This window comes from Salipaludibacillus sp. HK11, assembly GCF_047795645.1.
Classification (GTDB): domain Bacteria; phylum Bacillota; class Bacilli; order Bacillales; family Salisediminibacteriaceae; genus Salipaludibacillus.
Genome location: NZ_CP181045.1, coordinates 4,440,706 through 4,498,376, shown reverse-complemented (window position 1 = coordinate 4,498,376; position 57,671 = coordinate 4,440,706). Strand labels below are relative to the sequence as shown.

At 38.9% G+C, this 57,671-nt stretch carries 50 protein-coding genes and 2 riboswitches (1 of these 52 running past the window's edge); of the genes, 9 read left to right on the top strand and 41 right to left on the bottom strand.

The annotated features are described in order from the left end of the window. Positions 1-105: 105 nt before the first annotated feature. Entirely contained in the window at positions 106-1,020 is a 915-nt protein-coding gene (locus ACM26V_RS21310) for a diacylglycerol kinase (RefSeq protein ID WP_416148778.1), read from the bottom strand. Between the two features lie 230 nt (positions 1,021-1,250). On the opposite strand from ACM26V_RS21310, the gene ACM26V_RS21305 reads away from it, so the two are divergent. The 3 genes from ACM26V_RS21305 to ACM26V_RS21295 all read left to right on the top strand — a co-directional run bounded on the left by ACM26V_RS21305 (position 1,251) and on the right by ACM26V_RS21295 (position 3,071). After that, positions 1,251-1,727 (top strand): hypothetical protein, encoded by a 477-nt coding sequence (locus ACM26V_RS21305; protein WP_416148777.1) that lies wholly within the window; start codon positions 1,251-1,253, stop codon positions 1,725-1,727. A 607-nt stretch (positions 1,728-2,334) separates the two neighbouring features. Further along, on the top strand, positions 2,335-2,535 hold the full coding sequence (locus tag ACM26V_RS21300) for a hypothetical protein (RefSeq protein WP_416148776.1): 201 nt from the start codon (positions 2,335-2,337) through the stop codon (positions 2,533-2,535). Further along, positions 2,535-3,071 carry a GNAT family N-acetyltransferase gene (locus ACM26V_RS21295; protein WP_416148775.1) on the top strand — a complete coding sequence of 179 codons (537 nt, stop codon included), beginning with the start codon at positions 2,535-2,537 and terminating at the stop codon, positions 3,069-3,071. The genes ACM26V_RS21300 and ACM26V_RS21295 overlap by 1 nt, the downstream gene beginning before the upstream one ends. Positions 3,072-3,632: 561 nt before the next feature. Here ACM26V_RS21295 and gatB read toward each other — a convergent pair. The 10 genes from gatB to ACM26V_RS21245 form a co-directional block, all read right to left on the bottom strand. Beyond that, positions 3,633-5,066 (bottom strand): Asp-tRNA(Asn)/Glu-tRNA(Gln) amidotransferase subunit GatB, encoded by a 1,434-nt coding sequence (gatB, locus tag ACM26V_RS21290; protein ID WP_416148774.1) that lies wholly within the window; start codon positions 5,064-5,066, stop codon positions 3,633-3,635. A 15-nt stretch (positions 5,067-5,081) separates the two neighbouring features. Then, the gene (gatA, locus tag ACM26V_RS21285; RefSeq protein WP_416148773.1) at positions 5,082-6,542 is read right to left on the bottom strand and encodes an Asp-tRNA(Asn)/Glu-tRNA(Gln) amidotransferase subunit GatA; all 1,461 of its coding nucleotides are present in this window, start codon (positions 6,540-6,542) and stop codon (positions 5,082-5,084) included. An 11-nt stretch (positions 6,543-6,553) separates the two neighbouring features. Further along, complete coding sequence (gene gatC / locus ACM26V_RS21280; protein ID WP_416148772.1) at positions 6,554-6,844, bottom strand: Asp-tRNA(Asn)/Glu-tRNA(Gln) amidotransferase subunit GatC; 291 nt, start codon at positions 6,842-6,844, stop codon at positions 6,554-6,556. A gap of 295 nt (positions 6,845-7,139) precedes the next feature. Beyond that, a complete protein-coding gene (locus tag ACM26V_RS21275; protein ID WP_416148771.1) occupies positions 7,140-8,321 on the bottom strand; it encodes a CamS family sex pheromone protein in 1,182 nt (393 codons plus the stop codon). Between the two features lie 135 nt (positions 8,322-8,456). Further along, on the bottom strand, positions 8,457-10,460 hold the full coding sequence (ligA, locus tag ACM26V_RS21270; protein WP_416148770.1) for an NAD-dependent DNA ligase LigA: 2,004 nt from the start codon (positions 10,458-10,460) through the stop codon (positions 8,457-8,459). Positions 10,461-10,472: 12 nt separating this feature from the next. Continuing rightward, a complete protein-coding gene (gene pcrA / locus ACM26V_RS21265; protein WP_416148769.1) occupies positions 10,473-12,707 on the bottom strand; it encodes a DNA helicase PcrA in 2,235 nt (744 codons plus the stop codon). A gap of 66 nt (positions 12,708-12,773) precedes the next feature. Continuing rightward, positions 12,774-13,460 (bottom strand): heptaprenylglyceryl phosphate synthase, encoded by a 687-nt coding sequence (locus ACM26V_RS21260; RefSeq protein WP_416151938.1) that lies wholly within the window; start codon positions 13,458-13,460, stop codon positions 12,774-12,776. 273 nt (positions 13,461-13,733) lie between these two features. Then, a complete protein-coding gene (locus tag ACM26V_RS21255; RefSeq protein ID WP_416148768.1) occupies positions 13,734-14,036 on the bottom strand; it encodes a YerC/YecD family TrpR-related protein in 303 nt (100 codons plus the stop codon). A 19-nt stretch (positions 14,037-14,055) separates the two neighbouring features. Next, positions 14,056-15,138: a DUF3048 domain-containing protein gene (locus tag ACM26V_RS21250; protein ID WP_416148767.1), complete on the bottom strand. Its 1,083-nt coding sequence runs from the start codon at positions 15,136-15,138 to the stop codon at positions 14,056-14,058. A gap of 39 nt (positions 15,139-15,177) precedes the next feature. Beyond that, entirely contained in the window at positions 15,178-16,920 is a 1,743-nt protein-coding gene (locus ACM26V_RS21245; protein ID WP_416148766.1) for an adenine deaminase C-terminal domain-containing protein, read from the bottom strand. Between the two features lie 228 nt (positions 16,921-17,148). Between ACM26V_RS21245 and ACM26V_RS21240 the strand changes: the two genes are divergently transcribed. Further along, a complete protein-coding gene (locus ACM26V_RS21240; RefSeq protein WP_416151937.1) occupies positions 17,149-17,400 on the top strand; it encodes a DUF2892 domain-containing protein in 252 nt (83 codons plus the stop codon). A 231-nt stretch (positions 17,401-17,631) separates the two neighbouring features. On the opposite strand, the gene xylB is transcribed toward ACM26V_RS21240, so the two are convergent. Both xylB and xylA read right to left on the bottom strand, forming a co-directional pair. Continuing rightward, positions 17,632-19,122 carry a xylulokinase gene (gene xylB / locus ACM26V_RS21235; RefSeq protein ID WP_416148765.1) on the bottom strand — a complete coding sequence of 497 codons (1,491 nt, stop codon included), beginning with the start codon at positions 19,120-19,122 and terminating at the stop codon, positions 17,632-17,634. A gap of 125 nt (positions 19,123-19,247) precedes the next feature. Next, a complete protein-coding gene (gene xylA, locus ACM26V_RS21230; RefSeq protein ID WP_416148764.1) occupies positions 19,248-20,570 on the bottom strand; it encodes a xylose isomerase in 1,323 nt (440 codons plus the stop codon). A gap of 198 nt (positions 20,571-20,768) precedes the next feature. Here xylA and ACM26V_RS21225 point away from each other — a divergent pair, with 198 nt between their 5' ends. Next, entirely contained in the window at positions 20,769-21,377 is a 609-nt protein-coding gene (locus ACM26V_RS21225; RefSeq protein ID WP_416148763.1) for a YesL family protein, read from the top strand. Positions 21,378-21,420: 43 nt separating this feature from the next. Here the strand turns inward: ACM26V_RS21225 and ACM26V_RS21220 are convergent, their stop codons facing one another. The 7 genes from ACM26V_RS21220 to ACM26V_RS21190 form a co-directional block, all read right to left on the bottom strand. After that, positions 21,421-22,242 (bottom strand): carbohydrate ABC transporter permease, encoded by an 822-nt coding sequence (locus ACM26V_RS21220; protein ID WP_416148762.1) that lies wholly within the window; start codon positions 22,240-22,242, stop codon positions 21,421-21,423. 14 nt (positions 22,243-22,256) lie between these two features. After that, complete coding sequence (locus ACM26V_RS21215; protein ID WP_416148761.1) at positions 22,257-23,135, bottom strand: carbohydrate ABC transporter permease; 879 nt, start codon at positions 23,133-23,135, stop codon at positions 22,257-22,259. 180 nt (positions 23,136-23,315) lie between these two features. After that, positions 23,316-24,692 (bottom strand): extracellular solute-binding protein, encoded by a 1,377-nt coding sequence (locus tag ACM26V_RS21210; RefSeq protein ID WP_416148760.1) that lies wholly within the window; start codon positions 24,690-24,692, stop codon positions 23,316-23,318. 215 nt (positions 24,693-24,907) lie between these two features. Further along, positions 24,908-26,518 carry a glycoside hydrolase family 43 protein gene (locus ACM26V_RS21205; protein WP_416148759.1) on the bottom strand — a complete coding sequence of 537 codons (1,611 nt, stop codon included), beginning with the start codon at positions 26,516-26,518 and terminating at the stop codon, positions 24,908-24,910. Positions 26,519-26,980: 462 nt separating this feature from the next. Further along, positions 26,981-27,826 (bottom strand): SDR family oxidoreductase, encoded by an 846-nt coding sequence (locus ACM26V_RS21200; RefSeq protein WP_416148758.1) that lies wholly within the window; start codon positions 27,824-27,826, stop codon positions 26,981-26,983. Beyond that, positions 27,801-28,913, bottom strand: coding sequence for a mannonate dehydratase (gene uxuA / locus ACM26V_RS21195; protein WP_416148757.1), 1,113 nt, complete (start codon positions 28,911-28,913; stop codon positions 27,801-27,803). Before uxuA ends, ACM26V_RS21200 begins: the two co-directional genes overlap by 26 nt. A gap of 25 nt (positions 28,914-28,938) precedes the next feature. After that, positions 28,939-31,005: an alpha-glucuronidase family glycosyl hydrolase gene (locus ACM26V_RS21190; RefSeq protein WP_416151936.1), complete on the bottom strand. Its 2,067-nt coding sequence runs from the start codon at positions 31,003-31,005 to the stop codon at positions 28,939-28,941. A gap of 773 nt (positions 31,006-31,778) precedes the next feature. On the opposite strand from ACM26V_RS21190, the gene ACM26V_RS21185 reads away from it, so the two are divergent. Then, positions 31,779-31,997, top strand: a complete 219-nt coding sequence (locus ACM26V_RS21185; RefSeq protein ID WP_416148756.1) for a hypothetical protein — start codon at positions 31,779-31,781, stop codon at positions 31,995-31,997. A 138-nt stretch (positions 31,998-32,135) separates the two neighbouring features. Continuing rightward, positions 32,136-33,257, top strand: coding sequence for an ROK family protein (locus ACM26V_RS21180; RefSeq protein ID WP_416148755.1), 1,122 nt, complete (start codon positions 32,136-32,138; stop codon positions 33,255-33,257). A gap of 55 nt (positions 33,258-33,312) precedes the next feature. On the opposite strand, the gene ACM26V_RS21175 is transcribed toward ACM26V_RS21180, so the two are convergent. From ACM26V_RS21175 to ACM26V_RS21160, 4 genes are read right to left on the bottom strand one after another with little or no spacing between them, the layout of a single operon-like run. Beyond that, the gene (locus tag ACM26V_RS21175; protein ID WP_416148754.1) at positions 33,313-34,092 is read right to left on the bottom strand and encodes an energy-coupling factor transporter transmembrane component T family protein; all 780 of its coding nucleotides are present in this window, start codon (positions 34,090-34,092) and stop codon (positions 33,313-33,315) included. Next, positions 34,076-35,704, bottom strand: coding sequence for an ABC transporter ATP-binding protein (locus ACM26V_RS21170; RefSeq protein WP_416148753.1), 1,629 nt, complete (start codon positions 35,702-35,704; stop codon positions 34,076-34,078). The genes ACM26V_RS21175 and ACM26V_RS21170 overlap by 17 nt, the downstream gene beginning before the upstream one ends. After that, positions 35,688-36,290 (bottom strand): ECF transporter S component, encoded by a 603-nt coding sequence (locus ACM26V_RS21165; RefSeq protein WP_416148752.1) that lies wholly within the window; start codon positions 36,288-36,290, stop codon positions 35,688-35,690. Before ACM26V_RS21165 ends, ACM26V_RS21170 begins: the two co-directional genes overlap by 17 nt. A gap of 17 nt (positions 36,291-36,307) precedes the next feature. Beyond that, positions 36,308-36,910 (bottom strand): YkoF family thiamine/hydroxymethylpyrimidine-binding protein, encoded by a 603-nt coding sequence (locus ACM26V_RS21160; protein WP_416148751.1) that lies wholly within the window; start codon positions 36,908-36,910, stop codon positions 36,308-36,310. A gap of 183 nt (positions 36,911-37,093) precedes the next feature. Then, a riboswitch (TPP riboswitch) is annotated at positions 37,094-37,198 on the bottom strand. Between the two features lie 161 nt (positions 37,199-37,359). Between ACM26V_RS21160 and ACM26V_RS21155 the strand changes: the two genes are divergently transcribed. Beyond that, positions 37,360-37,617, top strand: a complete 258-nt coding sequence (locus tag ACM26V_RS21155) for a CGCGG family rSAM-modified RiPP protein (RefSeq protein WP_416148750.1) — start codon at positions 37,360-37,362, stop codon at positions 37,615-37,617. Positions 37,618-37,901: 284 nt separating this feature from the next. On the opposite strand, the gene ACM26V_RS21150 is transcribed toward ACM26V_RS21155, so the two are convergent. From ACM26V_RS21150 to ACM26V_RS21070, 17 genes are all read right to left on the bottom strand, one after another. Further along, the gene (locus ACM26V_RS21150; RefSeq protein ID WP_416148749.1) at positions 37,902-38,099 is read right to left on the bottom strand and encodes a hypothetical protein; all 198 of its coding nucleotides are present in this window, start codon (positions 38,097-38,099) and stop codon (positions 37,902-37,904) included. A gap of 400 nt (positions 38,100-38,499) precedes the next feature. After that, entirely contained in the window at positions 38,500-39,339 is an 840-nt protein-coding gene (locus tag ACM26V_RS21145; RefSeq protein WP_416148748.1) for an N-formylglutamate amidohydrolase, read from the bottom strand. 10 nt (positions 39,340-39,349) lie between these two features. Next, a complete protein-coding gene (locus tag ACM26V_RS21140; protein WP_416148747.1) occupies positions 39,350-41,494 on the bottom strand; it encodes a M20/M25/M40 family metallo-hydrolase in 2,145 nt (714 codons plus the stop codon). A 36-nt stretch (positions 41,495-41,530) separates the two neighbouring features. Beyond that, positions 41,531-43,144: a gamma-glutamyltransferase family protein gene (locus ACM26V_RS21135; protein WP_416148746.1), complete on the bottom strand. Its 1,614-nt coding sequence runs from the start codon at positions 43,142-43,144 to the stop codon at positions 41,531-41,533. Positions 43,145-43,647: 503 nt separating this feature from the next. Continuing rightward, complete coding sequence (gene purD, locus ACM26V_RS21130; RefSeq protein ID WP_416148745.1) at positions 43,648-44,922, bottom strand: phosphoribosylamine--glycine ligase; 1,275 nt, start codon at positions 44,920-44,922, stop codon at positions 43,648-43,650. A 28-nt stretch (positions 44,923-44,950) separates the two neighbouring features. After that, positions 44,951-46,489 (bottom strand): bifunctional phosphoribosylaminoimidazolecarboxamide formyltransferase/IMP cyclohydrolase, encoded by a 1,539-nt coding sequence (gene purH, locus ACM26V_RS21125; protein ID WP_416148744.1) that lies wholly within the window; start codon positions 46,487-46,489, stop codon positions 44,951-44,953. Next, on the bottom strand, positions 46,490-47,062 hold the full coding sequence (gene purN, locus ACM26V_RS21120; RefSeq protein WP_416148743.1) for a phosphoribosylglycinamide formyltransferase: 573 nt from the start codon (positions 47,060-47,062) through the stop codon (positions 46,490-46,492). Then, positions 47,059-48,102, bottom strand: coding sequence for a phosphoribosylformylglycinamidine cyclo-ligase (gene purM / locus ACM26V_RS21115; RefSeq protein WP_416148742.1), 1,044 nt, complete (start codon positions 48,100-48,102; stop codon positions 47,059-47,061). The genes purN and purM overlap by 4 nt, the downstream gene beginning before the upstream one ends. A 1-nt stretch (position 48,103) precedes the next feature. Further along, positions 48,104-49,528 (bottom strand): amidophosphoribosyltransferase, encoded by a 1,425-nt coding sequence (gene purF, locus ACM26V_RS21110; RefSeq protein WP_416148741.1) that lies wholly within the window; start codon positions 49,526-49,528, stop codon positions 48,104-48,106. Next, positions 49,504-51,735 carry a phosphoribosylformylglycinamidine synthase subunit PurL gene (gene purL / locus ACM26V_RS21105; RefSeq protein ID WP_416148740.1) on the bottom strand — a complete coding sequence of 744 codons (2,232 nt, stop codon included), beginning with the start codon at positions 51,733-51,735 and terminating at the stop codon, positions 49,504-49,506. The genes purF and purL overlap by 25 nt, the downstream gene beginning before the upstream one ends. Further along, the gene (purQ, locus tag ACM26V_RS21100; RefSeq protein ID WP_416148739.1) at positions 51,719-52,402 is read right to left on the bottom strand and encodes a phosphoribosylformylglycinamidine synthase subunit PurQ; all 684 of its coding nucleotides are present in this window, start codon (positions 52,400-52,402) and stop codon (positions 51,719-51,721) included. The genes purL and purQ overlap by 17 nt, the downstream gene beginning before the upstream one ends. Continuing rightward, on the bottom strand, positions 52,399-52,656 hold the full coding sequence (gene purS, locus ACM26V_RS21095; RefSeq protein WP_416148738.1) for a phosphoribosylformylglycinamidine synthase subunit PurS: 258 nt from the start codon (positions 52,654-52,656) through the stop codon (positions 52,399-52,401). The genes purQ and purS overlap by 4 nt, the downstream gene beginning before the upstream one ends. Then, positions 52,656-53,369, bottom strand: a complete 714-nt coding sequence (gene purC / locus ACM26V_RS21090; protein WP_416148737.1) for a phosphoribosylaminoimidazolesuccinocarboxamide synthase — start codon at positions 53,367-53,369, stop codon at positions 52,656-52,658. The genes purS and purC overlap by 1 nt, the downstream gene beginning before the upstream one ends. Positions 53,370-53,451: 82 nt before the next feature. After that, complete coding sequence (gene purB, locus ACM26V_RS21085; RefSeq protein WP_416148736.1) at positions 53,452-54,750, bottom strand: adenylosuccinate lyase; 1,299 nt, start codon at positions 54,748-54,750, stop codon at positions 53,452-53,454. A 14-nt stretch (positions 54,751-54,764) separates the two neighbouring features. Further along, entirely contained in the window at positions 54,765-55,907 is a 1,143-nt protein-coding gene (gene purK, locus ACM26V_RS21080; RefSeq protein WP_416148735.1) for a 5-(carboxyamino)imidazole ribonucleotide synthase, read from the bottom strand. After that, the gene (gene purE, locus ACM26V_RS21075) at positions 55,904-56,389 is read right to left on the bottom strand and encodes a 5-(carboxyamino)imidazole ribonucleotide mutase (protein ID WP_416148734.1); all 486 of its coding nucleotides are present in this window, start codon (positions 56,387-56,389) and stop codon (positions 55,904-55,906) included. The genes purK and purE overlap by 4 nt, the downstream gene beginning before the upstream one ends. A 377-nt stretch (positions 56,390-56,766) precedes the next feature. Next, a riboswitch (purine riboswitch) is annotated at positions 56,767-56,867 on the bottom strand. A 12-nt stretch (positions 56,868-56,879) separates the two neighbouring features. Next, positions 56,880-57,062 carry a hypothetical protein gene (locus ACM26V_RS21070; protein ID WP_416148733.1) on the bottom strand — a complete coding sequence of 61 codons (183 nt, stop codon included), beginning with the start codon at positions 57,060-57,062 and terminating at the stop codon, positions 56,880-56,882. Between the two features lie 91 nt (positions 57,063-57,153). On the opposite strand from ACM26V_RS21070, the gene ACM26V_RS21065 reads away from it, so the two are divergent. Further along, positions 57,154-57,671: the 5' portion of an ABC transporter ATP-binding protein gene (locus tag ACM26V_RS21065; RefSeq protein ID WP_416148732.1), read on the top strand. 187 nt of this gene lie beyond the right edge of the window; only the first 518 of its 705 coding nucleotides appear in the window; it begins with the start codon at positions 57,154-57,156; its stop codon lies off the right edge, out of view.

Here is a 57,671-nt window from a genome sequence, read left to right as displayed (position 1 = left end):
CTGAAAGTTTAGTAAAATTAAACCCTTCTACTGATGCATATTACACCATTACAGAAAAAAGCAGAGGTCCAATAACCTCTACTTTCCCACTGTATATAACTATTCTTAATATAGATCTTGAAAACAACTTAATTTCTTATTAGGAACCATAATATCTACGTGATTATGTAAATTAGTAAACTCACCTGGGATAGTTCCACCGTATTCTCCATCAAGGTTCAACTGCAAATCGGTTTCGGCATGAACCTTAATCCTATTTGCTTGAACATAAATGACTCTTTCATCATGAATGTGTTCACCACGCAAAGCAGCACTTGTCACTCTCACCACATCGGCTAAATTTGTTTTCTTTAAAATAAGCAAATCAAATAACCCATCATTTAAGTAAGCGTTTGGTGCTAATTTATCAAATCCTCCAACCGAATTTGTATTTGAAACAAGAAACAGCATGATGTCACCCTCAAACAACTTCCCATCATACTCGATCGTCACATAATTCGGACGGATTCTTGGCAGTTTCTCAAACCCCTTAACATAGTAGGCGACCTGGCCTATCATTGTTTTTAATTTACTCGGAACCTCATAAGTTAGCTCTGTCAGTGTCCCAGCTCCCGCAATATTAATAAAGTACATCTCGCCTACTTTCCCAATATCGATTGATTGCTGTCTACCGTCTACTAGCACATCACATGCTTCTTCAATACTCTTAGGTAAATGTATAGCACGTGCAAAATCATTGCTTGTTCCCCCTGGTAAAATCCCAAGGACTGGCCGTTTTTCCTGCTCAGCCATGCCATTAATCACTTCATGTATCGTTCCATCGCCACCTGCTGCTATAATGAGGTCATATTGTCTTTCACACGCTACTATAGCTGCATTTTTTGCAGAGTCCTTCCCTGTCGTTGCATGGGCAGATGCTTCATACCCTGCTTTCTCTAATTTCTCCAAAATATAAGGAAGATGTTTCTTAACATGTTCCCTTCCAGAGGAAGGATTATAGATTAACCTCGCCCTTTTCATCGCACGTCCTCCATTAATTACCATATGTTTTATCAAGCACATTATATCATTTTTTATCGTTAATTAGAATCGATATGGCTATGTGAACCTTAATGAAGCTTGGATAATTGTAATGAAATACACTCTCCTATTCGAAATTTATCAGCAATCTAAAACTTTGAATTGTGAGCAAAATCATAGCTGAAATAATAATTATCCAGTACTATTTACAGAAAGGAGGCTCCAATTAAATGTCTAAATTATTTCATGTCTTGTTTATATCTTTGTTATCAGTTGTCTTGTTTAGTGCTTTATTAGCAGGATATCAACAATTATTCACTCAGACTGGCCATGAAGTAAGTTATGGATTGTTGATGGGGATTTACTCCTTTTATACGCTTCCTATCTTTATTCTTGGTGGCATTCCTACTACGTACCTCATTAATTACTATACTAGAAAACAAGGTTCCCCTATTTTAAAATTACCTGAGTCATACTTTCGATCATTTGCTATGTATGGTATTGCCGGGATCCTTGTCACAATTGTTTATTCTTCATTAACCGCTTTTGCATATGGTGGCGTTTACATCTCATTATCCGATTCACTAAGATCAATTATCCTCGGCTTAGTAGGAGCAAGTATCTATTATCACTTACAATTACTTCTTAATATTGACTGGGAAAAATTAAAACAAAAAAGATTTGAAGAAGCTCAACAGAATATTTAATCGTTTATGGACGATCACATAGATCGGCTTTTATTGTTACCTGTTTTTTATATAAAAATCTGATAGAAGTGCATATTTTTAAAACCACCTGTATTTTTTTAAAGAAGCTATTATTCTATTCCACACAAAAGTGACCCTTATCCTTGTAGGGATTCAAAGGGCCACTCACTTTAAATATTCACCATTCATGTAATTCATTACCTTCTTCCTAATTATCTTGCAGATGTTTCGATTCGAATCCCCGTGCACCGATATTGCGGTTTTGGTACACTTCGCTCACCTACGTCATTGGATTCACATCCTTTAGTAAGTTAAGTTATTCCCTCTCAAAAAATCTGATAAGATATTATAATTAATTACCGAAGCGATTCTCCTTTCGTTTCAAATTAGCAATGATTATTGCTTAATACGTATAATATACAATTAATTATGTATTGTAAATATTCAGATTAATTAGTTTAAGGTACTTATCATTGGAAAATCTCTTATTTAATCAATTTTTCTTCCGTTTACTTAAAATTTCATTTTATTTTTTATTGTTTTTTTATAGACACTGACATTTTTCACCTAATCCTGTAAAATTACAGTAAGGGAGGTTTTCACTTAAATGCTAACTAAGAAAAAATTCACAATTATTCTATCCTTTTTAACAATTCTATTGATTTCTCTAATTGTTATGAATGAATATAGTATTTACAAAGCAAGCGAGTTATGTAAAGATGTTGGTGGCACCCCGGACTTGGCTAAAGATTTTCTTGCAGTCAATTGGAGTTTTAGTTGTGATCGCCCTAGTGTCGGTGTTAAATAATGAGTTCTCATGATAACTATTCATTTCAAATAAGTCATTTAACAAAAGAGGATGCTGTAGATATTGCTAATTGGCAATATCCCTCTCCTTACGAATTATATAGTATGGATGGATCAGAAGAGGTTGTCTCTGTACTTCTTACTCACGATTACTTCCTCGTATCGACAGAAAGCCATCACCGTTTCGGATATTTTTGTCTCGGTGAAGAAGGTCGCGTACCAGGAGGTTACCATGCAAACTTATACGATGACAGTGATAACATTATTGACTTAGGTCTCGGTATACATCCAGACTACACAGGTGAAGGATTGGGAAGTTCCTTTGTTCATGCTATTCTTCAATGGATTAAAATAAATCGGCAAATTGAACAGGTTAGGTTAGTCGTAGCTTTATTTAATGAACGAGCCATTCGTACATATGAAAAGGTAGGATTTAGCCGTACAGATATTTTCTATACTAGGATTGGAAATTGGGACATTCCATTCCTTACTATGACGATATCTTTACAAAAAACTACTCTGAATAGCATGGAGTAATTAATGACACTTTTTTGTTGTTCTCACAAATCAATATTACTGAAAGGAGACAAACAACAGTGCGAAAATCCTTTGACTACATTTTCATTTTTCTTATTGGTTATCAAGTTTACTTCCTGCTTTTTTTATTGTTTACTCCAGCTTCGAATCAAACCATCTCATTATCAATATCGTTTCTCGGCCTTTTTCTCTTTGCTATTGTCTGGTCTAAAAGGGAAGTTTTCTTCTCAAAAAAACATGTCAACATGGCGAAAATTACTGGAATGCTGAGCATAAGTTCAATTTTAATTTATGTATACCTTTTTGGTTTCCCTAGCCCATTTATTTAATTGCAGTTTTCTGAAATGCAGCTGTTTTATGCTGATATTTCGTCGCCGTATGCTCAAAACTCATGCCTCTTTGCTGGTTCGATCGGCGGATGCACAAGACGCCTCCTCTTCTGATGTATTTTTTTCAATCTAACTTACTCCCCGGACTAGAGGACTCACCTTGCACATTTATACTCAAAAATACCACTAATAAATACAAAAGGACTGTCAAATTAGACAGCCTCTTCGTTTATTATCTCTGTTTAATTTCTTCTACTAGTAATTGATTCACCATCTGCGGATTCGCTTTCCCTCTAGATGCTTTCATTATCTGTCCAACTAAAAAGCCAATCGCCTTATCTTTACCGTTTTTATAGTCTTCAATTGATTTAGGATTTCCATCTAATGTTTCATTTACCATTTTTCGGATCTCGCCTTCATCACTGATTTGCACGAGTCCTTTATCTTTTACAATCTTCTCAGGATCTCCACCATTTTCAACCAACTCTTTGAAAACTTTTTTCGCAATTTTTGATGAAATTGTTCCCTTTTCAATCAACTTGATCATATCAACCAACGCCTTAGGAGTCATTGGGATATCGCTGATCTCTTTGTTATTTTCTTTCAAAAATGCGTTAACTTCTCCCATAAGCCAATTTGATAACGGTTTTGCGGGCCCATTTAATGCCAATCCTTGTTCAAAAAAGTCGCTCATTTCCTTTTGTTGGGTGAGAACACCAGCATCATAAGCAGGCAGATCTAACTCTTCCACATAACGTTTCTGTCTCGCATCTGGAAGCTCAGGAATCCCCTTACGAACTTCTTCTTTCCACTCCTCACTAATATAAAGGTTTACCAAATCTGGGTCTGGGAAGTAGCGATAGTCATCTGATCCCTCTTTAATTCTCATTAGAACCGTTTTCTTGCCTGGTTCATTCCAGCGACGTGTTTCTTGAAGAATTTCGCCACCGTTTGAAAGTTCTTCTGCTTGGCGGACTTCTTCGTACTCCAAGCCTTTAAGCACATTTGTAAAAGAGTTTAAGTTTTTCAACTCTGTTTTCGTACCAAATTCCTCTTGTCCTACTGGTCGCAATGAAATGTTAGCATCACATCTTAGCGATCCTTCTTCCATTTTACAATCCGACACTTCGGTATATTGCATTATTGCCTTAAGTTTTTCTAAATATGCATATGCTTCTTCGGGTGTACGAATATCTGGCTCAGAAACGATTTCTACAAGAGGCGTTCCAACGCGATTGTAGTCAACAAGTGTGTGTCCATCTTCGTCATCGTGAGTCAGTTTCCCCGCATCTTCCTCAAGGTGAAGTCGAGTAATTCCGATCCGTTTTTTCTCACCATTCACTTCAATTTCTACCCATCCATTTTCTCCGACTGGCTTATCAAATTGTGAAATCTGGTAAGCTTTTGGATTATCAGGATAAAAATAATTTTTTCGGTCGAATTTCGTCATTTCACCAATCTCGCAATTGAGTGCCATAGACGCCTTCATCGCAAATTCGACAGCCTGCTTATTCAGCACAGGTAATACCCCGGGATGACCGAGACAAACCGGACACGTATGTGTATTCGGTGGTGCTCCAAATTCCGTGGAGCAACTACAGAAAATCTTCGAGTTCGTTTTTAGTTCAACGTGTACTTCAAGTCCAATGACTGTTTCAAAACTCATGTTTATGCCCCCCTCCTATAGCTCTGGCTTTTGTTTATGGTAGTCTGTTGCTTGTTCGAAAGCATGCGCTACTCGATAGACTGTTTCTTCATCAAAATGTTTACCGATGATTTGCAATCCAACAGGTAGTCCATCTGCTAATCCACAAGGAACACTTATCGCTGGAACACCAGCTAAGTTTACTGGAATAGTTAAAATATCATTGGCGTACATTGTTAGTGGATCATCGAGTTTTTCACCAAGTTTAAACGCTGTTGTTGGTGTCGTCGGCCCGACAATCACATCATAATTTAAGAAGAGCTCTTCAAAGTCTTGCTTGATTAACGTCCGTACTTTTTGTGCTTTTTTATAATATGCATCATAGTAACCTGAACTAAGAGCAAAAGTTCCTAGCATGATTCTGCGTTTCACTTCATCACCAAAACCTTCTGTTCTCGTTTGTCTATATGTTTCAATTAGGTTGTCTTGTTCCTTTCGAACACCATAGCGAATCCCATCAAATCTTGATAAGTTTGCTGATGCTTCTGAGGACGCCAGTAAATAATAAGTTGCAAGCGCATATTTCGAGTGTGGCAGTGAAACTTCTTCCCAAGTCGCTCCTAGTTCCTCTAAATGCTTCAATGCTTGTGTCACTTGCTTTTTCACATCTTCACTAACACCTTCAGCTAGATATTCTTTCGGAACACCTATTTTCATGCCTTTGATGTCACCACTCAAGGCAGATAGATAGTTTGGAACAGCGATGTCTGCACTCGTTGAATCTCGTTCATCGTACCCTGCGATCGTCTGCAAAACATAGGCATTGTCTTCAACACTTCTAGTTATTGGCCCGATTTGATCCAACGAAGAAGCAAATGCGACAAGACCATAACGAGAAACTCGACCATACGTTGGTTTTAACCCTACAACACCGCAAAATGCCGCCGGTTGCCTGATTGATCCCCCTGTATCTGAACCTAATGAGAAAGGTACTTCTCCCGCTGCAACTGAAGCTGCTGAACCACCACTAGATCCGCCAGGTACTCTCGTTAAATCCCAAGGGTTCTTCACTTGTTTATAACTCGAATTTTCATTTGACGACCCCATTGCAAATTCATCCATATTCAGTTTTCCAATAGTAATTGCGTTCGCAGACGAAAGTTTCTCAACAACCGTCGCATCGTATACCGGTTCAAAATTATCGAGCAATTGACTTGCACACGTCGTTTTCAGTCCTTTTGTAGACATATTATCTTTAATACCAACGGGCAAACCAAAAAGAATCTCTTCCGTATTCGTTTCTCCACTTACTAATTGATCATCAAGAACCTTCGCCTGTTTCAGGGCAGCATCTTTATTTAATCGAAGAAAAGCTCCTACTTTATCATCTACTTCTTCAATTCGCTTAAATGAAGCTTCTACCAGTTGTGTCACTGACACTTCTTTCTTATGTAATAACTCTTGTAAATCACGTAATTTGTGGTCAAATAATTCCATTTGTTTCCCTCCTATTCAAGCACAGACGGTACTTTAAACTGTCCATCCTTCTGATCTGGTGCATTTTTCAATGATTCATCTCTTGATAATGATGGCTTTACTTCGTCTTCACGTAGAACATTTCTCACATCTAATACGTGAGAAGTAGGTTCGACATTTTCAGTGTCTATTTCGTTTAATTTCTCTGCAAAACTAATGATCTCATCTAGTTGAACAGCATATTGTTCAATTTCCTTTTCAGTAAAATCAAGCCTTGCTAAATTAGCAACGTGTTTTACTTGGTCTTTAGTAATTCGTTCCAATGATTCCACCTCCATAGTTTTAAAAATACTCGGTTAAGCACAAGTGCTAGCAAAAATTTCACGAGTTTTCATATCATTTAATTTAAATTAATCTTTTCTTACTGTACAGAAATGTCTGACTTTACAATAGTATGATCATACCAAAAATGCACTAGACAAGCAATCCACGGAGGTAGAAAGTCAGAATTTTATAGTCGCAACTTTTATTATATTACTAAGTTATCATATCGCTCCTTTAGGTAGTTTCAACTCTCACAAAAACTCCCTGACTTATTGTCAGAGAGTTTTCCCATAATTACTTATAAACATGAATAAACGGTTCTTGCTCAGTGTCCGGATAATGCACAATCAATGCTTCTGATCCATTAATAGATTCTAAATATATATTTATCGGTGCTTGAGTAGTAAAAGTCGAATCAATTCTACCACTAATAAATTGTGTTAAAGCAACAATCTCGGCTTTTCCATGAGACTGGAGGTTGACTTCAATTGTCAACTCTTCTAAAGTATCGTTTTTATAACGACCTTTTCCGACAACACCGACCGTTCGATCAAAAAATTCTTCAATGTCATCCCGAAATTGCGTAAAAGCACTAGATAAATTTGGCTGGTTATCTCTTGCCTCTCCAGATGGAAAAACAACGTAATCTTCACTAACAGATTCCCAACCTTCTATCTCACTCGCTCCTCTTCCCACTTCAGCGATCGAAACAAATCCACCTGGAACAACCGAACCTCTATCCTCTTCTCCATACAGGGCAAAAGTTATCGGTATTTCCGTAAGTTCCTCTCTCTCTCGAAGACGCTCTAAAATCTCCTGAGCCATTTCGCGGCCCATTTCCAGTCTCTCTTCATGATCCAAAGGTTCTTCATAAAAATTGTATTTACCTTCCTCATCTTCTGTACGGAAATAATAAGTTGATCGTAATGACAACCCTATCACCATTCCACCCAGGTTAACACCGTCTTCTTCGTTTCCTGTAAAATAATTGTGTTCCATGATATGAGATAAAACAAGAGGGTTGCTACTCATTTTTTCTTCGTCATCGTCCCCTTCTCCTAGCGGTGGGTTCAACCCAAATTCATAGCGAGGCTCGTCAGGGTCATACCTCCGTAGCCAACTATTTACCGTATCAGAATCGAGGAATTGTCCTTCTTGGAAATAATACTCTTCTTGATCATAGATTCCACTAGCTATCTCCATTAACCCTAATTCAAATTGATTTAAATCGACGCGTATTTCATCCATAGCATGTGCCGCTCCTCGAGCTTCACTTCGATGATACTTCCCATCGACTAAAACATTTCGATAAAAGTTATCCGGCGAATCAATCGTCGGCGTAATAATAAATTGTTGCTCTTCTTCCTCTTCTGTTTCTTCTACAATAATCACGTCTTCTTCACTTCGTTCAATTGATGGGATACAACCTGATAAAAGCAATACAAACGTGAGTCCGAGTAAACTCCACTTTTTCATTCATCCACACTCCTCGCCATCGACCTTTTGGCGTCTCAAACTGATAAACCGTCAATCGACTTGCCTATTAACTATTTTCTCACAAACCGATGACACGGTCTAGCCTAACCTTTTTCATGGTCTTCCCTATGTCCTTTAGCCTAGTTCTGTTATTAATCGAGCTTCATCCCACACGTCAATTTCAAGTTCAATTGCTTTCTTCAGTTTCGACCCTGCTCTTTCGCCTGCAATGAGTATATCTGTTTTTGCAGTGACACTTCCAGTCACTTTACCACCAAGTGCTTCAATTTTTTCCTTGGCTTCTTTTCGCGACATCTCTTCCATTGATCCAGTGAGGACGATTGTTTTACCTGCAAAAACAGTATCCAAATTTTCTGTAGCCTGGAGCTTTGGACCTGTATATATCATATTAACCCCTAAGTTTTCTAATTCTTCCAGTAACATTTGCACTTCTTGCTTGTCAAAATAAGTCGCAATCGCATCAGCCATTTTCGTGCCAATTTCATCAACAGCTTCTAATTGTTCAATTGTCGCGTTTTGAAGAGATTTCATCTTTTCAAAATTCATCGCTAAGGTCTTCGCAGCTTTTGCCCCCACGAAACGAATCCCTAATCCAAACAATAGTTTTTCAAGTGAATTTGTTTTTGTTACTTCAATCGCTTTTAATAAGTTATCAACCGATTTCTCACCCATTCGTTCTAATTTCATAAGTTCTTCTCGTTCAAGACGATATAGATCAGCGACATCTTCTACAAGTTCATGTTCAAATAACTGAGTAATTACAGCTTCACCCAATCCATCAATATTCATTGCATTCCTTGAAACAAAATGAATCAAACCTTCGCGTATTTGTGCAGGACACTTTGGATTCACACATCGTAAAGCCACTTCCCCTTCAATACGAACCAATTCACTTTTGCATTCTGGGCATTCCGTCGGCATGTGGAAATCTTTTTCTTCTCCCGTACGTCGATCGACTAGGACATTAACTACTTTAGGAATAACGTCGCCTGCCTTTTTTATCGTCAGTTTGTCACCAATTTTTACATCTTGCTGGCGAATAATATCTTCGTTATGAAGAGAGGCGCGCTGAACCGTTGTTCCTGCGACCGTTACTGGATCTAAAATAGCTGTAGGTGTAACAACACCCGTTCGTCCAACACTCAATACGATATCTCTTAACGTAGTTATCACTTCTTCTGCTGGAAATTTAAATGCAGTTGCCCAGCGAGGATTTTTCGCTGTAAAACCTAATCTTTTTTGATCTTCCAATCGATCAACCTTAATGACAATTCCATCAATTTCATATGGGAGATTTGCTCTTTTCTCTAGCCAACCTTCACAATATTCAACAACTTCTTCTATATTTTCACAATGCTTGGCTTGATCGTTTATTTTAAATCCAAGCTCGCTCACGTATTGCAAAGATTCATGATGAGAGTCCAACACTTTCTCTTCAAGTTGCCCAACAGAATATATAAAGATATCTAACTGACGTTTCGCAGCAATTTTTGGATCTAATTGGCGCAAAGAACCAGCTGCTGCATTTCTAGGATTAGCAAATAACGCTTCTTCTTTTGCTTCCTTTGCTTTGTTGAGACGATTAAATGAGCTTTTTGGCATGAAAGCTTCCCCACGGACATCGATTGTCACTGATTCTCTCAACTTCAATGGAATTGTCGCAATGGTTTTCAAATTGCTTGTAATATCTTCTCCTGTCGTTCCGTCTCCTCGAGTCGCGCCTTGTACAAAACGTCCATTTTGATACTTAAGTGTGACTGCTAGTCCGTCAATCTTCAACTCGCAACTGTAAGAAGCCTTGTGCCCCAATCCTTGTTGAACACGCCGATCAAAATCATGTAGTTCTTGAGCATCAAAAGCGTTCGATAAACTAAGCATCGGAACTTCATGTTGTACTTTACTAAAATGATCTAACGTCTCTCCACCTACTCGTTCACTTGGAGAGTCCTCACGTTTTAAGTCCGGATATTTGACTTCAAGCTCATTTAGTTCTCGCAAAAGGTGATCGTATTCTGCATCACTTACTACAGGTTGGTCCAACACATAATATTGGTGAGCATAGTCATTTAACTTATCGGTTAGCTGATCGATTTGTTTTTTCACTTGATCGTTTGACATAAATATCTCACCTTATCCTTTCGTAATCGGTGCAAATTTAGCGGCAAGTCGCTTCACCCCAACTTCTGGGAATGCAATGTCTAATTCAACGTTTTCCCCTTCACCTCTCAAACTTACAACCGTTCCTGTGCCCCATTTTTTATGCAAAGCTTTATCGCCAACTCCCCATGCAAATGAGGCTCCTTCTGTCGTAGTGGTTTGCGGTTGCGACACTGTTTTTCTTCTAGGTATTACTGGTTTTGCAGGACTAGTTCCCACTCCATCTCCTGATTTCGCTGGTTTCATCCACACTGGCGCTGGCTGTTGTGAGCTGCCAATCGCTTCAATTAATTCCTCTGGTACTTCGCTCAGAAAGCGTGACGGCGGATTGATGTTTGTCTTACCGTAGAGTGTTCGCATGCGTGCTCGGCTCATATAAAGAAGCTGTTCTGCTCGAGTTATTCCAACATAAGCAAGTCTTCTCTCTTCTTCCATTTCGACTTCTTCCGTTAATGAACGACTATGTGGGAAGATCCCCTCTTCAAGTCCAATAAGGAAAACAAGTGGGAATTCTAGCCCCTTAGCCGAGTGCAGAGTCATGAGTAGAATTTTTTCGCTGGCTTCTTCATTTTCATCTTCCACCTTATCAATATCTGCAATCAACGCTAAATCAGTCAGAAATGCAATTAAGGTTTTATCTTCATTTACATCTTCAAATTCTTTTGCTACTGTTAAAAATTCGTTAATGTTTTCTAGTCGACCTTCTGCTTCAAGACTATTGTCATTTTTAAGCATGTCTCGGTAACCTGTCTTCTCTAGCAACTCTTCGACGAGCTCCATTACAGGAAGGTATTCTTGCATCTCCACCCAGCCACGCAGTTGGTCACCAAATTCCTTTAGCATTTTCGTGAAGCGTCCACTTAATCCGAGTTGATCAATGTTTTGAATCGTTTCAAATAATGAAATGTCGTGACGGTTAGCATAATCTTGTATTTTATCTAACGTTGTATTACCAATTCCACGCTTTGGCACATTAATAATTCTACGCAAACTTATATCATCTGCCGGATTAGCAACAAGCCTCAAATAAGCAAGTAAATCTTTGATTTCTTTTCTATCATAGAACTTTGTCCCTCCAACAATCGTGTAGGACAAATTAGATTTAACAAACAACTCCTCGATGACACGAGACTGTGCATTCGTTCGATAGAGGATCGCTATGTCAGATGCTTTGTATTTACCGCTATCCATATGATCTTTGACTTTCCCAACGACAAATCTAGCTTCATCGTGCTCATTATCTGCCTCATAATAGCTTAATTTTTCGCCATCAATATTTTCTGTCCATAAATTCTTCGGCTTACGCCCCGTGTTTTTATCTATCACTTTATTGGCAGCTTCAAGAATTCGCTTCGTTGATCGATAATTTTGCTCTAACATAACAACAGTCGCATTGGTATAATCTTTTTCAAACGACATGATATTTTGAATATCAGCGCCGCGCCATCGATAAATTGACTGATCAGAGTCTCCAACGACACAAATATTTTTATGGCGATCAGCCATCATCTTTACTAACATGTATTGTGCCCGGTTCGTATCTTGATACTCGTCAACCATCACATAGCGAAAACGTCGTTGGTAGTACTCTAGCACTTCTGGAACGAGTTTAAAAAGTTTAATCGTCGTCATGATCAAATCATCAAAATCTAATGATTGGTTTTTTTTCAACTCTTTTTGGTAAGCTTCGTAAACTTTTAATACGGTTTCGTCATAGTAGCTATTTGCGGTTTTAGCAAAATCTTCCGGTGTTTTTAACTCATTCTTTGCTGAGCTAATTGAACCAAGAATCGTCCGTGGATCAAATTTTTTCGAATCAATATTCATTTCTTTAACAAGGCGCTTGATTACTGTTTTTTGATCAGAAGAATCTAGAATAGTAAAGTTTCGATTATATCCAATTCGATCAATATCTCTTCTGAGAATTCTCACACACATAGAGTGAAATGTGGAAATCCACATTCCTTCTGCTTGTTCTCCGATAATTCTAGCAACACGATTTTTCATTTCTCGAGCGGCTTTGTTCGTAAAGGTAATCGCAAGAATCGACCAATGCGGCACACTCTTTTCTCCAATTAAATAAGCGATTCGGTGCGTTAACACTCTCGTCTTACCACTTCCTGCCCCTGCCATAATGAGGAGTGGCCCTTCCGCATGTTTGACTGCCTCCTGTTGTTCAGGGTTTAAACCTTGCAATAATTCACTCATAATAACACCATCCAAACGTACGTTCTATTTGTTTTTATTTTACTCTTTTTATGTAGTTTTGTACACTTAATTTTTTACTGCTTCAACCGTTTTTATCGCATTTTTTAAATCTTTATAAATGATGTTTCCAACCACAATTGTATCAGCATATTCCGCCATTTCTTCCGCCTGTTCAAGTGACTCAATACCCCCGCCATAAAACAATTGTGATTTTTCAAGTACCCTGCTGACTTTTTTGACGATGTCAGAATCACCATATATTCCACTATATTCCATATAAAAAATTGGCATATGAAAGAGCTTATCTGTCATTCTCGCATAGGCGACAATATCTTCTTCATCTAATTCTGTATCAGCATCCGTTAACTCTGCCACTTTAGAGTTCGGGTTTAGTACACAATAACCTTCTGCTAACACCTCTTCGAAATTGATGAAGTGTCCAAATTCCTTCACAGCACGATGGTGGAGTCCATTCAACCACGTCGTATGACGACTATTTAAAACGGATGGGATTAGATAGTAATCAAATCCCGGCAGAATGGCATGAAGATTGCTCACTTCTAGCACACAAGCGACACTAAAACGTCTCACACGCATCAGTAAATCGAGCGTATTATCTTCTGTCACGCCATCGCTCCCACCAATTATTACTGCATCTGTCCCAGACTCACATATTTGCTCCAATGCCTCTTCAGAAAGAGTTTTATTTGGATCTAACTTAAATACATGGTGCCATTCATTGTACGCTTTCATCATTCTATCTCCAATCATTCATTACGTTAGTTATCTGAGGATTAGTATATCAAAAATCGGAGGCAGTCTCGACAACTTACTTCCTCAATTATGAAAATATCCTTAACTCGTGGCGATAGTTATTCTAATATCAGCATAAGACTATGATATTTGTGCATAGGATGCACATATTTCAGCATACTACCACCAAATTTGTGTAGATAACGTACCAATAGTTCAGATCGACTACCATAATTCAAAAAAAAGAGACCTGAGATCGCCCAGGTCTCCGTACTATTCTTCTGTCTTTCCATGTACCCGGTCCAATGCAAACTTGTAACCGTCGTTGCCATAGTTTATGCAACGTTTCACTCTAGAAATCGTTGCCGTACTTGCACCAGTATCCTTTTCGATTCGCTGGTATGTGTCGCCATCCATAAGCATGCGCGCAACTTCCAACCGTTGCGCCAACGATTGGATTTCGTTCATCGTACAAAGATCGTCGAAGAAAGTATAAGACTCTTCAACATCTTTTAAGCTTAATATTGCTTTAAAAAGTTGGTCTAATTCTTTTCCACGTAATTTATCAATTTGCATGTCATGAAGTCATCCTTTCTTAGTCTTCCTCTTCTTCCTGGAATGACACATCACTATCTATCGATTCCACAAAGTTAATCCATGTTTGACCAGGTAAAAAATGTAGAGGCTCACCTTCTTTGAATGGTAGGATGACACCATCTACGTTTTGCCATTCAGCTTCAATCACATAACCATCCTGTATCAAGTATGCGTTCCCACCTGACTCAATGTCAATATCTCGTCGTCCCTGATCATCAACAACTCGATGGGTGGCACCTACAATAAACAAATTACGAGGTGCAACTGGATTTCCAGTTTCCATATCGTCTACTCTTTCTCCACCAACAGACCGAATATATCCATCAAGATCTTCATCGTACTCAAATGTAACGTTGTTTATAGAACTCCCATAATCAACATGCACTGCTAATGATTCTCTTTCAGATAAAGACGCATCAGCTTCTTCTGTGAAAGGTAGTTCCGGTGGCTTTCGACCTTCTAAATCAAAAGCAATATGTTCCGCTGCTTCCTGTAGATCTTCGTAAGTTGTATACATATTGTGTGGCGCTGATCGTTCACTAGATCTGCTAAAAAATTGTCCATCGTAAGTTAATGCATTTATGTATGGAACTTGTCCCCTATCAACAAGGTCGAAAGCCCCTGGACTTCCTCCTGCCGAAGCATACATCGCATCGTACCCATTATTTAAAAAGATGTAATAGTCTCGCGCACTCCGTACCGGTCCAATTCGTTCTGGCTGCTGACTATGATAGAAAGCAAGCAACCTAGTTATCCGCCCTTCTGATAACACTTCATATACCACATCCGCTTGATACAAACCAGATTGTGGTCGTGCAGAGGAAGAGTTTTCAATCATAATACCAAATGCACGATGATCAACAACATTATCCGTCTCGTCCCCAGTTAACGGATAAACTCCTGCAAACTCTGGCTCTGGATCAGGTTCTGGTTCAACTTCTGGCTCATTATTTTCTTCTTCGACCTGATCTGATTCCTCGTCTACTTCCTCTTCCACAACTTCATTGTCACCACTGCATGCAGCAAATATAAAGAGTAAAAATACTATAAAAATAAATAGAGTGATCTTTGATCGTCCCATTTGATGACATCAACCTCTCATAGCTGTTTCTTTTCTATTTTAACGCATAATCGAGGGAAAGAGTACCCTTTTATTCTTCACATCAAAAATGCCTTTTGGGGTAATTCTTACGAAAGGTAAATGTGTTGCAGATAAGAAAAGCAAGCTATAAATAGGATCTTTGAAGGGATATCCTCGTTCAATTAAAGCATTACGGAGATTTTCTTCTTCCTCAATTAGCCCGTTATTCATCGTTAACGTTGATAACATTCCAGAAATATCCAACGGAATATCTGCTACAATTCCAACTCGATCAACGAGAACTATGCCTCCCTTTTTCCTCTTTAAATGATGAAATGCATCAAGCAAACCTTGTTTACTTTTACCGATCAAAATCAGATCTCCCGTATTCGAGAAAGAGCTTGCAAACCCATAAATTTTTGTGGAGAATCCTTTAATGACTGTTGATACTAGCCATTCCCCATGTTTGTCAATAAGCATCAGAAAACATTCATCATTCTGTTCAGATAGTTCCTCGCAAGTAAGATCATGATTAATTTGGTATGGTTTCATAATCACTTCATTAACCATCTCAAGGCCAAGTGGCATTGAAAAAAGAAAGTCCTTTCTTGTTAAGTCCCAATCCAATTCAAGTGGTAAAAATCCGTATTTTTCCCAATCAAGGGTTATATCTGGAAAACACGGCTGATTATTCCGACGAACCCACAAACCTTTCGCAAGTACGTCTGTTGGTAAAGGATTTTTTTTGCTAGGTAAAAAATTTAGGTTGGCAAGTCTTCCAGGCGCTATCATTCCCATTACGTCGTCCATATGATAATGAGTTGCGACATTAATCGTACACATGTTAATAGCTTCGACTATAGGAACGTCCTCATCTATCGCTAACTTTATTAAATGATCCATAACTCCTCTTTTTAAAAAATGAGGTGGCGAACCATCGGTTGTCATCAAGAGATGATCATATTGTTTAAAACCGATCCCATGTAATTCTTGTAGGATTCGTGGCATATCTGGTCGAATCGAAGAGTATCTTAGTGACGTCGTCATACCCACATCTAAACGATTGAGCACATCATCTCCAGTCATTGATTCATGGTCACCATCAACACCAAAAAGCGCCATCCTCGTAAGTGTTTTTTTCCCCGCTCCTGGTAAATGACCTTCAATAGGTTTCCGAGCTTTTTTTGTTTCAAGCATCCAATGAAGCATGTTATCGTCCCCATTTAATACACTTGGCCAATCGGTTAATTCTCCGCCTTGCACAACATATGGGTGATCAATCCAAGCTTTCATATTAGAACCAGAAAACATATCATGTACGTTTTTAAACTCCGTTTGACCATCATACCGAGCCCACCATAGCATTGTCGCAGGCGTTTTTTGTAAATCATCCACTAAAGAAAACACTCTCTTTTTATCTAAATGAAAAAGAAACATCATATTGTCATTAATAAGTGTCGTTGTCCCTCGTTCTGCTGCATACTTCGCAAACGTAAGGGGATGATATAACTGAAACGGATGAGCATGATGCTCAATATAACCAGGAACAATAAATTGGCCAGTAGCATCAATGACGTCCGTCCCTACTTTGTTTTCTGGCATATCATGGCCCAAATATACAATACGGTCTTCATGAATCCAAATGTTTCCATGCATCCAAATTTTACGATAACTGTTCAAGTATGTTGCGTTAGTTATCACCATCGTTGGAGGAATCATTCCTTGAACAACAGATTGTTGTTCTCGTATTTGTTTCTTTGTCCAGTAAAATTGTTTATCCATCTTTATCACCTATTTCCATGACTTTCGTCAGTAAAATTCATTATGTTTATTTGTTCACATGTCTATCAAAATAATTATGAAGCCAGTTACGCCAATAAAGAAACCGTTTTCATAATTTTAACACATTCCAGTTATACATTGGTAAAGATATTGTTACATTTCCATTAAGAAATATAACAAAATTTTCCTTTTTGTAATCTGAATAAAAGTCAAAGGAGGTTAATTATGATAAAGCCAAATATTGGTACACTTAATGCTTTAATTAGAATTACTTGTGGTTTTACATTATTAGGTTGGGGGACAGCAAAACTTGTCAAAAGATCTCATAACAGTTCCCCGATATTAGCAATGATAATGGGATCAATGAAAGTCGCTGAAGGGATTACCAGGTTTTGTCCGATTGTGTTCATGTATGAGGAGCGCCAGTCGAATAACGACGACTTCACTGAAGAAGCGTTCCCTCCTGTTAATCCATCTTAATGGAAAGGAATGATCCTCAACAATGTGGGAAGTAGCTACTGACTCCGTGTTTTTGTTTCTGTTTTTTTTCGGTAGTATCGTTTTTGGAGCATACTTTTGGGTAAAGTTGAATAAAAAGCGTAAGAAGGAAGAAGATCACGGTGTAAGAGATGAAGTATTAAATAAAAAATAATTGGTTACAGGAATCTGCAACAAAGCCAGATTCCTGTTTTTTACTTTCTAATCTTTAAATTACCTAAAAGAGACCAATTCCTTATTTAACTCTTTCGTTTGTGGATAAACATCTTTGTAAAGTTTGAAAATCTTCTTATACAACGCAACATTTGTTGATGAAGGCGTAAATACATCGCTCTTTTCAACGAACTGATTTGCACACTCTTTTAATGATGGGAACCATCCTAGTCCATACGCTGCAAGCATCGCTGCCCCCATACCAGGTCCCTGCTCATTTTTTAATTTTACGACTTCAGCATTGAAGATATCGGCTTGAATTTGCAGCCACAAATCACTTTTGGCGCCTCCACCAATAGAAATCACTTTGTCTACTATTTTTCCATTCTCCCGAAACACTTCAACCGTTTCATTCAACGAGAATGTAATCCCTTCGATTACTGCTCTCGCAAAATCTCCTAATGTATGACTCGCATGCATACCGATAAAACTACCTCTAATATCAGCATCTGCGTGAGGTGTTCTTTCTCCAACTATGTAAGGAGTAAAGAGCAACCCTTTTGCCCCTTCTGGAGATTCGCTTGCTAAGTTAAGTAGGTCTTCAAACGAAAGATCTGCTGCAAATGTCTCTTTGAACCAACTCAAGCTATAACCTGCCGCTAACGTAACTCCCATTGTATAGAAAGCAGACTCTTCTCCGTGATTAAAGTAGTGAACTTTTCCACCAAAATCTTTGTTGCCTTCTTTTTCATAAGATAATACTACTCCAGATGTTCCGGTACTGCATAAAGTCACACCATCTTCTAAAATCCCTGAACCGATGGCACCGCAAGCATTATCCGCTCCACCTGCAAAAACATCAACCTTAGCTAATCCGCACTGCTCCGCCACATCCGGTAGAACAATACCAACCTTTGTATGGGAAGCGACAAGTGGTGGACACAATGCATAAGGGATACCAACTTTTTCACAAATTTGCTTACTCCATGATTTATCCGCAACATCCAACAGTAACGTGCCTGCCGCATCTGAATATTCCATGTGAAGTTCACCCGTTAATCGGTAACGCAAATAATCTTTTGGGAGAACAAATGATGAAGCTTTTGTAAAAATTTCCGCCTCATTTTTCTTTACCCACAATAATTTCGGCAATGTGAATCCTTCTAAAGCAGGATTTTTCGTTATGCTATGAAGGGATTCAATTCCCACTCTATCCTCAATCTCTCTGCATTCAGCAGTTGTACGCGTGTCATTCCACAATATTGCATGACGAAGCGGTTTTGCCTGTTCATCTAGTAATACAAGACCATGCATTTGACCAGAAAAACTTATACCTTCAATCAGGTTTGCATCTTCGATTTTAGCCGTAAGTTCACTAATTGCAGCAATTGTTTGATTAACCCACTGTTCCGGGTCTTGTTCACTGTATCCTGACTTTTCATGAATCAATGGATATTCTTTCGATGTTTCTTCTACCACATTTCCTTGTTTATTTACGAGTAGCGCTTTGACTGCACTCGTACCTAAGTCAATTCCAATAACATAGCTCATCTATTCTTCCTCCTTTGTTCTCTAACCACTTAATACTAATGTTTCATTTTACCTAAAGATAAAATTGATAAAATCAGACAGTTTTTACAACTGTCTGACCTTTTCAATTCATAAACATGAAGTTATTACTCTGCTGCATACGTAATCAAATATTGATTGATTGTTGCTTTGATTTTTTCTAGACGACCTGATTGATGTTTGATTTGCTGTAAATTTAACGCGTGGTTCTCAAGCTTATGGAAATCTGTTTTGCCTGATACGATATCCAAGCCAACACCTTCAGTAAAGCTCTTATAACGATTATCGATAATATCTTCAAGAACCTTGTCATCATAAAGCTTTTGAGCTACTTTTAGGCCTATTGCGAAAGTATCCATTCCAGAGATATGTGCGTGGAATAAATCTTCTGGCTCAAAAGATCCTCGTCTCACTTTTGCATCGAAGTTTAACCCTCCACGCCCGAGACCGCCGTTCTTAATAACTTCATACATCGCTAATGTTGCCGAATATAGATCTGCTGGGAATTCATCTGTATCCCACCCAAGTAACGGATCACCTTGGTTTGCATCGACAGAACCAAGCATATTGTTAACACGAGCATAGCGAAGTTCGTGCTCAAACGTATGTCCTGCAAGCGTTGCGTGGTTTGCTTCAATATTAAACTTAAAATGATCTTGCAGACCATAGTTTTGTAAAAATGCATGGCCTGTAGCTACATCAAAATCATATTGGTGTGTTGTTGGCTCTTTTGGTTTCGGTTCAATAAGGAATTGCGCATCGAAACCAATCTCCTTCGCGTAATCAACAGCCATGTGGAAGAAACGTCCAAGGTTATCCATCTCTAACTTCATATCCGTGTTAAGCAGCGTTTCGTAACCTTCACGGCCACCCCAAAATACGTAGTTTTCAGCGCCTAATTCTTTCCCAATCTCTAAACCTTTTTTCACTTTTGCAGCCGAATATGCAAAAACATCTGCTTCATTCGAAGATGCTGCACCATGAACAAAACGTGGGTGTGTAAAGTTATTAGCAGTGTTCCAGAGTAACTTAGTATTGCTATCTTTCATATAATCTTTCATCAAACCTACAATAGTATCTAAATTTTGGTTTGTTTCTCTTAAATTGCTTCCTTCTGGAGCAATGTCGACATCATGAAAGCAGAAAAATGGTACATTCAATTTCTCAAAAAATTCGAACGAAGCTTCTAATCGTGCTTTTGCTAAATCCATTCCGGAAAATTTGTCCCAAGGTCGTACCATCGTACCAGCACCAAAAGGATCTGAACCATCCATCGTAAGTGTATGCCAGTAAGCTACACCAAAGCGAAGATATTCCTCCATCGTTTGATTACCAATTTTCTGTTCAGGGTTGTAGAATTTAAATGCATACGGGTTTGTAGATTTCGAACCTTCAAATTTAATTTTGTCAATGTTGTTAAAATAACTCATTTTAAAACCTCCTGATTTTATATTAATAATTGGAAATGAAAGCATTTACTATACATATAATAACAACTCTCGGTAAGTTTGTCCATCGGTCAAACTAAGTTCGTTGTAATTACTAAAAAGTTGAAGTATAATTTACCGAGCAGTCTCAGTTAAATCACACAACATGTGATAAATTCTATTTTCCCGAGGAGAATTTATATGAATATAAACGGCACTATTTACAATATCTTAGAATGGATTACAAAATTTGCTTACATAAACTTGCTATGGATATTATTCACAGTTGTCGGCGGGATTCTTTTAGGTTTCTTCCCTGCTACAATAGCTATGTTTGCAATTATAAGAAAGTGGTTGAGAGGGGACACAGAAATTCGTCTCCTTACAACTTTCTGGAATATCTATAAAAAGGATTTTTGGAAAAGCAATAAATTAGGATTATTCATCTATGCCATTGCATGTCTTGTAGTAATTGATATCTATTTTCTGCAATCTCATATTAATGAACAATTAGTATGGATACAAATTCCACTATTTGCATTTATGTTGCTATTTCTACTATTCCTATTTTATATATTTCCAACCTTTGTACATTTCGATTTGAAAGTGATACAACTTATTAAACAAGCATTCTTGATTATGTTAATAAATCCTGTCCACAATTTCTTAATGCTTGTTACCCTTGGATCCTTGTATATTGTAATGAGTGTAATACCTGCTTTAGCTTTAATTTATGCTGGAAGTTCATATGCATTTATCACAATGTGGATTAGTTTAAAATCCTTTAGCCGAGTGCATAAAAATGAATAAGGTTTCAAGTTCCCACTCACTTCATATATTGAAGTGAGTTTTTTTATCCCTTAACTGCACTTGAAGATATTCCTTCAACTACTTTATTACTAAAGAAGAAAAACGCGATTAGAATTGGTACTACACTAATGATTAGCGTAGCTCCGATTGCTCCCCAATCGGTCATATATTGTCCAACAAAGTTATTTATCCCTACTGTTAATGTTCTGTATTTATCAGAACTTATAAATGTATTGACAAAAACAAATTCATTCCAGTTATAAATCATATTTATGATCGCTGTTGTAGACATAACAGGAACAGTCATTGGTAAAATTATTTTAAAGAACATACGATGAATGGAACACCCATCAATAATCGCAGCTTCTTCAATTTCACGCGGTAATGTATAGTAGAAACCAAGTAAAATCATCATTGTAATCGGAAGGTTATATGCTGTGTATGTGATTACAATTGCCAATGGATTGTCAATTAAACCTACACTTAAAAACATACTGAACAAAGGTATTAATGCAGAGTGTATCGGGATCATCAATCCTACCATGAACAAACCTAATACAAGCCCACTTAGTTTCCAGTGCATTCTAGTGATCGCAAAAGTAGCAAAACTGGCTAAAAGGATTGTTAGGACAATCGATAGTCCCGTTATCCATACACTATTAAAGAAATAAAGGCCGATTCCTCCATCCCAAACAGTTAAATAATTTTGCCATCTAATTTCTGATGGTAGCGCAAATGGAGATCCTGCAAAGATTTCACGATTATCTTTCAGTGAAAATAGGAACAACCAAACGATTGGGAATATCTGGAACAGCGCTACAAGTCCGAGACAAAGATATAAAATGAAGTAACTTACGCGCCCCATAGTATAATCCTCCTTTAGTATTGAATTTCTTCTTTCGTAGCCGTTGCTTTTCTAATAATAATTGTAACAATCAGTGTGATGACCAATAATAAAAACCCGATTGCACTTCCATAACCAAAGTCACGGTTTGCGAATGCAAGTTTATACATGTACGATGCCATTACCTCACTAGCTCCGTTTGGCCCGCCGCCTGTCATTACATAGATAAGATCAAAGTATTTTAGAGAACCGACAACTGCTAACACAATTGTAACTTTTACGACGCCCATAATTAGTGGCAACTTGATTTTATATGCGATTTGAACAGGAGTAGCTCCATCAATCTTTGCAGCTTCAACAATTGACTCTGGAATATTCTTCAATGCAGCATAATAAATCAAAATATAAAACCCTGCATATTGCCATAGGATTGGTATAAATATGGCATATAAAACTAGCGATGAGTCCGCCAACCAAGCTGGTGGATTGTCAAAACCAATCGATCTGAGTACATGGTTCAACATCCCGTTTGAAGGATTATATATCTTAATCCAAAGTTGCGCGATAGCAACTGATGAAAGAAGCATTGGAATTAAATATAGCTTCCTTAATAAGTCTGCTCCTTTTATTTTAGAAGCTAATATAAGTGAAACCGACAAATAAAGGATCAAACTAAGTGTTGAAAACAAGGCTAATAAAAAGGAATGGAATGCACTATTCCAAAAAAGTCCATCTTGGATTCCCCTGATGTAATTTTCGAGCCCAATAAACTCCATTGTCCCGATACCATCCCAATCCATAAGTCCATAATATCCTGTCAGGACTAATGGGATGAATATCATGACACCTACTAATAAGAGGGCTGGAAGAACATACAAGGCTATAATCCACTTATTGGACATTACTTTATTCATATAATTCAACCCCATATCATAAAAAGATTCAAAATCACGAACTTTTTTAAGTACGTTTACGATGATTTTTTCTTAAACTATTTATTAACTCCGAACAGAATGTATTTTAAGAAGAAAAGGACAATCCAGATATAAGGATATGCCCTTTCCCCTCCTAAATAAGCTATAAGCTTATATACATTATTCTTCTTCTGCAAGTGCCTCTTCATGAAGTTCTGCAAACTCTTCTGGAGTTATTTCTCCTCCAAATAGTGCTTGAATCGCATCTAAGTGCACACTAGCAGCGGCAGGACTCATTTGAACATCTGCGAATAAAGTCAAGTTTGTTGCTGAATCTAAGTCGGCTAATACATCCAAATACATTTCCGGAAGTTCAACAGCCTCAGTATCAACAATTGTAGCTGGGATTACGCCTGCTTCTTGAACAGATCTCTCTCCCCATTCTTGTACAAAGTAAGAAGAAAATTCTTTCGCTTCTTCTTTCACATCTGAGTCTTCAGAAACAAACAATCCAACACCAGGTCCACCTACCATACTGTTCATATCACCTTCGCCACCAACTGTTGGAAACTTAAAGTAATCGATTGAGTCTCTGAATTCCTGTGGAACGTCTTCGTTTGTTGTATAGTTCGGTAAGTCCCAAGTTGCAATTAGGTACATTCCAGTTTGTTCGTTCATAAACATACTCTTAGCTTCTTCATCTGCAAGACCATTAAATCCGTTGATGAATGCACCGTTATCTACCATTCTTTGCACTTCTTCAGCAGCCTGAATAAGAGCTGGATCTTCAAATGAACCTTCACGAGTAATCGCTTCAGTTAATTTATCATCTTCACCACTGATACGATCAGCTAAATACATGTACCACAATGAACCAGTCCAACGATCTCTGTTTCCTAGGGCAATTGGCTCTATGCCAGCATCATTTAACGTGTCAACGATATGGTCTAATTCATCCATTGTTTCAGGAGCTTCTAAACCATGCTCATCGAAGATAGCTTTATTGTAGAACACATAAGCAGCATTTAACTCGAGAGGTAATCCGTAGTTATTTCCATCCCACTCATAAGCTTCAGCAGTACCTGCTACGAATTCTCCTGCTAAATCACCTTCAACTAGATCGTTAAGCGGAGCAAACATATTACCCTCTACGAACGGCTCTAAGTAACCAGCCGGCCATGTCATACCTACATCAGGTAATTCATTTGAAGATCCGAGGATCGTCATTTGATCTTTATATTGTTCATTACTCATTACATCAACATCAACAGTAATGTTTGGGTTTGCTGATTCAAAGTCAGCAACAATATCTTCTACAATTGCATAGTGCTCTGCAGAACTACCTTGCGGCCAAAGGTGCATGAAATCTATTACTTTTTCTTCTCCATCACCAGCATTCGCTTCATTACCTGCATTGTTTTCTACGTTGTTCTCAACATTATTATCTCCGGTATTATCTCCGATATTGTTATTTTCCTCTCCGTCTCCACACGCCGTAATTAATAAAGCGGATGACAAACCAGCAACCATAACTGTAATCGCTTTCTTCTTCAACAATTGTATTACCCCCTAATAAAATTTAATTTAGAACTTCTTAATAAGCTCAATAACAGAATAACATAAATTACTTAGTTAGTCCAGTGGATGAACTAAGTTTTTGCTATATTTTTTCAGATGTTACAAGAAAGTGAAAAGGGATGTTATCGTGACGATACAGTGACCCATCCCCTTTCGTCATTACTTGTTACAAATCAATCTCTGCTTACTTTTTACTACTCCTCGTCTTTATATACAAAGTAATCAAAATCGGCATGTAATTTTCTACCGGAAGTATCTTGACACTGCATTCCTACAAAGGCACCAGTGAAGAATCCACCACCTTGAATATAGTCATCAGACAGTTTATACGAATAGAAGTCAATTGGAATCACAAGCCAGTTTTCACCGTCAAATGAATATGAATACTGATAAACATTTGTTTTTACAGTTACACGAAGATAAACATATTCTACTGTTTCAGGAATGTCAATTTCTTTTCCTTGAATTGGTTGGTCAAAAGTAAAATTATCACATGTTGTCAGTTCAAGGACTTTCCCTTTCTCTTCATTCCATGTAATTTGGAATGCCGTCCAGTTTTCCGTATTGTAATAATTCACTAATCCTGCTGCTTGTTGAAATGATTCAGGGTTGAAAGCAACTTTCGTTTCAGCAGTAAACTTAAAATGTTGCCAGCGCCTAGCTATAAAAGCTTGCGTGAATTTTGATGATAAAGATTCTCTCCCGTATATACGTAGGTGACCTGGATTGTCATTCAAGGAGACAATTTCTTCTCCTAACGGAATTCGTAATGATTGAAAATTTGCATTAAGTAACCTTTGATCAAAGTCATCTTTTACTAGGTAATCTTTCTCCCATTTTACTTCTTCCATTTTAGGTCCTTCTATTTCTAAAGAAGGCTGGTTGCCGCCAACTACGTATGGCCAATCATTTTTCCACTCTACTCTTTGAATTGCAGTTTCCCTCCCCAGTGGGCAGAATCCTCGAGGGTCCAATAACGGTTGTCCTTCCTTTGGAAGCGGTCGGCCCGTTAGATGAACTAAAAACCATTCATTTGTATGCGTTTTCACTATTGAAGCATGTCCTGCTTTCTGCAGAGGATTTCGTGGATATGGCCAAGATGTAATTAGTGGATTTTCAGGATGAACCTCATATGGTCCTGATAAATCTTTAGAACGAGCGATTGTTGCAGCATGATCATATTTTGTACCACCTTCTGCAGTTAAAAGGTAATAATACCCGTTCATCTTATATAGATGTGGCGCCTCTGTTAACTTAATATCTGTTCCTTTGAAAATAATATTCGTATTTCCAATTAACTGTTGTTCTTCCGGACAAAACTCTTGTAACACGATTCCATAAAAGTTATGATGACCTACTCGATGATCCCATAACATATTCACTAAATATTTTTTACCATCATCATCATGGAATAAAGATGGATCAAATCCGGAACTATTTAAATAAGTAGGTTCGGACCAATCACCTTCAATTGTGTCACACGTAACGAGATAATTATGTGAATCTTTCCACTGTCCATCAGTTACTTTGACATCGGAATAAATAAGCCAAAATTTCCCTTCGCTATAAGAAAGTTGTGGTGCCCAAACCCCACCTGAATCCGGATTCCCAGTCATATTCAACTGGCTCAACCTCTTCAAAGGCCGGTTAGCTAATCGCCAATTTTTTAGGTCTTTCGAATGATAAATGCCTACACCTGGAAACCACTCGAATGTGGATACAGCAATGTAATAGTCTTCACCGACACGACAAATACTTGGATCTGGATTAAATCCTGTTAATATTGGATTTTGTATTGTTGACATTTTATTCACCTCTTCAATTAGATTTATATGCTTTGCCATTCCTAGCAATTTCCTTGCTTTACTGTATCTGCAACGTTGTTTCATTTTAGTCTAAACAAGCTCCTAAATTTACCCTTACTCTAAATTAACTTCCCGTCGATTCAATGAAATCATTGGTGTATTTTATCAAAACTAAACAATGCCTTAATGACCACCCACTTTGTTTATCGATTAGACTAAGATGCTTTAATTTTAGTTTATTTATTTTTAATTGTAAAGAGTTAACTATGTTATATTCTCCTTCCCGATGTTTCTGCTTATAATTAAATACTGCACAAGTGACAACCACTTGTGCAGTATACGCGCGTTTATTACAGAAGCTTTTAGCTGTTGATGTGTCTATGGGAGCTTGAGACGAAGGGGCCATGCTAGACACTTGGAACAAATTATACTTTTTCATTATTAAACAATTGTTCCGATCTATTACACACCTGAGTAAGCCATAAATCCACCATCTACGGGAACGCAAATTCCTGTCACAAACTGACTATACTCTTCATCTATTAACCATAAGACAGTTCCGTGTAAATCTTCTGGTTTCCCAAGTCTTTCCATTGGTGTATGGTCTATAATTTTTTGTGAGCGCGGTGTGTATGATCCATCCTCATTTGTTAGTAGTTTTCGATTCTGTTCAGTAAGAAAAAAACCAGGTGCGATCGCATTAACTCGAATGCCAGTACCAGCGAAATGTACAGCTAACCACTGTGTAAAGTTATTTATCGCTGCTTTTGCGGCACTGTAAGCAGGAACCTTTGTCATAGGTGAAGGCGCACTCATCGATGAGATGTTTATAATTGTCCCCTGATTTTCGAGCATCCTTTTCGAAAAAATCTGGCTCGGAATAAGCGAACCAATCATATTTAACTGAAACACATAATCAAAGCCTTCTGTAGTTAAATCGAAAAAACTGACCGCTTCATTGTCCAATTGATCCTCTTTTCTAAACACTTCATTCGTTGTTGATCCTTTCGGGTGATTACCACCAGCACCATTAATCAACACGTTGACTTGGCCAAACTTTTCCATGACAATCCTATCTGCCTCTTCAACGCTTGAACGATCTGTAACATCACAACTGATCGCAATCGCTTCTCCACCATTTTCTACAATTTCATTGGATACAGCTTGTGCTTTTTGCAATGTTCGGTTTAAAACCGCCACTTTCATTCCTTGATTTGCAAGTTTTTTGGCCATGGACCCACAAAGGACGCCACCCCCTCCAGTTATTACTGCGACTTTATTTTTAAGATTCGAGTGTTTTGTTTCCATTCACTACCATTCCTTCCTTAGCTTTTTTCGATAAACAATCCCAAATACCATGCAAGTACATAATTCCTAGCGCACGGTCATAGAGGCCATAACCTGGACGAGCTTGTTCGTCCCAGATCATCCGTCCATGATCAGGTCGAACATATCCAGTAAAATTTGCTTCATGCAGTACTTTCACAATTTCACAAATATTAAGCGACCCTTCTGAATTACGGTGAGAAGTTTCATAAAAATCACCATTTTCAAGAACCTTTACATTACGAATATGAACAAATGGAACACGCCCTATTTCCACAAACCTTTTAAATATCTCCGGAATATTATTATTTCGATTTGCCCCCAATGAACCTGAGCATAAAGTTAAACCGTTAGCAGGACGATCAACCAATTGAAGAATTCTTGCTAAATTATCTTGATTCGTCACAATTCTTGGTAACCCAAAAACAGACCAAGGTGGATCATCAGGATGAATTGCCATTTTAATATTACATGCTTCAGCTACTGGAATCACTTTTTCGAGAAAATATTGAAGATTATTGAATAAATCTTCTTCTGTCACATCTTTATACTGTTCAAATAAGTGACTAATCGTTTTTAAGCGTTCCGGCTCCCAACCTGGCATAGAATAGCCGTTTGCACTTTCCGCAATTTGTTTCACAACATCTTGAGGTTGCAAGTCATCTATTTTATTTTTTTCATAGGAGAGTACTGTCGAACCATCGGGCAGTTCTTTAGCGAGTTCAGAGCGAGTCCAGTCAAACACTGGCATAAAATTATAACAAATAACTTTCACACCGAATTGAGATAAATTTCGAATTGTCTCTATATAATTTTCAATATACTTTTCTCTCGAAGGTAATCCTAATTTTATATCTTCATGGACATTGACACTTTCGATGACTTCAAGCTTCAATCCACTCTCAGTCACTTCGTCATGCAATTCTTTGATTCTTCCAGCAGGCCAAACTTCTCCGGCTGGAATATCAAAAATCGCACCTACTATCCCTGTAACACCTGGTATTTGTTTTATATGTCTTAAGGAAACACTGTCATCCATGCTCCCGAACCATCGGAATGTCATTTGCATCCTCATTGCCCCTTCACAAATTTTTTTAATAAATTTTACGTTTGTGCTTATCATCAATACCCGACTTTCGATAAAAATAGGTGTTAATAATATCTCGCCATTCCTTTGAGTGCTCATATTGTCCTTTAAGTCGATCCAAAACCTCTTCATAACGAGTAATATCCATCGTACCTTCTAATTCTTTCCATTGATTCACCATCCCTAGCGCCTGCTCTACTCCTAGAAAATGCGTGTCATAAATGTGTTGAATCACTGTTTTACCAGAGTGCAACTGATGCGTATAAGGTACATGGTGGAAAAATAATATTAATTCATCCGGACATTGTTCCAAAGACTCATAAACCTCAGCACACGGGCTAAAATATTGACCGGAATAGCCTGTTCCAGTTTCCACTGTTCGATCTACCCCGATACCATCTCGATCAGCAAAGTGATAAGTTCCCCATGCTTGATATTCATAACCATCAATATTTGGTCCATAGTGATGGTTAGGGTTAACCATCCAACCAACTCCCAAAGGCGATGTGTAATTTTCATAGACTTCCCATGAGTTCATAAGCATCTTAGAAACAATTGATTTTATTTGCTCTATATTTCCAAATGTACAGCGAATCCATTCATCTGCAATTTGTTCTGATGAAATATCTGAGTTCCAAGTTAATCGACCGTACCCGTAAAAATTCGCTTGTGCTAGTGTATGCCCCGTCCAATTATGGTCATCTCCGATATTAGTAACAGCCGCTACACCACTAATTTTTTGGTTAAGTAGCACTCCACTGACTATTTTTTTAACTGTAGAATTTTCGCCTTCTGAATAGGTATCAAATTCCATCACTTCTTTCCATTGCGGTATGAGGTAAGCCAAATGTTTTTGTTGCCCCAAATATTCTTGTGTTATTTGGAATTCAATAAATTGGTTGGTATTTTTTAAACCTCCAATGAGTGGCGAAACAGGTTCTCTAACTTGAAAATCCATTGGACCATTTTTTATTTGTAATATAACATTGTCTTTAAATTCACCATCTAGTGGCATAAAGTGATCGTAAGCTGCTCGCGCTCTATCCGTCACGCGATCCCGCCAATCCTGTTTACAGTTATAGACAAAACACCTCCAGACTACGTGACCTCCAAATGGTTCTAATGCTTCTGCAAGCATATTGGATCCTTCTGCATGATTTCGGTCGTACGTAAATGGGCCTGGACGATTTTCAGAATCGGCTTTAACAACAAAGCCTCCGAAATCTGGAATGTAGCTATAGATAGTTTCAGCTGCTTGTTTCCAAAAATCCTTCACTCGATTATCAAGTGGATCAGCCGTGTCAATGCCACCAATTTCAATTGGACTAGCATAGTTAACACTCAAGTATGTAGATACGCCATAAGCACGAAAAATTGCTGCCACTCTTTTTACATCTGGTAAGTAGTCATGAGTAATCAATTTTGATTCAACCTGATGAACGTTAACATTATTAATAGAAACAGAATTAATTCCAACAGAAGCTAGTAATCTTGCATAATCTTTAAGTCTAGTGAAATTTTTTCGAAATTGGTTATCTTTAAAGAAAATTGATTTTCCTGCATACCCTCTTTCAATGGAACCATCAATGTTATCCCAATGATTCACCATTCGCACTTGATTTACAGGGTTTTCATAAATCGATAAATCAACAATTGATTCCTCCATTTGAAGGAGACGAAGGATATGATATACTCCATATAAAATGCCTTGGTCTGTTTTCCCAGCAATATAAATCTCTTGATTGTTGACTGTTTCTATTCTGAATCCTTCATTACTTACTGTGTAATCACTATTATTAGGTAACTCCGTTAATGCCGTTGTGAGTATAAGCGCTTTATCAGTTTCTTTCTTCTTCGTTACTTTTGGCGAGATACCGAACATAGATGATATCGCTTGAACAAGCTCTTCTTTCGCGGATTTCAAAATTAACGAATCCTCTTCTACGACAATATTAGAAATCAAAGGCGTAATCTGCCTCGTATAGTCTGAAGATGACTTGCCTGAATATTGTAACCACGCTTTATAACTATTCACTTCGTGTTCATCAATTCCATCGATGAATACTGTTGTCATGTCATTATTCTCTGTCATTATTCTTCCTCCTAATTAACTTTTCATGGGCAACGTTAATTCTGCCATTGCGTTAGTTAAATTAAATCCTCCTTTTATAATCGAAGATGATGTTCCCCTTCTTGATTCACTAGATACAAAAGCTTACCAGTCGAATCTATCGCAATATCAACATATTTTCTCAATCCAATATACTCTCTCCTCTCTATGTTAAATTGACTTCGTTACTAAAGATTTATCTTGTTGCTGTTTCTTTGATGATTATAAAATTATAGAACAAAAATAATAACGCTTCCATTAATTTTGTTTAGCAATTGCGTATAGAATCCTTATTAATACACAAATAATTTCTTTAATTCATTTATACTGTTGATTTCAGAAAAAAATTTTGCGATAATGTTAGTATGACTAGTATGTTAGTAACGATTTTATCAAACGAATATCAATAACACAATAGTTTTTCTCATTCTGCTTCACTTATCATTAATCGGATTTTATAGATTCTGAATTCCGGTCGACCTAAATCTAAAATAGTTTAACTATGATAATTTTTAGTAATTAGCTCAAGCCTTTACTTAAATACATTTTAAATGAAAGCGTTTGACATACACAGTAATTAGTTAAAAATAAATCTCCACTTAAGTAGCATTACAATGGAAAACGATTCAAATTAATCGAAACAACTCTCATACTTTTCTTGACCGCTGGAAATATTGTATTGGAACTGGGCGCTTAGGTCTTGCATTGCAAAAGGAATACGTAGATCACCTAAAATAGTGGAAAAGGACATTGAGTATAAATATATAAGAGGACATGGTCTTCTTCACGAAGATATAGGTATTTACAAGGAAGTGGAAACAACAGACCAGACAATTACATTCGATTTTACAATGACAAAAAATGTAGTAACTGTGATTGAATTATCCTCTGTTAAAAATGAAACAGAAACCTACAAAGGGCTTGATGACAGTTTAATTAGTTCATGGAATAACTAAAGATATACCTAATTAATCATATTATTTTATACAAGACCTGTACAATAGAAGGTTCTCAACCTATAATAATATGTACAATGAATATATGAAGTGGTGGTAGATGTGGGAATAACTGGAGATCAAACTTATATAAAAAGAATGAATAAAAATCTTGTTCTAAATTCAATCCGTACAAATGCACCTTTATCTAGAGCACAAGTTTCTATTTCAACTGGTTTAAATAAGGGGACAGTTTCAAGCCTTGTCGCAGAATTAGTAAATGAGGACTTGATTTATGAGATTGGTCCAGGCCAATCAAGTGGTGGAAGAAGGCCTGTTCTTCTAATGTTTCAAAATCGATCTGGCAATGCAATAGGTATAGATATTGGGGTAAATTACCTGTTAGGAACTCTTACTGATCTATCTGGATCGATTTTAAATAAAATTGAAATAAGTACTGACAATACAGACGTCGATAATATACTAAACCTTCTCCAAAAGTTAATAACTGACCTCACCAACTTAGCTAGCAATACTACTTATGGTGTTGTCGGCATCGGCATTGGTGTACCTGGAATTGTCAATGAAAATGGGAAAGTCTTATTCGCACCAAACTTACATTGGGAAAATGTTGATTTGAAGTATCACATTGAAAATATGTTTAATATCCCTGTCCAAGTAGAAAATGAAGCTAATGCTGGTGCATATGGCGAACGAATATTTGGTAAAGGAAAAGACTCTAAAAATATGATTTACTTAAGTGTTGGGATTGGTATTGGAAGCGGTTTAATTGTTAACGACCGTATATACAAAGGGCAGGAAGGCTTTTCAGGAGAATTCGGCCATATGAGTATCGAAACTAACGGACCAAAATGTACATGCGGTAATAAGGGTTGTTGGGAACTTTTTGCATCAGAGCAAGCGTTGGTCAAAAAAGCCGAACAAGTATTTTCTGAGAAAAATTCCCTTGGAGATTTAGTCATAAAAGCTTCGAACAATAACCCAAGTGCAATCAATATTTTCCATGAAGTCGGAGGATATTTAGGTCAAGGTATCATTAATATGGTAAACATATTTAATCCTGAGCTGATTGTTATTGGCAATCGCATCACGAAAGCGCAAAAGTGGATTGAAAACCCACTAAAACAGGTTATCAGTTCAAGAGCACTCCCTTACCATCGTGAAAACCTTTCTGTAGAATTCTCGGATTTAAATTCTACTGGAATTGCATTAGGAGCCTCTTACTTGATGATCGAAGTATTTCTAAAACGAGTAGTATAAAAAAATTATTAAAACACGACGCTCGATGAGTACCCGCGTCGTGTTTTCTACTATTCTAAAACTGTCGTCCAAAGATATTTAAATATCCTAACTGGTAGGATGCAAATAAGACAATAAAAAACGTACCAACGATGCTAGCAAAAAATGTCCAATCTTTTTTACCAATCGACATCTCATGATAATGTGTTCGATCTGTTTCACCAGTAAAACCCTTCGATTCCATTGCAATCGCCACCCGTTCAGCTTTACGAATCGCATTGGCCATAAGTGGAATCGCATAGCGACGAAACTGAAGTATCCGCCCCCTCAAACCTTTTGCACGCCCAATCCCTCGAATTCTATGCGCCTGTCTTAGCACTTCAAATTCATGCTTAAATGTAGGTAAAAACCGATAGCCGGCAAGAATTCCAAACGTGAGTTTCGGTGGCAGCTTGAATTGTTGCATTAAACTGAGCATAAACTTCGTTGAATCGGTTGTTAAGATAAACATGAGCGACAAAGCAACGAAACACAGAGAGCGAAGCGCAAGACTAATCCCAACCATGACTCCCCCCGTTGTCACTTCAAACCACCAGAATTCAAAAAGGACACGCCCTCCTGCGAAATTATCACTCGTGTAAAGAACCGTCATCCAAGCAAAGCCTAATGCTAAGAAAATAAAAGGCGAAAAAAACAACAACCATTTTTTTATTGGTATGTCACTAAATATGAAAGTGAAAGCTACGGTAAACACGAGGTAGGCGAGTGGTGTGAAGATATCAAAGCTAAAACTTAGTAACACACCAGGAACAAGGATCGCTACCATTTTTAACGCCGGGTTAACGGACGAGATCATACACTTCACCTACTTCATTTTTTTCAGAGTCTATGTTCCGAATACGATATGGTCGACGTAACCTAGCTTGTTTAAGTAAACCTGTTTTCTTCCATAAGTCCTCGGGATGACCATGAAAAACAATATTTCCACCATCTAATACAAACGTTCTTTCACAATACTGATCGACTAAATCCATGTCATGAGTGACGAAAACAATCGTTGTTCCTTTTTCTTTTAGTTCAATAATAATGTTCATTAACTCTACTGTTGTTTTTGCATCTTGGCCAAACGTCGGTTCATCAAATAACAACAGTTCAGGCGTTTCATCAAGCATCGTCGCCACACTAAGTCGACGTTTTTGACCTCCACTTAATGAGAACGGATTGCTCCATTGGTGGTTCAATAGTTGAAAATGCGCTAAAAGCGTATCTATCTTGCCATTCATTTTCTCTACATCCATGTCGTTCAATTTCATACCAAAGGCTACTTCATCATAAACCGTATCAGTAATAAATTGATGTTCCGGATTTTGAAAAACAAACCCCATCTTCTGCCTAAGATCCTGCTCGCTCCATTGTTTTAAAGGCTGTTTCAAGAATTCAATTTCCCCTTGAGTAGGTGTAAGAATCCCTGCCATCAATTGAAGGAGCGTCGATTTCCCAGCACCATTTTCACCGACGACTGCGATGAACTCGCCTTTTTGTATCGATAAATTAATTTTGTCTAAAATTAATTTTTTCTTTCGTCTAAACGTTAGGTTTGTTAATGATAGGCTTTGTTCGAGAAACTTTTTCGATTGATCAACTCGATTTCCGATTTCGCTAGTCATAACTGTTTTATCTCGTTTAGGAATATGAATTCCTTGTGCAATTAATATATCAGAATTCTCATTGAATACTTGATCTGGTTTACCATCAACAATCAACTTGCCTTCATTGCTGAGCGCAAGAACATTGTCTGTGTATGGAATCCAATCGTCAAGTTGGTGTTCAATAATAAATACAGACATTCCTCGCTCTTTTTGCAACTGAGCAACTAACTCAATAAATTCTATGCTAGAAACAGGATCCAGGTTTGCTGTTGGTTCATCTAAAATGAGTAACTCTGGCTCTAACAATAGAACGGAAGCTAGTGCAACCTTTTGCTTTTGTCCTCCTGAAAGCTCGTGAATAGCTCGTTCCTTTAAATCAGTTAATCCTACAGCTTCAAGAATAGTATCCATACGTTTTGACATCTCACTTTGAGGGATGCGAATGTTTTCCATTGTAAAGGCCAATTCATTTTCAACAGTTATCATACAAAACTGACTTTCAGGATCTTGAAAGACAATGCCAATTTTTTGGTTAAGCTCACCTTTTTCAAATTGATTAATATTTTTTTCTCGGTAAAGCACAGTTCCCATTGAATAACCTTCCACCGCTTCAGGATAAAGGCCATTTAAACAAAGAGATATGGTGCTTTTACCAGAACCACTTGCCCCAAGAAGGAGCGTTACTTCTCCTTCATAAATAGCGAAGCTGACATTATCTATCAGCGAGGATTGTTGATTTTTTTCATAATCGAACGATAGGTTTTCTACGCGAATGAGTGGCTGAGGTTGCTCAATGCTCAAGTTATGCTGACTTTTCACGTTTTTCTTGCCACTCCTTTCCTAGTGCGTACCCACGAAGAACCCCTGTTTGCGCTAACTGATCACTAATATACTTACCTAACACACCGGCTAACAAAGCACCACTAATGATTCGCACAACTAACGTCGCTACGATTAATTCAGGTGCCAGCGCCGCTAGCCCTGAATTGAACCATCCCCACACGTAACTGAACATTGCAGCAGACATTCCAGCAAGTATAAGCACAGAAAGTGAAAAATTACGATATCTAGTTGCCAAGAAAACAACCTCGGCACCAAGTCCTTGAATCGCGGCTGAAATAATTAACTGCGGACCAGCTGGACTACCAATCAGTACTTGAACAGTTCCAGCAATTAACTCCGGCCAAAAAGCAGCGCCTGGTTTTCTTATCACATAGGCGCCAATAATCGAAACGATGAACCAGATGCCAAAGATCACTTCATAACCAAATGGCGCTAGACCAAATGGTGTGAGAAAATTCCTTAACCCTTGCCCGAAAAAGAAAAATAGCAAATAAATAACAGCAAAGACAACGCCAAATATCGACATTAAGACGATTTCTTTCAATTTCCATTGCTTCATCATCGTTGCGATCCCCTCTCCTATTTATCTTTCTTCGATGGACTGTTCGCAGAAATTGCAGCAGTCATTGTGACATGACTATGATCTTTCGTTTTTGACGCACGAGCGAATACCTCTTCAAGGGTATTAAATACATCGTTTGCATCTCCATCTAATCGCGAAGCATAATGAACACCCTTCGTAAACGTACCATGCTTTTTTGCGACATCAACTTGATCTGCGATAACTTGCATATAATCAGGATTATTCATTGGATATAATGCGAACTGGGTCGCCACTGTCACTTTTTCAATTACCGATTTCGCTTCATTCAGGCGTTTATCATCCTCTGACATATATGTGTCACCATCTGAATCACCTGGGCACCCTATCGAAAATGTCCCGTTAAAAACGACATGGACTCCCGTTTTAGCGGCATGAATAAAAATCGCTTTTACCACATCAAACACGTGCTCACTTCGTCCGCGTATACATGTACTCACATCATCAGTTACTTGCCACACTTTTGAACTGTCTACCTCTTCTAATGCTTTCTTTATCACGTCTACAAAATTATCCGTCATTGGATATATCGAGAAACGACACCCGACAATTCGACTTGTTCCACAGCTTAAACCTTGCATATTCTGAATCCTCCTCTATCAATATTGGTAATCAATATGTAAACCGGTGATTCGCTCTCAATGGGAATCTCATAACTTTTAGTAATCATCCAACTCAATCATTTTAGGCAAACAAAAACTGCACCTCCCAGTTAGGAAGATGCAGAAAAGGTTCATGTAGGTTTGAAAAAACATCAGGCTACACGTTGCTCACCTGCACTTCCCCACGCTAGTATTAACTAGATCAGGTCCAAAGGGTTAACAGGAATTTCACCAGTCTCTCAGCATATAGCACCCCTAGTGCGAACACGGTTATCATATTGTTGATTCTATTGTAACTGTAATAGTTACAATTTGTAAATACCATATTTGTAATGTGTATATTGATTGTGATGATTTATATCACTGACATAAGCGACATTTGTAGTTTAAAATGTGGTAAATGAGCCTTTTGAAAGGGGACTTCACTTATGGAATATAAAGATTGGTCAGCAAGTTTGGAGCACGAAGAGTACGCAGAAAACCGAGATCTTGTTATCCGACATGCCTTCGAAGCAATTGATGAAACAGTCGAAGGTTGTTACGTAAATCTCGTCACACCGGATGTTTTTGGAAATCCAGAAAGTTATTTATCTTTAATGATTCATGATAAATACGGTGACACCGTTGAAATGAAGTACATTGATCAGTGTGGGTGCGGAGGGTATGTATTGAGAGTATATAAGTAGGTCGCATTCGCTACTTCGCGTGAAGATTTTGGTAGTAAATCAGTTACGGTTTTAGTTGGAATTTGTTATCCGTAGGAAAAGGAAGTCTATGTGTTGGAATCAGTCTATTATGTGTCGTAATTACTCTTTTACCTGTTGGATCTGAAGCTCTATCTATCGTAATCAAAACCTTCCCACAACAAAAATGACGTATCAAATTGTTATCAATTTCACACGTCATTTTTCAAATTTTTTGTCTTCCTTGGTTTTCAAAGACACTATTTATTCTAACACGATGACGCTAATTATCTGGCTATATACGACTTACATTCAGGGCATAACGACTTCATATAATCATTAGGGATTGGATATTCACATTTGTCACATTTTCTTTGTGGGTCGACAGCTTCTCCGATATCTGACTTATTATTTCTGTAGCTTGAAACAATGAAGATAATTAAAAGTACTACGACAATACCGAGAATAATAGCTAACGTTGACATAAAATCATCTCCCCATTATTTTTAAAAAATAAATGATGATGAATGACCGCAGCTGCTGATTATTGTTTAAAAATATATCGAAAAGTGACTTGGAATTTCCCCTCCCTCATAGAATAGACTCTTGATACACATCCCCTCCTTTAAAACTTATCAAACTAGTTTTTTCACTTTTCATAAAATTGACACATTTATAGCCCATCACTTAAAATATCTTATAATGAATCTACGTATGGCTAATTATATTTTTGTGCATAGAAGCCGTGTAACTTCCACTCGCTTTCCACTACCAAGAAATTGAGTGTCCTCATGGGGAATCAGCTGCTTTATTCGCTATTCTATAATATGCTTTAGAAATTTTATCATGCATTGTTCATTCATCTACACTACTTCATAATGATATTTATAATGCTGCTTTCCCTGGGTGTACGTCCTTGACTAGTTCGGAAAAAACATCGTAAAGAAGATTCCTAAATTCAACTAATTTGACCTGTTGTAAATCATTAGGACGAAGCGATATTAACGACGGTGGCGGCAAATATAACACTCGATTAACTTCTAATTGGATCCAAGGAACCTTCCCAATATTTCCGTGGAGGCGGGTGACATGCCCGCCTTTAAACGGATCATTCATCGTTACAAATTCCCTGTTATTAGCTTTATACATGTGGAATTTCGCTTCTAACAATTCTTTAAAGTGCACCATCATTTCCATCGGTGCCGTCAAAGCCTCATCACATAGGTCACCTTCATCATTCCCACGGTTACCAATACAAAATAAAGGCCGATTTTCCCAGTTCACCCCTTTTTTTCCAGGTCCATAGTCCAGCATTGAATGACAATCTACTGCTAATTTCACATCTGGATTTTCAGCAGCTTTAATAAGTTTTTGATGATATGGCAAATAATATTTATCAATCAATGCTTCTCGTTCCCCGTCACTGAGACCTGATGGAGAATCCCATACCATTTTTCCCTCTACCGTCATAGTTTTAACAATACCATCAGTGTTTTCCGGAGGTAAGTCTGTAAGGTCGCGATTCATGTCGACGAAAATGCGTGCCACATCGACCTGATGGTATTCCTCTGCAAGGTTACTGAAATCAAATAACTCTTTTGTCCACGTATCACCGTCTAATAAGATATCCATATCGCTCAGTAAACATTCGGTCTGAATTTGAGTTGGGAAATTTAAACCTCCGTGAGGAACTGAAATAAGTATTGGAAGCTTATCTTTTATCATATCATCCACCTCATTCACCATTTAAGTACAAAGCTAGCAGCAACGAACGCTGAACTAATTCACTTCTGTGTAGCGCTTCTTCAGGCATATATAAATTTCTACTAGCAGGCGAAAAACCACAAACAACGGATGATCCTTTAGGAACCTCTCCGGCTGCGGAAGACAATAAACTTGATTCCGTGCCAAAAGGCAAATTCCACTTAGTGCTTAAATCAGTTAATTGTTCTATTAATTCATGATTCTTTTTACGTATAAATGGTGCTCGTTCCACCAACTTTTCCATGTGTGTCCGCATCCCTTTTGAATGCGACTTAAATAAATCCCTGATAGCCCTTTCCGTTTCGTCTGCTATCTTTTCATCTATATACGTTATTGATAACGTTGCATAAACTCGATGTGGCTTCAAGACAGAATATCTCTCAGATCGAACATCTTGAATAGCAACTGCTAATTTTTTTTTCCTATTGTTTAAAGCTTGTAACTTCTGTGCATTTTGAATGAACGTGTTGAGAACATCTACGGATTTAGTTTCCTTTCCAATCCGCACTGGATCTCCCTCAACAATAATACTAAATTGCCTTGTACCTCTTCGTTGGTCTACTACTTTTCCATCTGCAAAACCAGGTTGAAGAACGATAACTTCTGCTGCTTGCTTTGCAGCCCGCTGTACTGTTGATGAACTATAGCGCATCCCCCTACCTTCGTCTGAGTACAATAGAACACCTATCTTTTTCTTACTAAGTAACTTTTGCTCTTTTAAAGCACTCAAAGCGCTTAGCATGGTGACAATCCCACCTCGACTCGAGGCAATCCCTTCCCCATAGAGCCATTCCTGTTCGGTACGAAAAGGAATTGGAAACCCTGTTCGATCTCCAGGTACGTCAATCGGTACGACTAAAAGTGTGCCACCTTGCATTCCTGCCGCAGTTTCAAATGTCCAGGCAGATCTTCCATTTGTAGAAGATTCGACAGGACTTAACCCTAGTTTACTTAATCGATCTTCTAATTTTTTGCGAATTCTGCTCAAGCCTACTGGATCTTCTGTACGACTGGAAATATTTGTCCATGCCTTTAAATCTGTTTCCATTGCAGTTCGTTTCTTTGTTAGTCCATTGAAAATACGAACATCTGCTTTTTGCATTTGCTCATCTATTGGCGCAAGAAAATCTTCACCAAAATAGCGTTCACATGTTACATCAATTATTCTATTCATTAATTCTTTATAAGGTAATCCTATTTTCTCTGCTGCAAATACGAATGAACCGTCGGAACCAAGACTCGCCATCGAATTCACTTCAAGAATGTAGGGATTTCCTTGTTTATCAATCCGAAAATCAACCCGAGCAGTATCATAACAATTCAATGCTTTGAAAGTTTCAATCGCTAGAGCCTGAATTTTTTCTGCTTCTGCTTCCGTTAAGTTAGCTGGACAAACTTTTTCAACCGTACGTCCACTTTTATTCTTTTTGTCTTCGTAAGTAAAAATTTGTGGTCCTTCTCCAAACACAAGTTCCACAGCAGGTAACGCTTGAACAGGATTGTTTCCCAGAATTCCAACATTCACTTCGCGTCCCTCAATATATTCCTCTACAAGTGTAGGTGCATTGTAGGTTTCATAAATCACTTGCACTCCTTCACGAAGTTCATCCTCGTTCTGAACGATTCTAAGCCCAAAAGATACAGCTTCATCCTTTGGTTTTACGATTAGCGGATACGTTAATTCTTCTGTCACTGGCGAATCAGGCGTATCCAAAACGGTGAATTTAGGTGTTGGTAAGCCTCGTTGTAAAAGAATCATTTTCGTCACCACTTTATCGAGCGCAAGTGCGTGGGTTTCTGGTCCTGAACCAACATAAGGTACCCCAAGCATTTCCAACATTCCGGGCACGTGCATGTATCTGCCTCTCCCTTGAATCCCATAACTCAAGTTGAACACCAATCCAGGCCGCTCACCAGAAATTACTGTCGGCATAAACTCTTCAAGATTTTTGATTAAATTTTTATCTCCTTCAAACGTTTTTACTTGATGTCCACCTGATAGCAAACCTTCTTTGATTATTTTAATTGTTTCCAACCCATACTTTTCTCGATTCTGCGTACCAAATAAATTGATGACAGCTTGGCTTTCTCGGTTATAAACCACGGCAATTTTCATTGATGTTCCACCCCTTCACTTACGATTTTAGTTCGTTCAGTTATCTTCTGGACCAATTGCTGTTCCATCTCGTCTTGGGTCTGCTACTCCTTTATAAGATTCACGCCATTTGACAGGCATTTGCACCGCTTGCACACACCCTAATGCGAAACTATAGCGACCTCTTTTTTTCAATTCAAAGCCTGAAATTTCAAGAGCCTTGTATATATCCTTATTGAATCTTTCTTTTTCAATCAACAACTCGCCTGTATCAGAGGCATGAAAACGTGGGGCTGAGATGGCCCCCTCAAGCGATTCACCTTTATCAACAAGTCGAACAATCACTTGCGCTAATGCAGTAGAGATCCGACTACTCCCTGGACTACCAAGTAAATAATGCGGCTTCCCTTTTTTAAACATGAGTACTGGTGCTACGCTACTCCAAGGGCTGCCACCAGGGAGTAAATAATAAGGATGAGCGATATTCTTGTATTCGAATGCACTCATGTAATTGTTGTAGAAGAAGCCAAGTCCTTCTGCCATCGTTTTACTCCCAAAAACGAGTTCAATCGATTGTGTCACTCCGACTGCATTTCCATTTTTGTCGACAACTGATAGATGAGTTGTTTCACCACTTGTAGGTGGCGGTAAAAAAGTATCTTTTAATGCCATATTATAGATATCATGAATCCGCTTTGTAATTTCCTTCGCGTACCCTTTGTCAACTAACATTTGGCTCACCGATTGCAAATATTGATCAGGATGCATCGGCATTCTTTGCCGATAATTCAAGGCAAAACGAAAAGCCAATGCTGATATGACTGCTCCAATCGGCTCATCTGGGTCGAGTACTTCCGGTGGAAACCCTTCCAATGTATTAAGAATTTGCACGAGAACACGACCAGCCCCTGGTGGTGGATACGTGTAAATTTGATAGTCTCTATACGTACTTTCAAGCACTTCACGTTCTACAGGCAGTGGGATTTGATTCAAATCGAGTTTTGTAATCCATCCACCTCGTTTTTCCATGTCTTTGACGATGTCATCAGCAATTCTTCCTAAGTAAAATTCACGCCATCCCTTTTCAGCCATCGTTCGCATCGTTGCTGCTAATTCTGGTTGGAAAATTAACTCACCGACATTTTTTGGTTGGTTGTTCTCAAAGAAGTTTTGTTTTATATTTTGATCTTTGCTAAGGTGCTCCGCTTCCCTTTTTAGTAACCGGTGAATGAGTTTCGTAACTACGACTCCTTCTTCAGCAGCCCGAATCGATGGTTCCAACGTTTCGGCAAATGATAACTTGCCATATGATTCTTGTAAATAACCTAGTGCTGCCGGCGTCGAAGGTACTGTTGAAGATTTAAGTCCCAGTTTAATCGGCTTCTTCGGGTTTCGAGCTGGTTGCAAAGAGAACGGTGCTCGGGAGGATCCATCAAGAGCAAAAATTCTGTCCTCCTCGACTAATCTCACAAGAGCCATCGATTGCCCACCAATACCTGATGCTTGCGGCTCTGATACCCCTAAACAAAACGCCGCTGCAACCGCGGCATCAATTGCGTTCCCACCACGCCGAAGCATTTTTACACCAGCTTCAGTTGCTTGTTTTGAAGCTGTGGAGACCATTCCGTAACTTCCTTGCGAAGAAGATATTTCTCTCTCTAACTGACTCATGCTGATCTCTCCTCAACGATAAATTATTGAAAATTCAGAATTCTAAGCTTAACAATATATAATTTCCGTTATAAACGCTGCTAAATGATAGAGAAACCAAAGAGAAGCTCTTTACAAAAAACAGCTATTTCATTCCTAGAAAAGCTGTGGGTGGATGGGGGGATATGCATAACTGTGGTTAATCAATTTATTTAAAACTCTTTATCTTGTTATTATATGTCGCAGATGTAATTTGTACAACTAAATATTGTAGCCAGTTCGAAACAGGGAACCAAGATTACAAGTTTCGATGTCTCTGGTGGATGAGGATATTTTATTGAACAGCAATTATTCTGTTTAGTTTCTATATATTAGTAAATAACCTATCCAGACCAAAAGAGAAAGGAGAGAGAAAAAGGGGCACAAGTGGAGACGTCTTGTCACCCTTAGCGAGTCAATTTGTGAAAGAACGGTCATAAGCGTTCCACACAAAAAAAGAACCCAATAAAAGGGTTCTTCAAGTATTATTTCAATTGATGTGCAATATCTTTCCGATAGAAGAGTCCGTCCCACGAACTCTTTCCAAGCACGTTATAAGTTTCACTCAATGCGTCACTCAGTGTTGGAGCCAAGGTAGACAACAACAAGACACGACCACCATTTGTTTGCCAAATAGCATCGGAATCCTTTTGGTTCTTTTTGCTTCCAGCATGAAACCAGCGCTGACGCTCCGAGTCGTCAACTAAAGGTAATTGAAATGTCGTCCCCTTTTCATAGTTTCCTGGGTATCCAGCCGATGCAAGTACGACGCCAACACAAGCGTTACCCGTCCAGTCAAGCTTCACTTCTTCATCAGCGAGTACCGCTTCAATCACTTCAAGCAAGTCTGTCTTCAGTCGAGGTAATATCACTTGCGCTTCTGGGTCACCGAAGCGAGCATTAAATTCAATCACTTTTGGACCATCCTCAGTGATCATCAAGCCACCATATAAAATTCCCGTAAAAGGTACCCCTTCTTCCACCATTGCCTCAGCCATTGGACGTATAACACTCGCGTCCGCTTCTTTAAGCCAGTCTCCATCCAAGTGAGGGACTGGAGAGTAAGCACCCATGCCGCCGGTGTTTGGTCCGGTATCACCTTCAAACGCTCGCTTGTGATCTTGTGCAGTAACCATTGGAACAACCGTACGTCCATGAACAAATGCCATATAAGACAATTCCTCGCCACGAAGGCATTCTTCTATAACGACAGAAGCTCCAGCTTCACCGAATTTGCGTCCACCAATCATGTCATCCAACGCTTCCAAGGCTTCTTCTACTGTTTCTGCAACGACAACACCTTTACCTGCTGCGAGGCCATCTGCTTTCACAACAATCGGAGCACCCACACGTTCGACGTAAGCTTTTGCTTTATCCAAATCAGTAAATGATTCATATTTCGCAGTCGGTATCTGATATTTTCTCATGATATCTTTAGCAAACTGCTTGCTACCTTCAATTTTAGCCGCCGCTTTCGAAGGACCAAACACCGTTAGTCCAGCCTCTTGAAAACTATCTACCAACCCTGCTACAAGAGGGGCTTCAGGCCCGACCATAGTCAGTGCGACATCTTCCGTTTTCGCCAAAGCAATAAGACCTTGATGATCGTCCTCTTGAATTTTCGCGGATCGACAACCAGCCTCCTCATCAATACCGTCACTTCCTGGTGCTACAATAACTTCTTTCACTCGTTTAGATTGTGCGAATTTCCACGCTAAGACGTGTTCGCGTCCGCCGCTACCAATTATCAAGATCTTCATTCGGCTTCCCCCCTCCTGTTTTTATCAATTAATGTTTGAAGTGTCTTACAGCTGTGAATACCATCGCGATGCCGTATTCGTTAGCTTTATCTATTGATTCCTGATCTCGCTTTGATCCACCTGGCTGAATGATTGCCTTTATTCCAGCTTTCCCTGCAGCTTCGACAGTATCACTCATTGGGAAGAATGCGTCTGATGCCATCACTGAACCTTCTGCAGCTTCTCCAGCTTGCTCAATCGCAATCTTTGCCGCGCCAACTCGATTCATTTGACCCGCACCAACACCTATAGTCTGATCTTCTTTTGCGAGTACGATCGCATTAGATTTTACATGTTTTACAACTTTCCAGGCCATCTTGATTTGCTCGAGCTCACGGTCGGATGGTTTTCTGTCTGTCGGAATCGTTACTTCGACGTCCTCATAGGTAAGCGTATCTGTTTCCTGCATGAGTGCTCCACCAGCTACAGTAGTAATACGTTGCTCCGTTGGCTGGTTAGATACTAAGTCAACAGTTATCAAACGAATATTTTTCTTTTCCGTCAACACTGCCAATGCTTTTTCTGAAAAACTTGGTGCGATGACGATTTCTAGGAATATTTCTTTCATTTTCAACGCTGTTTCTTCATCCACTTCGCGGTTGCAAGCGACAACGCCACCGAAAATTGACATCGGATCTGCTTCATACGCTTTCGTATAAGCTTCAAATACGTTCTCTCCAATACCAACACCACATGGATTCATGTGTTTAATCGCAGCAACCGTTGGACCGTTAAAATCCCGGATAACTTGCAATGCTGCATCCGCATCGTTGATGTTATTATAAGAGAGCTCTTTGCCGTGAAGTTGCTTTGAACGAGCAATCGAAGTTGGATTACCTAATGGGCGCTCGTAGAAAGCAGCCAATTGGTGAGGGTTCTCTCCATAACGAAGCATTTGTTTAAGATTATATGTAACCGTTAGTTTTTCCGGTGCTTCTTCACCTACTTGTTTTGTCAAATATTCGCCAATTAATGCATCATAGGCAGCTGTATGACGAAATGCTTTTGCAGCAAGCTTTCGTTTTCTTTCTAGTGGTAACTCCCCATCGAAATCTTTTAGTTCTTGCAACACGACATCATAATCCGCCGTATCAACGATAATCGCCACATCATTGTGGTTTTTCGCGGCCGAACGAATCATCGATGGTCCACCAATATCAATATTTTCAACGGCATCAGTAAATGTCGAATCTGGATTTTCAATCGTTGACTGGAAAGGGTATAAATTGACGATAACAAAATCAATTAAGCCAATTCCTTGTTCTTTCAATGCACTCATGTGCTCTTTGTTATCTCGTACGCCAAGAAGACCCCCGTGAATACTTGGGTGTAACGTCTTAACACGACCATCCATCATTTCAGGAAATCCGGTCACATCTTCGATACCAATCACATCCACGCCTGCTTTTTCCAATTCACGCTTTGTCCCTCCAGTGGAGATAACCTCGACACCCATTTCTTCCAATTTCTGAACAAATGAGACAATACCTTTTTTATCTGACACACTCACTAACGCTCGTTTCTTCACTTAATTCACGCTCCTCTGCCATTGTGAAATCACATGTTGAATCGTTTTTGGATACAGATCGTGCTCTAATGCCTGAATCTTCCGTTGTACATCTTCCTTTGTATCTTTCTCTTCTATTTTAACAGGCTCTTGGGCAATAATTGGACCTGTATCCATTCCTGCATCGACAAAATGAATCGTCACACCTGAAACTTTCACATTCGCATCAAATGCTTGTCCAATTGCATCCAATCCTGGAAAAGAAGGAAGTAAAGATGGGTGAATGTTAATAATTTTCCCTTCAAATTCACTTAAAAGCGTCGGCCCTACAAGTCTCATGTAACCAGCTAACACAAGTAAATCAATATTGCGTTGGCGAAGTTCCGCTAAAATTTTCTCTTCAAAATCAGCTTTTGATGGGAATTTTTTAGCTGAAAATGAGAAAATATCAATCCCATTCTTCTCTGCACGTTGTTCCACATAGGCTCCAGGTTTGTCACAAACAAGCAAGTCTATTGATGCGTCAATGTTCGCTTCAACGAGCGACTGAAAATTACTGCCATTCCCAGAAGCGAATACGGCGATTTTCATCATCGTTGTAACTCTCCTTTAAATTCGACTCCTTCACCATTTTTCACGTGTCCGATTTCGATAGGCTTTTCGCCTGATGATTGCAATGTATTCATTACTTCAGATAGATCAACTTTCTTAACCGCAATCACGAGACCAATCCCCATGTTAAACGTTTCAAGTAGATCCTCTTCTGTTAATTCCCCTTTTTCTCTTAACCATTGAAAAACAAAAGGTACTTCCCAGCTACCAAGTTTAATTTCTGCTCCAAGACCATTTGGTAACATCCTCGGCACGTTTTCAACGAGCCCACCACCAGTAATATGAGCAGCAGCGTTAATGGAAGAGCCACCTAAAAATGCTTGTAAAGCGTTGACATATATCCGCGTTGGTGTAAGTAATAATTCTCCTAAAGAGACTTTCTTATCACCATTCACAACGACATCATCCCAAGTCAAACCTGCCTCTTTAACTATTTTACGAACTAGTGAGAAGCCGTTACTGTGAACTCCACTAGAAGGAATCCCGATGAGGACATCCCCTTCACTCACTCTATCAGCGCCCCACAGTTGCGTTTTCTCAGCTGCACCAACGACAAAACCTGCCACGTCGTATTCATTTTCGTCATAGAGTCCTGGCATTTCTGCCGTTTCTCCACCAATTAACGCACAGTTTGATTGGCGACATCCTTCTGCGACACCTGCAACAATTTGTTCCACTTGTTCTGGATCATTTTTTCCTAATGCTAAATAATCAAGGAAGAATAATGGCGAAGCGCCTTGAACAACGATATCATTGACACACATTGCAACCGCATCAATGCCTATCGTGTCATGCTTTTTCATTTCCTGGGCAATCATCAGCTTGGTTCCGACTCCGTCTGTTCCAGAAACGAGCACAGGTTCTTTCAAGTTCAATTGAGACAAATCAAACATGCCACCGAATCCACCAAGACCGCCGATCACTTCTTTACGAAATGTCGACTCCACATGCTTTTTCATACGCCGTACACCTTCATAGCCCGCTTCGATATTCACACCTGCTGATTCATATGCTTTAGCCACGTTATTTCCCCCCTAATACTTTATCATAAGGATGATCTGTTTCCGGATAAATTTCCGTTGGATAGTCACCGGTGAAACAGGCTAAACATTGGCCACAGTTTTCCATCTTATCTGACCGTCCAATTCCTGCTTTTAAACCGTCAACAGTTAAATAAGCTAACGTGTCAGCGCCCAACTCGTCACAAATTTCTTGCTGGCTTTTCTCCGATGCAATCAGTTCACCTTTCGCTGACGTATCAATTCCATAGAAACATGGATTGACAATCGGAGGAGAACTAATGCGTACATGAACTTCTTTCGCTCCTGCTTCACGAAGGAGTTTAACAATTCTTCTTGCTGTAGTTCCTCTTACGATCGAATCATCAATCATCACGACTCGTTTTCCTTCGACGACACCACGAACTGCCGAGAGTTTCATTTTGACTCCTTGCTCACGTAATGCTTGTGAAGGCTGGATGAACGTACGTCCAACATAACGATTCTTGATTAAACCTAGTTCATAAGGAATACCCGATTCCTCAGCAAATCCGATCGCTGCTGATATACTCGAATCAGGGACACCTGTTACAACATCTGCTTCAATTGGGAATTCCTTTGCTAATTGTTTCCCGAGATTTTTCCGAGCATAGTGTACGTTAATCTCTTCAACATTGCTATCAGGACGAGCAAAATACACATACTCCATCGAACAAATTGTTCGTTTTGTTGAGGGGGTAAACTCATCAATGTGCAAACCATTATCGTCAATTGTAATCAATTCTCCGGGTTGTACTTCTCTAACAAACTCAGCACCGACGATGTCAAATGCACACGTTTCAGAGGAAACAACATATGCATCACCCATTTTACCAATCGAGAGTGGGCGGAGACCATTAGGGTCTAAAGCAACCATCATGAAATCCTCGACAAGAATTGCTAATGCATATGCACCTTTTACCATCGTTAATGCATTTTTCACAGAATCACGAATATCTGGATACCCGTTTCGCTTAATTAAGTGTGCGATGACCTCTGTATCTGAGGTTGTTTGGAAGATACTCCCTTGATGCTCTAACTGTCGCTTCAAGGCCGTCGCATTAACAATGTTCCCATTGTGAGCTAAAGCGAGACTGCCAATTTGTGAATTAAACTGCAACGGCTGACAGTTGATAAAGTCACTCGTCCCTGCCGTTGTGTAGCGAACGTGTCCAATCGCACCGTTTCCTTTCAGACTATCTAAGATATCAGGGTTAAACACCTCATTTACAAGGCCCATCCCTTTATGAATTTTCAGCTTTTCTCGATCCGTGACAACGATTCCTGCCCCTTCTTGTCCTCGATGCTGAAGGCTGTGTAAGCCATAATATGTGATGTGTGCAGCTTCATCGTGATTCCAAACTCCAAAAACTCCACACTCTTCGTTTAGTCCTTTGATTTCAGGTAACATGAAATAGCACCTCTCCAAGCATCCTCCATCGGCTGGACGCTCTCGTTGATTAGGGTTTTACCCTTTTGATCTTTCACATGAATGTTCGCTACTTTTGTTACATTTCCAATCGCTTTTGCTTCTGGTATCAATTTCTCAAACGCTGCCTGATCTTCTTTCTTCACCGTCAAAATATAACGAGAGGCAGATTCACTAAAGAATGCTGCTAATACATCGCTATCTTGCACAGTAACTTCCGCTCCAAAAGATGTTCCGAATGCTTTTTCTGCAAGTGCAACAAGGAATCCACCTTCTGATAAATCATGAGCTGACTGGACAGTTCCCTGTTGGATTGCCTTAAGTACTTGAGCTTGTCTTGATTTTTCAATAGTCAAATCAATTGAAGGTGATGGACCATAGATTTTTCCTTCTGTCATTTTTTGCAATTCACTTCCGGAAAACTCATGTTTTGCTTCGCCAATTTGATAAATCACATCTCCAGCTTGTTGAAACGATTGCTTTGTAATATGATCCAAATGGTGAATTAGACCAACCATACCAATGACAGGCGTCGGATAAATCGCTCCTTTTGCGGTTTCATTATACAATGAAACATTTCCACCTATTACAGGAGTGCCCAACTCTCTACATGCTTCGCTTAATCCGTCTGTGGATCTCTCGAGTTGCCAGAAAATTTCAGGTTTTTCTGGACTTCCGTAATTTAAGCAGTCCGTGACACCTAATGGTTCAGCACCAGAACAAACGAGGTTTCTTGATGCTTCAGCAACAGCTAATTTCCCGCCCTCATAGGGGTCCAAATAAATGTAGCGAGAATTACAGTCAGTTGTCATTGCCAACGCCTTTTCTGTTCCTCGAATTCGAATCACACCAGCGTCAGATCCAGGAGCAACTACAGTGTTGGTCCGTACCATATAATCGTATTGCTCATATACCCATTCTTTACTAGCAATCGTTGGTTGCTGAAATAAATCTTTTAATGTTTTTGTAAAATCTGTTACGTCAGGACGGTAATCTTTTATTTCTTGAAATTCCCGGAAATAACTTGGCTCTTTCGATGGTTGGTGATAAACAGGTGCATCTTCAGCAAGAGAATCAACAGGTACATCTGCAACTATTTCTCCTTGATGAACAAGCTTCAATCGATGATCATCCGTCACTTTACCGATCACCTTCGCTTCAAGCCCCCAGTTTTCAAACAAATTGATAAATTCCTGTTCACTACCTTTTTCCATAACGAGTAACATTCTCTCTTGAGACTCTGACAACATCATTTCGTACGGTGTCATAGCTTTTTCTCTTTGTGGCACATCATCTAAATTCATTTCAATCCCTGATCCTGCTTTACTAGCCATTTCAGCTGAAGACGAAACAAGTCCTGCTGCCCCCATGTCTTGGATACCAACTAATTTAGGGTGTTTAACCGCTTCAAGACAGGCTTCAATCAGCAATTTCTCCATAAAAGGATCGCCAACTTGAACCGCTGGTCGTTTCGCCTCCGATGCTTCACTTAATTCTTCAGAAGCAAAAGTCGCCCCGTGAATTCCATCTCGCCCAGTGCTTGCGCCGACGTATAAAACTGGATTACCGACGCCTTTAGCTTGACCTTTTTGAATATCTTTGTGGTCAATTAAACCCACGCACATCGCATTAACTAGAGGATTCCCCTCGTAACATGGATCGAATTGGACTTCACCACCCACAGTTGGAATGCCAATACAGTTTCCGTATCCAGCAATACCAGCTACAACGCCTTCAAAAATATATTTGACCCTTGGATTTTTCAGTTCGCCGAATCGAAGGGAGTTTAACAAAGCAACGGGACGTGCGCCCATCGAAAAGATATCGCGAATAATCCCACCTACACCAGTAGCTGCTCCTTCATAAGGTTCAATAGCTGACGGGTGATTGTGGCTTTCAATTTTGAAAACAACGGCTTGCTCGTCACCAATATCAATAATACCGGCGCCTTCACCTGGTCCTTGCAAGACTTTCTCTCCAGTAGTCGGGAACTTTTTCAAAACGACTTTGGAGTTTTTATAACTACAATGCTCAGACCACATAACAGAAAACAATCCTAGCTCCGTGTAATTAGGCAGTCGCCCCATGATGTCTTCAATCAATTGAAACTCTGCGTCAGTGACACCCATTTCTTTATAGATCTTGTCTTTTTTTATGATAGCCGGTGTCGGTTCATGAAGTAATTGCATGCTGTTCCCTCCAATGCTTAACAATCGATTGAAAAAGTGCTAATCCGTCTGAAGACCCTAATAAATTATCCACAGCTCGCTCTGGGTGAGGCATCATCCCCAGTACATTACCTTTTTCATTTGTTATTCCCGCGATATTGTCGATAGATCCGTTAATATCTTCTTTATACGTAAAGACAATTTGATTGTTTGAATGAAGCTTTTTCAATGTTTCATTGTCACAATAGTAGTTTCCATCTCCATGAGCAACGGGAATAGTAATCGCTGCTTCTTGCTCATAGTTACCTGTAAACATTGTCTCACCATTTTTCACTAAGAGCTCCGTTTGTTTACAAATAAATGTCAGGTTGGCATTTCGTCGCATTGCTCCTGGTAGCAACCCTGCTTCTAGTAACACTTGAAATCCGTTACAGACTCCAAGAACTGGTTTGCCCTTTTTTGCGGCTTCTTCTACTGCTTTCATAATTGGTGAAAAGCGTGCAATCGCTCCAGATCGCAAATAATCTCCATAGGAAAATCCACCTGGAAGGAGAACTGCATCAAAACCTTCGAGGCTCGTTTCGTCATGCCACACGTAAGTCACGTCTTCACCTAGCTCATCTTGAATGGCATGAAACATATCTAAATCACAGTTGGATCCTGGAAAAACGATGACAGCGAACTTCATGTAGAGACAACCTCCTCTGCCTCAAAGCTATAATCTTCAATAACTGGGTTTGCAAGCAACTTGTCACACATTTCTTTCACTTGTTCTTCCATCGTTTCTGGTGACGCTTCAATACGAAGATTCATCACCTTGCCAATTCGAACGTCTTCTACTCCTGTATATCCTAAGTGGTGTAGAGACGTTTTTACCGCCGATCCTTGAGGATCTAATACACCTTCCTTTAGTGTCACAAATACTTTTACGTCATAAGTCATTATGATTGTCCTCCTAGTCTAGAAAAAATAGTTTCATAACCTTCTTGCAAATTCCCTTGTCCAAAACGAAATAAATCTTTATCAAACGATTTTCCCGTTTCCTTATCCCAAAGTCGGCATGTGTCTGGCGATATTTCATCCGCCAATAAAACCTTACCAGATGCATCTCGTCCAAATTCCAATTTAAAGTCGATCAGCTGAACGTCGATGCGTTCAAATAATGGTATCAATTGCTCATTTACTGCCAAGGCTTTCTCTTTAAGCAACTGAACTTCTTTATCCGTCGCTAACTGCATCGCACGAACGTGTTCGTCATTCATGAGTGGGTCGCCCAGCTCATCGTCCTTGTAATAAAACTCAACAATTGGTTGCGAAAAAATTTGTCCGCGTGTCAAACCTAGGCGTTTCACTAAGCTGCCAGCTGCTACGTTTCTGACAACGACCTCAATCGGGATAATGCTCACTTTCCTTATAAGTTGCTCCGTTTCAGATAGCCGCTCAATGAAATGGCTTTTGATCCCTTGCTTTGCTAATGTCGAAAAAATCAAGGAACTGATTTCATTATTTAGACGCCCCTTACCTACTAGCACATCTTTCTTTTCGCCATTAAACGCCGTTGCCTCATCTTTGTATTCTACCCAAAGCACTTCCGGTTTCTCTGTCTCATAAATCCGTTTGGCTTTGCCTTCATATAAACATGTTTTTTTCTCCACCAGAGCGGCCTCCTATTCATTCAGATCAGAATATTGGAAATTTTCTCTATAAAGAGAGCGGACGAGCCGCTCTTTATGATAACTATCCTTGTAAACCTAATCGATCAAAAATCGTATCGACATGTTTTAAATGATGACGATAATCAAAACATTCATCTAATTCAGCACTTGAAAGATGTTTTGTAATTCTTTCATCGGCATCGACCAAGCTGCGGAATTGTACTGCTTGCTCCCAAGCATCCATCGCTTTTGGCTGGACGATATCATATGCTTCTTCACGTGACATCCCTTTATCTATCAATGATAGAAGCACGCGTTGAGAATAAATCAAGCCGTATGTTCTTGTCATATTCCGCTTCATATTTTCAGGGAATACAGTTAAATTTTTCACGATGTTCCCAAACCGATTTAACATATAATTCAAGGCAATCGTTGCATCTGGAAGGATGATTCGCTCGGCTGAAGAGTGAGAAATATCTCGTTCATGCCACAATGCCACATTTTCATAAGCCGTAACCATATGACCACGGATAACACGAGCAAGTCCTGTCATATTTTCAGATCCAATCGGGTTTCGTTTATGTGGCATAGCTGATGACCCTTTTTGTCCTTTTGCAAAAAATTCTTCCACTTCTCTTGTCTCACTTTTTTGCAGAGCGCGAATCTCCACCGCCATTTTTTCAATTGAAGAGGCAATTAAAGAAATAGTTGCCATGTAATGAGCATGACGATCGCGTTGTAATGTTTGTGTTGAGATACGAGATGCTTCAAGACCTAATCCCTCGCACACATACTTTTCCACTGAAGGGTCAATATTGGCATAAGTGCCCACAGCACCAGACAACTTTCCTACTCTAACAGTTTCTGCGGCCTGACGAAAACGTTCTAGGTTGCGATTCATTTCTTCATACCAAAGCGCCACTTTCAACCCGAAAGTTGTTGGTTCAGCATGAACACCGTGAGTACGACCCATCATTACTGTATTTTTATGTTCAATTGCCTTGTTTTTGAGGATTTCAATAAAATTTAATAGGTCCTTTTCGAGAATTTCATTCGCTTGTTTAAGTAAGTAAGATAAAGCCGTGTCTACTACATCCGTGGACGTCAGACCGTAATGAACCCACTTCCGTTCTTCCCCAAGAGATTCAGAAACAGCACGCGTAAAAGCTACCACGTCGTGTCTAGTTTCTGCTTCGATTTCATGAATTCGATCCACTTCAAAAGAAGCATTTTTCCGAATTTTTTCAACATCTTCCTGCGGAATATCTCCTCGTTTAGCCCACGCTTCACAAGCGACAATTTCCACTTCAAGCCACGCTTGAAATCGGTTTTTCTCTGTCCAAATCTCTCCCATTTCCGGGCGTGTATACCGTTCAATCATTGTTGTTCCTCCTATTATTCTTCTTCATCCAGCTTCCAAATACCTGACTGGTTAATTTCTTTAAGAGTTTGTTCAACGTCATCTGTCAAAAATGTAATGTGACCCATTTTTCGCCCCGTACGTGATTCTTTTTTTCCATACAAATGTACGTGACCATCCGGAAGCCCTTCTAAATTTTTAATGACATCATCTACGTGCTCTCCCAATATATTTACCATCACAGCAGGTTTGAGTAGATTCGTTTTCCCTAAAGGCCACCCACAAATAGCACGGATATGTTGTTCAAATTGAGATGTTTCACATGCCTCCATTGTATAATGACCAGAGTTGTGAGGCCTTGGTGCTAGTTCGTTTACGTAAACGATATTATCATCAGTTACGAACATCTCGACGGCTAGTGTACCAATTAAGTGAAACGATTCAGCTAAGTGCGTTGCAATCTCTACCGCCTGTTGTTCAATTTCATAAGGAATCCTTGCTGGGACAATCGATTGATGTAAAACATTGTTCACATGAATGTTCTCAGCAATAGGAAATGTCGTCATTTCTCCTGTAGTACTTCTTGTAACAACTATCGAAATTTCTTTATCAAATGGAACCCATGATTCCAATACAAAAGGACCTTTTCCTTCCATCTCTTTCCACGCTACAGGGATATCATTGTTAGTACGAATGACTTGCTGACCTTTTCCGTCATATCCTCCACGAGTTGTTTTTAGTACAGCCGGTAATCCGAGTGCTTCTCTCGCTTTCTGTAATTCAGCCTGTGTTTCCAAAGCGCGATAACGAACAACGGGAACTTGAAACGATTTAATCGCTTGTTTTTCATGAATACGATTCTGTGTAATTTCAAGAAGATCACTTCCCTGAGGTAGGTACGCTTGTTTTTCCAACCACGTAGCAGTTTCTGCATCGATGTTCTCAAATTCATACGTGAGAACATCACACAGCTCGACAAATTTTTCTGCCCCTTTTAAATCATCATAAGCCGACTCTATTTGATAGTCAGCGACCTGCCCACAAGGCGAGTCAGGAGTCGGTTCTAGTACAGCTACGCGATAGCCCATTTCACGAGCAGCTAAAGCCATCATTCTGCCAAGTTGTCCTCCTCCGAGAATTCCTACTGTTTTACCAGGTGCAATCCAGTCCTTCCTCATATTAACTCTCCCTCTTGCATCACTTCTTGTTTCTTTTTTTCACGTCGAAGTTCTAGCATGTTTTCTATTTCTTTATCGTGTATTGACAATTGTTGTGCAGCTAAAAGAGCTGCATTTATCGCTCCTGCTTTACCAATTGCCACAGTAGCAACCGGGACACCAGCTGGCATTTGCACGATCGAAAGAAGTGAATCCATACCATCGAGCGCTTTCGATTGAATAGGCACACCAATAACAGGAATCGTCGTTTTCGCTGCAACCATTCCTGGAAGGTGAGCTGCCCCTCCTGCACCAGCAATAATTACTTCCAATCCTCGTCCTCTTGCAGTTTCTGCATAATCGAACATAAGATCTGGTGTTCTGTGGGCTGATACTACTTTCGTTTCAAAGGGAACTCCTAGCTCTTTCAACGTTTCTGCTGTTTGTTTCATTGTTTCCCAATCGGATGTTGAACCCATGATGACGCCAATTTTGACTGTCATATTAAAAACCTCCTATTTTTCGTTTCTATACAAGAAAAACCTTAACACCATCCTAAAATGGACTTTTCTTGAAATGGACGAGTGTCTAATCTCTATTATACTTTTTTCGTCAAGAAAATTAAAATTTACTAAAAAATATTAGAAAAACTTTGCTTGTCGCCAAGTTCTTTATGGCGAAAGCCTTAGTTTTTCTTATACTTTAATCCTTTAGCGAAGTTAAAAATTCTTAAAGTATAATAAAAACGTGCCTTATCGTCCATTCACTACGAGGGACAATAAGACACGTTTAGATGATTGTACAATGTTAGATCATCGCACATGAAAAACTGTGCAACAAAGAATAAGTCAAGATTTACATCTGACCTCTTAACGTGTACATTTGTGTCCATCTCCCTCATAGTCCGCCGATTAAGGTCAGCAGGTAGAAACTTTCAGGCCAAATTCCTGATTTTATATGAGGTGACGTATTAAATTTTATATCTCTATCATATCAATATGAGGCAAATGAGTCAACTTGTTTTCGAACAATTATTTGTTTTTTCGACACAATCGTTCGGAATTGACGTTGTTGTATGTTTGTTTCTGGTGGACGTTTGTCATTTATTTCATATTTCGACCTACAAAATCGCTTATTCAACACGAACTTTCTTAGTACCGTCAATGTGATTCGCACGCGATTATTTTCTGTTAAAAAATTAGAAACATTTTCCAAGCTGTTTCGTATAGTTACTTAATAAAGTATTTCTGAAAGGTGTTGCTATGCGATGGATACACTAAAAGTTAAACTTAATTATGCTGGTTACCAAAAAAACAGTAAAATCATCAGCAATATTTCCTTTGATATTTATCCAGGCGAGTTAGTAGGATTGATCGGCCCGAATGGAGCTGGAAAAAGTACAATTATCAAGGCTATTCTCGGTCTATTAAACGAAGTGAACGGAGAAATTATCATTCCCGGAAAAAATCAGTATGCTTATATTCCAGAACACCCTACATACTATCAAGAGTTCACTTTATGGGAACATATTGAACTAGCAAAAGCCGTCAACCAGATTGACGGCGACGAGTATGATCAACGAGCAGAAGAACTGCTTCGCATATTTAGACTACACAAAAAAAAACATCAATTTCCGACTTCATTCTCGAAAGGGATGCAACAAAAGTTAATGATCATCATCGCACTCCTTATCAAACCTAAAGTCTATATCATTGATGAACCCTTTATCGGTCTTGACCCAAAAGCTATAAAAGATTTCTTATTTATACTTGAGCAAGAAAGAAA

What these genes read in the sequence shown, in the direction of transcription:
- ACM26V_RS21310 (WP_416148778.1), bottom strand. Translation starts at nt 1,020, where the DNA reads ATGAAAAGGGCGAGGTTAATCTATAATCCTTCCTCTGGAAGGGAACAT.
- ACM26V_RS21305 (WP_416148777.1), top strand. Translation starts at nt 1,251, where the DNA reads ATGTCTAAATTATTTCATGTCTTGTTTATATCTTTGTTATCAGTTGTC.
- ACM26V_RS21300 (WP_416148776.1), top strand. Translation starts at nt 2,335, where the DNA reads ATGCTAACTAAGAAAAAATTCACAATTATTCTATCCTTTTTAACAATT.
- ACM26V_RS21295 (WP_416148775.1), top strand. Translation starts at nt 2,535, where the DNA reads ATGAGTTCTCATGATAACTATTCATTTCAAATAAGTCATTTAACAAAA.
- gatB (WP_416148774.1), bottom strand. Translation starts at nt 5,066, where the DNA reads ATGAGTTTTGAAACAGTCATTGGACTTGAAGTACACGTTGAACTAAAA.
- gatA (WP_416148773.1), bottom strand. Translation starts at nt 6,542, where the DNA reads ATGGAATTATTTGACCACAAATTACGTGATTTACAAGAGTTATTACAT.
- ACM26V_RS21275 (WP_416148771.1), bottom strand. Translation starts at nt 8,321, where the DNA reads ATGAAAAAGTGGAGTTTACTCGGACTCACGTTTGTATTGCTTTTATCA.
- ligA (WP_416148770.1), bottom strand. Translation starts at nt 10,460, where the DNA reads ATGTCAAACGATCAAGTGAAAAAACAAATCGATCAGCTAACCGATAAG.
- pcrA (WP_416148769.1), bottom strand. Translation starts at nt 12,707, where the DNA reads ATGAGTGAATTATTGCAAGGTTTAAACCCTGAACAACAGGAGGCAGTC.
- ACM26V_RS21260 (WP_416151938.1), bottom strand. Translation starts at nt 13,460, where the DNA reads ATGAAAGCGTACAATGAATGGCACCATGTATTTAAGTTAGATCCAAAT.
- ACM26V_RS21255 (WP_416148768.1), bottom strand. Translation starts at nt 14,036, where the DNA reads ATGCAAATTGATAAATTACGTGGAAAAGAATTAGACCAACTTTTTAAA.
- ACM26V_RS21250 (WP_416148767.1), bottom strand. Translation starts at nt 15,138, where the DNA reads ATGGGACGATCAAAGATCACTCTATTTATTTTTATAGTATTTTTACTC.
- ACM26V_RS21245 (WP_416148766.1), bottom strand. Translation starts at nt 16,920, where the DNA reads ATGGATAAACAATTTTACTGGACAAAGAAACAAATACGAGAACAACAA.
- xylB (WP_416148765.1), bottom strand. Translation starts at nt 19,122, where the DNA reads ATGAGCTATGTTATTGGAATTGACTTAGGTACGAGTGCAGTCAAAGCG.
- xylA (WP_416148764.1), bottom strand. Translation starts at nt 20,570, where the DNA reads ATGAGTTATTTTAACAACATTGACAAAATTAAATTTGAAGGTTCGAAA.
- ACM26V_RS21225 (WP_416148763.1), top strand. Translation starts at nt 20,769, where the DNA reads ATGAATATAAACGGCACTATTTACAATATCTTAGAATGGATTACAAAA.
- ACM26V_RS21220 (WP_416148762.1), bottom strand. Translation starts at nt 22,242, where the DNA reads ATGGGGCGCGTAAGTTACTTCATTTTATATCTTTGTCTCGGACTTGTA.
- ACM26V_RS21215 (WP_416148761.1), bottom strand. Translation starts at nt 23,135, where the DNA reads ATGAATAAAGTAATGTCCAATAAGTGGATTATAGCCTTGTATGTTCTT.
- ACM26V_RS21205 (WP_416148759.1), bottom strand. Translation starts at nt 26,518, where the DNA reads ATGTCAACAATACAAAATCCAATATTAACAGGATTTAATCCAGATCCA.
- ACM26V_RS21200 (WP_416148758.1), bottom strand. Translation starts at nt 27,826, where the DNA reads ATGGAAACAAAACACTCGAATCTTAAAAATAAAGTCGCAGTAATAACT.
- uxuA (WP_416148757.1), bottom strand. Translation starts at nt 28,913, where the DNA reads ATGCAAATGACATTCCGATGGTTCGGGAGCATGGATGACAGTGTTTCC.
- ACM26V_RS21190 (WP_416151936.1), bottom strand. Translation starts at nt 31,005, where the DNA reads ATGACAACAGTATTCATCGATGGAATTGATGAACACGAAGTGAATAGT.
- ACM26V_RS21180 (WP_416148755.1), top strand. Translation starts at nt 32,136, where the DNA reads ATGAATAAAAATCTTGTTCTAAATTCAATCCGTACAAATGCACCTTTA.
- ACM26V_RS21175 (WP_416148754.1), bottom strand. Translation starts at nt 34,092, where the DNA reads ATGATCTCGTCCGTTAACCCGGCGTTAAAAATGGTAGCGATCCTTGTT.
- ACM26V_RS21165 (WP_416148752.1), bottom strand. Translation starts at nt 36,290, where the DNA reads ATGATGAAGCAATGGAAATTGAAAGAAATCGTCTTAATGTCGATATTT.
- ACM26V_RS21160 (WP_416148751.1), bottom strand. Translation starts at nt 36,910, where the DNA reads ATGCAAGGTTTAAGCTGTGGAACAAGTCGAATTGTCGGGTGTCGTTTC.
- ACM26V_RS21155 (WP_416148750.1), top strand. Translation starts at nt 37,360, where the DNA reads ATGGAATATAAAGATTGGTCAGCAAGTTTGGAGCACGAAGAGTACGCA.
- ACM26V_RS21150 (WP_416148749.1), bottom strand. Translation starts at nt 38,099, where the DNA reads ATGTCAACGTTAGCTATTATTCTCGGTATTGTCGTAGTACTTTTAATT.
- ACM26V_RS21145 (WP_416148748.1), bottom strand. Translation starts at nt 39,339, where the DNA reads ATGATAAAAGATAAGCTTCCAATACTTATTTCAGTTCCTCACGGAGGT.
- ACM26V_RS21140 (WP_416148747.1), bottom strand. Translation starts at nt 41,494, where the DNA reads ATGAAAATTGCCGTGGTTTATAACCGAGAAAGCCAAGCTGTCATCAAT.
- ACM26V_RS21135 (WP_416148746.1), bottom strand. Translation starts at nt 43,144, where the DNA reads ATGAGTCAGTTAGAGAGAGAAATATCTTCTTCGCAAGGAAGTTACGGA.
- purD (WP_416148745.1), bottom strand. Translation starts at nt 44,922, where the DNA reads ATGAAGATCTTGATAATTGGTAGCGGCGGACGCGAACACGTCTTAGCG.
- purN (WP_416148743.1), bottom strand. Translation starts at nt 47,062, where the DNA reads ATGATGAAAATCGCCGTATTCGCTTCTGGGAATGGCAGTAATTTTCAG.
- purF (WP_416148741.1), bottom strand. Translation starts at nt 49,528, where the DNA reads ATGTTACCTGAAATCAAAGGACTAAACGAAGAGTGTGGAGTTTTTGGA.
- purL (WP_416148740.1), bottom strand. Translation starts at nt 51,735, where the DNA reads ATGCAATTACTTCATGAACCGACACCGGCTATCATAAAAAAAGACAAG.
- purQ (WP_416148739.1), bottom strand. Translation starts at nt 52,402, where the DNA reads ATGAAGTTCGCTGTCATCGTTTTTCCAGGATCCAACTGTGATTTAGAT.
- purS (WP_416148738.1), bottom strand. Translation starts at nt 52,656, where the DNA reads ATGACTTATGACGTAAAAGTATTTGTGACACTAAAGGAAGGTGTATTA.
- purB (WP_416148736.1), bottom strand. Translation starts at nt 54,750, where the DNA reads ATGATTGAACGGTATACACGCCCGGAAATGGGAGAGATTTGGACAGAG.
- purK (WP_416148735.1), bottom strand. Translation starts at nt 55,907, where the DNA reads ATGAGGAAGGACTGGATTGCACCTGGTAAAACAGTAGGAATTCTCGGA.
- purE (WP_416148734.1), bottom strand. Translation starts at nt 56,389, where the DNA reads ATGACAGTCAAAATTGGCGTCATCATGGGTTCAACATCCGATTGGGAA.